Origin of the sequence: Streptomyces sp. NPDC098781, assembly GCF_044759995.1 — a bacterium.
Classification (GTDB): domain Bacteria; phylum Actinomycetota; class Actinomycetes; order Streptomycetales; family Streptomycetaceae; genus Streptomyces.
Window position 1 is genome coordinate 109,259 of record NZ_JBIWAK010000013.1, and the last position, 57,671, is coordinate 166,929.

General features: G+C 67.5%; 13 protein-coding genes and 1 pseudogene (1 of these 14 cut by a window edge). 9 read left to right on the forward strand and 5 right to left on the reverse strand.

What is annotated here, in order from left to right:
* The 8 genes and pseudogenes from ACIQWG_RS38200 to ACIQWG_RS38235 form a co-directional block, all read left to right on the forward strand.
* Positions 1-1,207, forward strand: a pseudogene (locus ACIQWG_RS38200) (hypothetical protein); the annotation flags it as partial.
* 94 nt (positions 1,208-1,301) lie between these two features.
* Positions 1,302-1,781 carry a YbaB/EbfC family nucleoid-associated protein gene (locus ACIQWG_RS38205; RefSeq protein ID WP_404104880.1) on the forward strand — a complete coding sequence of 160 codons (480 nt, stop codon included), beginning with the start codon at positions 1,302-1,304 and terminating at the stop codon, positions 1,779-1,781.
* A 43-nt stretch (positions 1,782-1,824) separates the two neighbouring features.
* Complete coding sequence (locus ACIQWG_RS38210) at positions 1,825-2,142, forward strand: hypothetical protein (protein WP_404104883.1); 318 nt, start codon at positions 1,825-1,827, stop codon at positions 2,140-2,142.
* A 2-nt stretch (positions 2,143-2,144) separates the two neighbouring features.
* A complete protein-coding gene (locus ACIQWG_RS38215) occupies positions 2,145-45,491 on the forward strand; it encodes a lonely Cys domain-containing protein (protein ID WP_404104886.1) in 43,347 nt (14,448 codons plus the stop codon).
* Between the two features lie 151 nt (positions 45,492-45,642).
* Entirely contained in the window at positions 45,643-46,506 is an 864-nt protein-coding gene (locus ACIQWG_RS38220; RefSeq protein ID WP_404104890.1) for a type VII secretion system-associated protein, read from the forward strand.
* Positions 46,507-46,661: 155 nt separating this feature from the next.
* Entirely contained in the window at positions 46,662-47,393 is a 732-nt protein-coding gene (locus tag ACIQWG_RS38225; RefSeq protein ID WP_404104893.1) for a type VII secretion system-associated protein, read from the forward strand.
* 7 nt (positions 47,394-47,400) lie between these two features.
* Positions 47,401-48,396: a type VII secretion system-associated protein gene (locus ACIQWG_RS38230; protein WP_404104896.1), complete on the forward strand. Its 996-nt coding sequence runs from the start codon at positions 47,401-47,403 to the stop codon at positions 48,394-48,396.
* Positions 48,393-51,383, forward strand: a complete 2,991-nt coding sequence (locus ACIQWG_RS38235) for a hypothetical protein (RefSeq protein WP_404104898.1) — start codon at positions 48,393-48,395, stop codon at positions 51,381-51,383. The genes ACIQWG_RS38230 and ACIQWG_RS38235 overlap by 4 nt, the downstream gene beginning before the upstream one ends.
* Before the next feature lie 389 nt (positions 51,384-51,772).
* On the opposite strand, the gene ACIQWG_RS38240 is transcribed toward ACIQWG_RS38235, so the two are convergent.
* Together ACIQWG_RS38240 and ACIQWG_RS38245 are read right to left on the reverse strand one after the other, a co-directional pair.
* Entirely contained in the window at positions 51,773-52,192 is a 420-nt protein-coding gene (locus tag ACIQWG_RS38240) for a hypothetical protein (RefSeq protein ID WP_404104901.1), read from the reverse strand.
* A gap of 407 nt (positions 52,193-52,599) precedes the next feature.
* Positions 52,600-52,962 carry a discoidin domain-containing protein gene (locus tag ACIQWG_RS38245; RefSeq protein WP_404104903.1) on the reverse strand — a complete coding sequence of 121 codons (363 nt, stop codon included), beginning with the start codon at positions 52,960-52,962 and terminating at the stop codon, positions 52,600-52,602.
* Positions 52,963-53,802: 840 nt separating this feature from the next.
* On the opposite strand from ACIQWG_RS38245, the gene ACIQWG_RS38250 reads away from it, so the two are divergent.
* On the forward strand, positions 53,803-55,164 hold the full coding sequence (locus ACIQWG_RS38250; RefSeq protein ID WP_404104906.1) for a class I SAM-dependent methyltransferase: 1,362 nt from the start codon (positions 53,803-53,805) through the stop codon (positions 55,162-55,164).
* Between the two features lie 37 nt (positions 55,165-55,201).
* Here the strand turns inward: ACIQWG_RS38250 and ACIQWG_RS38255 are convergent, their stop codons facing one another.
* The 3 genes from ACIQWG_RS38255 to ACIQWG_RS38265 all read right to left on the reverse strand — a co-directional run.
* Entirely contained in the window at positions 55,202-56,368 is a 1,167-nt protein-coding gene (locus ACIQWG_RS38255) for an ATP-binding protein (protein WP_404104908.1), read from the reverse strand.
* Positions 56,365-57,030, reverse strand: a complete 666-nt coding sequence (locus ACIQWG_RS38260; protein ID WP_404104911.1) for a response regulator transcription factor — start codon at positions 57,028-57,030, stop codon at positions 56,365-56,367. The genes ACIQWG_RS38255 and ACIQWG_RS38260 overlap by 4 nt, the downstream gene beginning before the upstream one ends.
* 80 nt (positions 57,031-57,110) lie before the next feature.
* A protein-coding gene (locus tag ACIQWG_RS38265; RefSeq protein WP_404104913.1) for an ABC transporter permease crosses the window boundary here: on the reverse strand, positions 57,111-57,671 show its 3' portion. It continues 654 nt past the right edge of the window; 561 of the gene's 1,215 nt are visible here — the last part of the coding sequence; its start codon lies beyond the right edge, outside the window; its stop codon occupies positions 57,111-57,113.

Sequence of the window (57,671 nt, forward strand, 5' to 3'; positions counted from 1 at the left end):
GCAGCAGGAGAAGGAGGAGAAGCGGCGGCAGGAGCTGGAGCACAGGCAGGAGGAGCAGCAGGAGAAGGAGGAGAAGCGGCGGCAGGAGCTGGAGCACAGGCAGGAGGAGCAGCAGGAGAAGGAGGAGAAGCGGCGGCAGGAGCTGGAGCACAAGCAGGAGGAGCAGGAGAAGCAGCGGATCAAGACGGAGGCCGAGTACCGGGACCGGTTGGAGGAGCAGCAGAAGCAGCGGGAGGGAGAGCAGCAAAAGCAGGCTCAGCAACAGCAGGAGCTGTTGGACGAGCAGCGTCGCGAACAAAAGGAGCAGCTGGAGGACCAGCGTCGCGAGCAGGAGCGGCGGGAGCAGGAGGCTAGGGAGCGGTACGAACGGCTGCAGCGCGAAGGGACTCACCTGCCTGGCGATGACAGCCGAACCGTGGAGAACCCCGACGGTTCGCTCACCACGGACTTCCCCGACGGCGGATTCACGACCGTGGACCCGCGCGAGCACGAGGTCGTGACCGTCTCGCCGGACGGCAGCGTCGATGTCAAGGACATGGACCCCGGGGACTCCGTGCGCAACCCCGATGGCAGCTGGACCACCCTCAACCCCGACGGCACGCTCACCACGGACTACCCCGACGGTCGTTCCACGGTTGTCGACCCCGGCACGAACGAGATCACGACGACGTACCCGGACGGCCACAAGGAGACCACCCCGCTCCCACCAAGCGGCACTTCGCCGACCCTGCCGGACGCCCGTACCGACTACCGCTCCCCCTACTCGGGGTACGAGGAGGAGCTTTTCGACGGTCAGCAGTATGACCCGACAGAACTGTTGAACCAGCAAAGGAATTCGGCCGTAGCAAGCGAGGACGGGCGCCCCATGCCGATGCTGCCGCCAGGTATGTCCTTGGGCGGTCAGCTCTCGCAGGGAAGCAACGAGTCGGCCGAGCGTGTGCGTGCGGTCATGGACAGCGGACCGACGCGGACCGGACGCGCCGGCCAGTCTGCTGGTCAGCTGTATGACGAGGAGGAGATCAGCACTGCTCGCCCCGCGAGCACGGCATCGTCCGGCACGCCCTTCATGCCGCCAATGGGTGGGCAGCCGGGGCAGACGCAGGGACAGAACGACAGGAATGACAGGCAACGCTCGTCCTGGGTGTCGGAGGACGAGGACGTCTGGGGCACGGACGAGGGCGGTGCGCCAGCGGTCATCGGCCGCTGAAACCGCACCGGTTGGCGAGTTGCGGGCAGCGCGCCTGGACGCGGACACCTCATGAACCGGATCACGTGGACTCTCTTGACGACGAGGTAAGGCTTTGAACGACCACTTGGCGGAGCGCCTGAGTAAGGCCAGGGCGGAACTGGCGGCGACGCGTGAGGCGGTGTCGCGAGCGGAGCGGGAGCTGCGGGACGCTTCGATGACTGTGACGTCGCGTGATCGTTCGGTTGAGGTGACGGTGGGGCCGCAGGGCGAGTTGACCCAGCTGAGGTTCCTTGACGGCAAGTACAAGTCGATGGGTGCCGCGCAACTGGCCGCCGCGGTGCTTGAAGCGGCTCAGCAGGGCCGCGCCCAGATGGCGCGGCGGGTCGTGGACACGTTTCAGCCCTTGGTGACGCGTCATAGCAGGGACCCTGAGACCGAGGCCTCTGCTGTGACTGCGGGGGCTGGGTTGGGTGTGGATTGGGACAAGATCTTCGGTTCGCTGCTGTCGGTGGCTCAGCCGGGCGGTCGTAGCGGGCGCCCGGTCGGTGACCGGCTGCGGGATGAGATGGATGAGGACGGCGGCCGTGACTAGCGGTGGCTCGTTCCATGGTGATCCCGCACGGATCTGGCTTGCAGTGGAGCAGTTGGAGTCGATCGCGCATCTCGCTGATGCGATCAGCAGGGGCTTTGATCCGGACAAGTACGGCCAGTGGCCTGGTGATCCCGAGGATGAGTACGGCGAGGAGGTCTGGCCGACCTGGTTGAAGATCAAGGACGAATTCGAGGGCGGCCTGGATGAGCTCATGAGGGTGATCCGCGCGACGGCCGATGCTCAGCGTCTCATGCTGCAGGAGGTTAGGAAGCCGCAGGTTGATTCAACGGCTTGGATCGACGAGCAGATGGCCCGGACGAGCGATGTGTACGGTCCTGACCCGGATGCCGGCAAGCGCTGAACATGGAGGACCAGTACCCCGACTTTATCGCGCCCAGCCCTGCGGAGAGCCTGGCGTACCTGGTCATGGTGGGCGAGAAATTCCCCTCGGCGTCGTCCAACTTGGCGCTGTACACCTACCAGATTTTCGCGGAACTCCCAGACCAGCTGCGTTTGCTGCAGGGTTACCTTGTCGATTCGGTGCAAGGGCTCAGCGAGGCACTGCCGGACAGCGTGATCGAGCAGTACCGCCGGGTCATGTCGACGCTCACCGGGATGGACGGGGGCATTGACCATCTGCAGCAGTTCATAGATCACACCGCCGGTGTGTCTCAGTGGCTGGTCGAGCAGTCGCAGCAGATCATGAAGTCGAAGTTCGAAATGATCATCGAGCTGTCTCTGCTGCTCATTGAGCTGGCTGCCATCGCGGCCCTTTCGTTTTTTACCGGTGGGCTTGCCCTGATCGAGACGGCGGCAGCCAAAGCCAGGACCACGCTGATTCTGCTGCTGCTCCTGCAGCAGTTGCTCCAGGCCGCGCATCTCCTGCCGCTCATTACCGAGACTTTCCAAGAGGCGATGGTCGACCTCGTCGCTCAGCTGATCATGATGTCTCCGGCTGTCGGCGACCCTCGCCGGGTGAACAAGATCGACTGGAAGAGCGTCGGAAAGAGCGCGCTGATCGGATTCTTCGCCGGCCTTTTCATTGATATTTTCACAACGTTCAATCCATTCAAGACGTTCTTTAAATTCATCGACAACAAGTTCGCCAAGGAATTCACGTTCGAAGTCTGGAACATTGTCGGACAGGGTTTCGGTGAGGGCCTTGCAGAGTTCCTCGGGGTCGGCATCGTCGACGACGTATGGGAGTTGGACGGGGACACCGTCACCGGAGGCATGCTCAGCGCCGCGACCACGGATATCTTGTTCCTTACGGCCGACGCGGGCGGCGCAGGTCTACACAATATTTGGAAGAACGGGGGCCTGGGCGGCCCCGTCAACCCCCTGCCGTCGCTGGGCAATCCGCTGGGTCCTGGCGGTGGCGTGGGGTTGGGCGGAAGCGGTCTGACGGCCGGTGGCGGCCAGGGGCCCGCGTTGTACACGCCTCCGCTGACCCCGCCGGTCACTCCTCCCATGCCCCTCCCTCCCATGCCTGCCCCTCCCGGGGTTCCCCCTGTCGGTGGCACGGGCCTGGGTTTGACGGCCGACTACCCCGGCACCGTCCCCGTCCCTCGGCCGCCCATCACTCCCCCGTATACCCCTGTCGATTTCGGCGCAGGCCTGGACCCTGCCGCCGGCTACACGGGCCCAGTCCCCTACCCGCCGCCGCTCCCTGCGCAGACTCCCCCCGTATACGGTCCGCAGCAATTCGACAGCGGCTACACGCCGCTGCCGGGCGGAGCGGACCCCGTCGTCAACGATCCCATGACTGGGACGGGCCTGACCTACTCGGGCATGGACCCCGTCAGTACGTGGAAGTCCCCGGAACCGCTGTGGAGTTCATATGACAGCGGGCGGGCTCCACTGACCGCTAACGCGGTCAACCCGGACATCGTCAGCCCGCGCCCACAGCGGGGCGGCATCTTCCTGGACGGACTCCTTCAATCCTGGGAGGGCTACGACGCGAACGGGCTGGGTACCGCGGGCGACGGCACGACCGTGCCACCCACGTCCGGCGGGTCACCCACCGGAACGAACGGCACCGACCAGACTTCCAGGCCCGACACCACAAGGCCCGCACCTGCCGGTGACGGTGAGCAGGTCCCGGACACCTCGTCGGTGGATACCGAGGGAAGGCCGCTGGACAGCGGCCACACCATCGGGCAGGGCCAGGGGGTCCGTCAGCCCATGGATGCCGATGGTCGCACCATCGGGCAGGGCCCCGACGCGCCCTTCACGCCCGCGCCCACGCCCGAGCCGCGCGCGGTCTCGGGCACGCCCCACGTCCCCGACACGGCCGGCAGCACATCGCCGAAGCCGTCGTCCGCCACCGTGCACGGCCCCGCGGCCGACGGCCCGAACAGGTCGGTGACAGCGCCGACTGGCCCGGAGTCCGAGTGGGATGTCGCCCGCCGAAATTGGGAGCAAGCCAGGGCACAGGTGGAGCCGGAGCGGATGCCGGCACCGGTCCCCTCCGCTGCCGACCTGGATCTGCGCGTCGTGGACCACAACGGGGAGATGGTCGCGGACCTCACTCTGGAGGTGGAGTTCAGCAACGCCGACAGCGTGCCGCAGTCGGTCCTCGACGCGATGTGGGAGCACATCGAAGGGGGCGTGGAGGAAGAGATCAATGACAAGGGCGAACTGGACCGCCATGGCAACCGCATCCATGTGACCGTCCTGCCCGCAGCTGCCGGCACCGAGCCGCATGTGCGGGTGGAACTCGCGGGACCCGACTCCAACCTGCCCATGTCCTCCAGGCTCTGGCGGACCGATGCCACCCCCAAGCAGTTCGTCGACGCGATCACCCAACTATTCACACCCCTGCAGGCCACTGATCCGTCATCCGGTGCTCCGCACGGCGCCGTGGCCGACGGCCTGGGCAGGAGAGTGACCGCGTCGACCGGCCCGGTGTCCGAGTTCGATGAGGCCGCCAGGGCCTGGGAGCATGCCAGGGCACAGGCGGAGCCGGAGCGGATTCCGGCACCGGTCCCCTCCGCTGCCGATGTGGATCTGCGGGTCGTGGACCACAACGGGGAGATGGTCGCGGACCTCACTCTGGAGGTGGAGTTCAGCAACGCCGACAGCATGCCCGAGCCGGACCTGGACGCGATGTGGCAGCGCATCGGCGACGCCGTGGAACAAGGGATCAACGATCAGCAACGTCAGGACCACCTGAGTCGTCGGATCCATGTGACGGTCGTGCCCGCGACCGCCGGCGGTGAGCCGCATGCGCGGGTGGATCTCGTCAGCCCCGGCTCCAACCTGCCCATGTCCCCCAGGACTTGGCGGACCGATGCCACATCCGCACAGTTAGTTGCGGCGATCACCGACCTGATCCCGACACTGCACCAGGCCGCGGCGCGCCGAGAGACGGAAGGAGGGCCAGTCGCCGGCCCCGCGAGCCGGCCGGTGGACGCCCAGGAAGACAGCCTCCACACATCAGGCGCCGTCCCGGCGGCCGTCGCGACCGTGTCACAGGGCCCATGGTCCAGTTCCCCGGCCAAGGACCCTGCCGACACGGAAACCGCGAACCAGGACGGTGCCACTCCGCGCACGCAGACCGAGAGCGCCCAGGCGGACATGTGGTCTGGCCAGTCCGTGCCGGACACCCCTCTGCCTCCCGAAGCCAGCTCCTCGATCAGCGAGATCGACGGCTCCGCTGTGCCCGTCCTGTCGGATTCGGCGATCCCCGCCTCGACCGTTGGCAAGGGGCAGTCCTCCGGTTCCAAGCCGCGCGCGCCCAGGATGCGTGTGGATCACACGCCGCGGTTCCTGGTCCAGTCGGCCTTCGACGCGCGCCGTTTCCGGTTCGGGGAGGGAGTTGTCACCGATCTGACGCTGAGGGTGGCGTTCCGCCGTGGTGAAAGCGGTGTCGTCGAAGGTGTCTGGCAGCGGGTTCGTGAGGGCGTAGAGGAGGTCTACAACCGGCCGGGCCATCTGCTGTCGAACGGTGATCGGCTTCACGTATCGGTCGAGCTTGTTGAGGAAGGGGGTGAGGCTGAGCCGCACCTGGTGGTGAACCTGGTCGGCCCTGATGCACAAATGGACCAGTACACGTGGAGGGCGGATGCGTCGCCGCGGGAGATTGCGCATGAGATCGGACATGCGCTGGGCCTGCGGGAAGACCCTGTTCCGGGCAGCTTGATGGGCGACCCGCACGCGGCACCGCCGGAGCCGGACCTGACGCAGAGCGGGCTGCCTGGCCGGTACCAGCAGCTCCTCGAGGCGCTGATCGGTGATCTCGGCGAGCCCGACGGTGAGACTCAGAACGCGCTGGAGGACGCGCGTGCGGCGGCCACACCGATCGCGCGGAGTCATGTCTGGGTCGACCCGGTTTCGAAGCCGTCGGGCGATGCAAAGTCCGGTTGGATCGCCCCCCGACTGCCGAGGTCGTCGGGCAAAGCGGTATCGGACCGGCGCACGAGTATGGCCGAGCAACTCGACCAGCGCCGTGAGCCCCGTGTGGACACAGAACTTCCGCCTCCGCCGAAGAGGCCCCAGACGGCTGAGTTCACCGACGGAAGCCTTCCGCCCTTGCTCATCGACGCAATCGCCGAGGCACAGGCCGCTCTGCCGCTCCGTTCGCCGAACGAGTCGTCGCGCTTCGGGGCCGGCACCTTCCAGCTGCGCGGCCAGCGGCACGTGTTGGGCGAGATTGAGGATCGGCTGAACGCCGATCCCGACATCCGGCCCGCACCTCCTGCGGCCAACGCCCCCGCGGCCACAGCCCTGATGGCACGAGTGAGGGCAGCACTCTCCGGCAACCTCGACGCTGTGGCCGGCGCTGGAGCGCACTTCGACTACACCAACGCCGCTGGTGAACCACGGACATTGCGGCTGCAGATCAACCACTACGGGCAGTGGGAGCGATTCACCGACGCCGCCGGCGGATCGGTCAAACTGGGGGCTCGCACCCGATTCGTCCGTGGCACCGGTCGTGACCGCACCCGTGTCACGAGTCTCCCCATCGGTGTGTCGGCCGCGCTCTGGCCGACGCCCGGGGGAGTCGACCCGTTTGCCCGGCTCGGGATCTCCGCGACTCTGGAGAGGGGCGTAGCGTACGGCCTCGGCACCAGGGCAATGAGTGAGGTGACGACGTCCTCGAAGGGCGGCTCCCACCTTCTCCTGGACGACGCCTACTACACATTGACGGTCGAAGGCCCAAACGGCACGTCTGCCAACGACGGCGTCATGGACGGGTTCTCCGACCTGGGTGGGTTCGCGGTCCGCCACGGCCTTTTGCTCAGACTTCCAGACAACACGATTGACCAGCCGGCCGCCCATGGCTTCCCCGAGGTCATCGACTTGACAAACAAGGCGAGCCGGTACGCACGAGTCTCCGCCGTCCGCTCCTTCAGCCCTCTGGACGAGCCGCTGGCATGGACCGCGCAGCAACTCGGCGTCGCCCCCGGCAGCAGCGACGCGTACAAGAAGCTCGCCACCTTCTTCTCGGAGAAGTCGTTCCGCGAGATGGACCGGGTGCTCGCGGCCGGCAGAGTCGTCCTGCCGCCCCTGTACAAGGTCGGCGGTCGCCGACGGCACAAGCTGCTCCCCGCCGTGGAAGTGACCGCGGTGCCCGTGTCCGCCACCCTCATACTCGAAGCCGACAGTCCGGCGATCGAGGATGCCCAGGCATCGACCGTCACCATCAGCAGGACCATCTCGCAGGGCTCGGGCACCCACGTGTCGGCGACGTTCGGGCCGCAGCTCCGCTGGCCGAATCTCGGCCCGTCCGCATTCGGCATCCGCCTGATGGCGGGAGCCACCACCACCGTCGCCCACAAGCGCCAGAGGGAAGTGGGCATCGGCGGAACGGGTACCGCGTACACGGCGGCAACGGTCAGTGACGAGACGACTCGGACCTACTTGGTCCGGAGGATCGTCAGGGTGCGTGTTCCGGGCGTCGGCGTCCGGGAATTCCAGGTGTGGTCGACGGAGACCATGACACGGAACGAGGCGCGCCGACTCGCCGGCTGGGACGACGGGACAAGCCTGCGTGCAGCATCAGGCGCGCCGGAACCGCACGCCCCTTCCTACCTGACCGAGGACTCCCCCCCGACCCTGGGTCCCAGCCGCGTGAAGGAATTCCTCTACGAGGACGGCGCGTCCATCCGCGAGGACGACCCGCTCCAGCGTTCCTGGCTGGACCACCTCGCCGACCAGGCCCTGGCAGCGGTCGCCGCACATCACCCGGATCTGGTGGCCCCGGTCGCGGACCTCGATCCGAACCACCGCAAGTGGCGGCACCACCCCAGCCGCTACACGCGGGTGCTGAACAACACCCAGGCCGTCATCACGGCTTTGGCGCCGCAGAACGTGGGTGCCAACCTGGAGCGGCTGCTGACGACACGCCTGCAGATTCCGCTGGACGGGGACGGGCTCCTGACCAGCCGACACCCCTACCTCGAGATAAGCGCCGAGCTGACCGGCCGACACTACGAGGGTTCGCAGGGCGAGGTGGCCGGCACCTCTCGCCTAGTGGGCACCGAGCAGTTCGGGGCCGCGCGCAGCGTCGCCCGCGGCGTGACCGGTGGATTCGAAGTCCTTCTGTCGTTCCTGGACCCCCACGTCAACAAGATCGGCGCTCCGCTGAGCACCGGGAGCACCTTCCTGGGAGTCCAGGCGGGGCGCAGCAAGGAGCAGACCGTCGGTTACACGCCGTCCACTCGCCTTGAGATGGCCATGGCGGGCGGTAAACCGATGGTGGACTACAGCTACCGGATTGCCGTTCGTCTGCGCATGGGCTGGTACACGCGCCCGCGAGCCGGGCTCCGGGGCCTCTCCGTCGGAATCCTCGGTACCCGCTACTTCGTCTCAGCACAGGAACCCCAGCCCCTGCCGACGCCGGCCCCCGGCACCGAGGCCGAGCCGCTGTTGACCGGCAGGGTGCTGCTCAGCGTTCCGGGTGAGCACATCCCCGAGGCGGATCCCCACGCGCCGGACGCGCAGGAAAGCAATCCCTATCTGGGCCCGGCATACCGCGACGGGCAGTTCGACGTCCAGGAGATGCCCAGAGACCAGGCCCTCTCGATAGCCCTCGGCCACCCAGCACCCACCGAGGGGCTCTCGCCTCTCCGGCAGCACCCCGTGGTCAACCTGGGCAACGTCGCACCCCCACAGCTTTACGACACGCTGCGCAGGGTGTTGGCCAAGGCATCGAACGAATCGTGGAAGCTGGACCAGCCTGGCGCGCCGGCACGCGAGGCGCTGTGGCGGGCCCTTGAGCAGACGTATCTCTCCGCACAGGCTGACCAGTTGGCCAGTCCCTCCGGTATGAGGATCGCGGGCGGTCTTCCCCGGAACACCGTCTTGTGGCACAGGACGAATGTCACCGGCATGCAGGCCCTGACAGGCCCCGTCAAGAAGCCAGTTATGGCCATTGAGCTTGCGGCGTCGTCTGAGATCTCGAGCAGAGTGACCAGGAGCGACACCTTCTCGATCGGCGGGCGGCTGAGCAACTTCCAGAGTCACCAGGTGGGCACGGGCGCAAACAGCTTCTACGCCTTCGCCTTCAGCCCGTTGACGATGGACGCCAGCAGACATGTCAGTGTGAACCGCACGGCGACTCAGGTGACCATTCGCAGTAACGCGGACCCTCACGTTCTGGTGGCGGTGCACGCGAAGCATGTGATCGTGGCCGCATCGAGCACGGTCGGGCAATGGGCTGTCGGCCGGGACGGAGTTCCCAAGACGCTGGCGAACGTCGCGGGCGAGACGTTGCAGCTCCCTGGCGGTCAGCTGGTGGAAGTTCCCTACAAGAGTGCACTTGAACTCGGTTTGCTCAAGGACGGCCTGGACGTACCTCGGTACGAGACGCACCGATGGACGGACGACGGGCTGAATCTGTCGGGGTCGTTCCCTCTCGCGCCGCCCGACACCACTGCCGTGCTGGCGGATTTCCACGACAAGCTCACAGTGCTCGGCATGCCGGAGGCCGACCGCAGCCTCGTCTTCCAACTGGTCTCGGACCGGGTCATCAGCGCGTTCCACTCGGAGATGACCAAGGGCGGTCTATCGGTCCCCGGCCGGATACCGAAGCGCAACAAAGCGGCCGAAATGACTGAGGGTGCCCCAGTCACGCCGCTCGGGAGCATTCTCGACTGGATCGTCGAGACGCTTGACGTCGGTGCCATGAAGGTGACCGTTCGTGCCGAACTCATCCCCGACGCACCCTCGTTCGGCGGCCTAGATCACGCCACCTTGACCAACCAGCTCATCGCGAGCGAGACCTACACGGTCGGCAGCAGCACCACTACCGGGTCGCAGCTCGGCTTCATCCAGGCACATTTCGCACACACCGACCACCACCACCCCGTAGCGCCAGCTGCCGGACCCAACTACCGCGTCACTGCCGACCGCTCCACAACTGTCGCGACCAGCGGATCCGTGACGACGGAGCACGAATCCACCATCAGCTTCACGGGCCCGTACGCCATCCTCAACAGGCCCCACAGGCTGCGCCTGACCCTGACTCTTCTGGGTACGGCAGACGAAACGGGCCGTGCGGACGACTCGGCCGGCCCGCGGCCGATCGTCGCCGAGGCTCCGGCCGGCACCATCACCGAGTTCATCCCGCTGAGTCGGCTGCGGCCCGTACTCACGGAGGATGCCCTTTCCGCCGGATCTGTGCCAGAGGTGCTGACCGCGCCCGCACCGTTGCCCACGCCCGGCCCCGCCCGGTGGATCCGCGACGGACGACAGTCCATCAAGGACTGGTTGGTCGTTGAGCACCCGGACGGCTCCTTCAAGCAGTTCGTTCCGCAGACCGGAGCCTTCCTGGTCAGTGATGTCGCGGTGGGGCGGGAACGCATCCTGGAGGCGAGCCTCCTGGCCGTCGCCAAGGCGTCTGGGGTCTCGTTCGATCCCGAGGCCCCCGACCGTCTGGCCCGGATCGACACGGGTCTGACGGCGCGGGGTGGTGTCGCCGCCGGTGCGTTGGAGAAGGGCACCGTAGAAAGAGCGCTCGTCGCGTTCTTCGGACAGGCCGCCTCGACGGACGGCTACAGCGTACCGGGCCTTTTCCAGGACAGTCTGATGTCGCTGGACAGGGTGAAGGTGAGCCTTGCCCTGCACTCCAAGCTCGACCTGTCCAAAGCCACGCTGTTGTACGTCTCGCCGGAGTCGAAGCAGTCCTCCAGCCTTACCCTCCCGCCGGACAACAACAGCCAGTCCGTAGGTGTGTCGAAGAGTTCGGGAGCCCAGAGCGCTCTTGGCGGCGGCTACTTCCAGGCCACGCCCTACGGTGTGGTCATTCCCGGCGTGTCCGTTCCCGGCCTGGGCGGCGCGGACCTGGCGGGGGCCTCGGGGAACGAGGATGCGGGGCAGTTCACCAAGCTCGACGACCAGGGCCCGGCGCGTTCCTTCCAGTTCGCCATCCCGGCCACGTGGCTGGCCGCCGCCGACGTGCGATATCACACCGAGGACGGTGCCCTTGCCCGGGCATTGTCCGGCCCCTTCGGCCGGACTGCGCCGGGGCCCCAGCACTTCGAGGCCGATGCGGTCGTCGTCGCCTGGGTACGCGAGGACGCCGCCCGCGCCCTCGGCCTGATCACCGACACCAACTTCCCGGAGGAAACCGCCAAGGCGTGGGACGCCGTAACAGAGTCGACAAACGCCTTCGTCACGGCGGACAAGGCCTACTGGGAACTGCGCCGCCTCAAAGGCGGCGAATCCTTCGACGCCCTCACCAAGGAACAGGAGCGTCTGAAGGCCGCGGAGCGTCAGCTGGACACCGCCCGCCGCCACGAGCGCACCGCCGCGCTCCAACTGGACGCGGCGCTGGACACCGTCGAATTGGCGGAGCGAGCGGTCTTCGACGCACGACAGGCGGTGCAGACCGCAGAGTCAGCACTGGACACGGCGCTGCGGGACGCGGGTGACACGAAGGGTGAGTCTGGTGACTTGTTCTCTCTCATCGGCCGCCTCGACGAGGAGCTGGAAGGGGCCATAGGGCGCCAGGTGGCGGCCGAGGACGACCTCAGGAACACGCAAGCCGCCGTGCGGACCGCCCAGCGGCGGTACGAGACGGCCGAGCAAGCCGTCGGCGCGGCCCAGGGCAAAGTCGACGCTGTCACCGACGTCGTGGAGAAGGCGGCGACTCGCCGCAGGGAAGTCGTCGAAACCCTCGAGGACCTGCGCAGCAAGGCCGAGGCGGCGGCGGCCGAGATGCATCGGGTCCGCGGCGCCGCGGACCTTCTCACACGCTGGCACCAGCTCCGCGCGACTGAGGAAGGACGAGAGCGCCTCGGCAGCACACCCAAGCCGGCAGAGGTGACCTTCACCGGCCAGGAAGCCGCAGAGCCCCGCGTGGCGGCCCGCTACGAAGTGATCACCGACAGCGGCAGCGAAAGCGCCGCGGGCGGCGACACCGGGAACAGCCGGGCAACGGAGCTGGTCTCCCCCTCCGGCGACCGCTACGCACTGTTCGATGTGCCCCAGGACGGCGACTGCTTCTACCACGCGCTGGCCGAGGGACTGCACCGCATCGATCCGGCACTGCTCACCTCCGGCAAGTTCTCCCTGAACATCAGCAGCCGGGATGCCCTCGTCACCTCACTGCGCTCGCTGATGGCGCGGCAGCTCCAACGCGGGAGGAACGCCGACCTGCGGCCGAACCTGACCCCGGACGACGGCGATACCTTCACCCGCGACGACCTGGCCTACGCGTCCGTCGAGCTGCCGGCAGAGGGCACCTCCGAACGGCGTGAGTTCGACGCGTCGGGGACGCTCGCCCCCAACGTGATCCGGAACTTGTCCGAGGACAGCCGTATCAAGCTGGCCGCCCGCCAGCTGCTGCGCGAGGGCAGTGCCGCAGCCGGGTCCGGCTGGAACCACAGCGCGTCCGACCTGCTGCCGTTGCTCGCCGCCCGTACGTTCGGCGTGCGGCTCACCGTCGTCGACAAGAACGGCACGGCGCACGAGTTCGGGCCCGGAAGCCGAACCGGGGCAGACGGCACATCGGGCCGGGCTGCCCGCTCCGTGCCCCGGCTTCTCCTGCACCTGGACGACCGCAGGCGCAACCGCCGCCACTACCAGCTTGCCGTGGCGCCCGGTGACCTTGATGCCACCACACCTGGTCTCCCGCCGCCCGAGCCCGCGGCGTCCCCGGCCCCGGTATCCCCGACCACGTCGAGGCGCCCCGCATACACCAGGCCCCCATGGAAGCCCGCGCGAAGCGCACGGGCTGGTTCGGCGTTCAGCGGTCCCCGCTACGACGCCGCCACCGACCCCTCGGTACTGAAGGGTCCCGGGGGGCAGGTGTACGACCTGATCGCCCCTGCCGGGAGCGGCAATCGCTTCTACACGGCAGTGGCAGAGGCCTTGGGCTCCACGACGGAGCCCAACCCGACCAGCACCGGAGCCCGCAGCGCAACCGCAACGGACAGGGCGAGGCACATCGCCGGGCAGTCCGAGGCACAGCGCATGCTGGAGCTGTCGCCCGTCGAACGCACAGCGCTCCTCATGGCCCGGCAAACCGCTGCCCACCCACTGCCGTTGGAGGGGGCACGCCTCGATCCGGAAGCGGAGTTCCATGAGAAGGAGCTGAAGGGCCCCGAACTGAGCCTGGACGTGGAGCAGTACGAGGCGCTGAAGCGTGATCTCGTCCGCCTCGGAGGCCGCCTGCCGGCCTGGCTGCGCGAACAGATGGACCGACCCGTGGAGGAGCACCTCCTGCGGTCGCACCTGCTGTCGGCACGCCGATGGAACCGTTCCACCACGCTGCTCGCGGCCGAGTCCACAGCGTGGACGCAACGGATTCAGCTCACCTTGGTGCTCGAGAACGGCAGCAGCCACACCTTCGGTCCCGAGAACGCCCAGAGCGTGGTCGTGTATGAGCGAGGCGGCGAGTTCCTGGCCGCACGCCCGCGCGCCGGCGGTGGCGAGGTTCGTGGGGTCGTAAAGGGTGGGACGGGCTATGCGGTGGGTGTGGTGCCGGAGGGTCTGCTTGTTGAGTCGCAGAGTGCGGTGGTGGAGTACGCCGACTCGGACGACGACGGTGACGCTGACTCTGTCACCGATGGTGGGGACAGCGCGGCGGGTGCGGTTGGTGTGCCGGGCGGGGTGGTTCGGGGTGGGCGGGGTACCGAGGAGGCTTATGCGGCTTATCTGAGGGATATGGATGATCCGTCGCGGCGGTCTTCCGCGCGGGTTCATCCGGTGCTGGCGGAGGTCTTTGGTTCCTCCGTGGCCTCGTCGGCGGATTATGTCCAGTGGGCGCAGGGTGAGTATCTGCGGAGTGTTGAGGCGCTGGAGCAGGTGCTCGCGCGGAGTGATGCGGGTCGTGAGGGGCCGCTGACTCGTGCTGAGCTGGATGGTGTGGTCCGGGTTGTGCTGCGTGTGGGCGCGCAGGAGGTGGACCTGGATCGGTACCAGGAGTTGCTGGATCTGGTTTCCGCCGCCGTTGAAGGGGGGCGGGCGGGGAGTTTGGCGGCTCTTGAGGCGTTCTACCGCGATTCCGTGAAGCTCTCGCAGGGGGCTGAGCGTGGCGACGGGACAGACATCGCTGCGACCGCGGACGGTGAGAGTGCTGGGCAGGACGCGGATGCTTCGGCGGATGTTTCTGCGTCCCCCCAGGCCGTGACGTTCTCTGTTTCTGGGGCCGGTAATGACGGGGTGGGGCTTTTTGCGGCGGGTGCGAGTGTGGGGCGGAGGGGTTCTCGGGGTGGGGTGGGGTCTGGCCGGTCGGGTGTGGGGTCTGGCCGGTCGGGTGTGGGTGGTGGCCGGTCGGGTGTGGGTGGTGGCCGGTCGGGTGTGGGGTCTGGCCGGTCGGGTGTGGGTGGGTTTGATGCGGCGGCTGCGTTGGTGGTGGCGTTCGGTCCGAGTGTGTGGCGGTCTGCGCGTTATGCCGAGTACGTGGCTGCTGTGGGGATATTGGAGCGGGTGCGTGCGGGGGATGAGGACTGGGCTGGTGGTCCTCTGGATCTTTCGGCTTTGGCGCGGCGGGTGGTGTTGCACAAGGATCAGCCGGTAAACGTTGAGGCGAGGGATGTCGAGACGTTGCTGGATCTGGTGACGAAGGCGGCCGGGGAGGGGCGTGCCCATAGTTTGGCGGCGCTTGAGGCTCGTCATTACCAGGATCTGGGTGCTTATGATTCGTCAATTTATCCGAACAGGATCGTGACGCCGTGGGGGCCGGTGGCCGGCCGTAACTGGACGGGTGTTAATTTCGGTGTGATCAATACCGGCCAGACGGCGGTGTTCGAGGAGGACAGCGCCGGCAACCGTGTGCTTTCCGGTCAGCAGAAGGCGGCGAAGTGGCCGGCGGATTCGTTCTTCGTTATCGGCGGGGGTGAAATCGGTGGGGCGACTCTCGCTGAGCTGGTGAAAAATGATCCGGACCGGCCTTCGGACAAAGACATTGTCGTGGTGGTCTCCGGTTTCGGGTCCGGGGACATGGGTGCGGCCCGGTTTTTGGCGGCGGAGACGAAGCGGGTTGTCTGGTCCGCTGATGGTCCTGTGCATATCGCCGGTGCTGGTGAGGTGGGAGCGGCTCATGCGGCGCTGTCCCTTGTCAACAAGCCTGGGGTTCCCTGGCTGAACTGGGTGCCCGGCCGTGGTGAGGAGGCGTTCCCGCTTCATGAGAACACGTCGTTCCTTGCCATGGACGGTAATCAGGTAACGCGTGTTAAGTACAGTGACGTCAATATTAAAATGATGCTGAGTGCCGACGGAAAGGAGGTTATTGGTTTCCATGCGATCCCGGCGGTCGATCTGCTCCATCTTCAGGGGATCTATCCGCCGGACGGTATTGAGGCGGTCCAGACGTACGAGGACCATGCCACCGGTCGGCACTATCTGCTTCCTTACCGGCCCGGTGCCGTTGTGGGATTCCATGGGCATCCCGGCGAGGGTGAGGTCCATACAAAGGGCGGCAAAGTTTTCAAGCTTTCCCCTTCCCAGGTTTCCGGTTTCATGGCGCGGTACAAGAAGTCGATTATTGCTGCTTTGCAGCGTCGGCCTGATCAGCCTTTGCTGGTATGTGTGTGCCATGCGATGAGCGAGCCTCAGAAAATGGAGCGGCTGATCGATCTCCATATGGGTCAGGCGGTTACCGATGCCATCGGTTACCGTGCGGGATTCGGTGGAACGGAGAAGATTGGATACGACGGGGACCCCCAGACGGCCCGGATGCTTCTTCATAAGTTCCCTGACGGCAGTTCTTCCCAGTTCGTGGTCACCTGGCCCTATCCCAGCGAGGGGGACCTCGGCCGACTAGTGCAGGACACGAGGCTGGACCAGATTGCTGGGGCCCACGTGGAACGGCCGGGTGACGTGGTCGGTCCGCTGGAAGAGGGCAGGCCGATGGTGCAGCGGCGGCTATTGCGCTGGGTGTCCGCCCTGCGGCGGGGGCTTAACCGGCCGGACCTGGGCTCGTTGGGGGCTGCGAGTTCCCCGCACACGCTGCCCCTTCTTCATGGAGCGGCGGCACTGGAGCACTTCCGCCTGCGGGATCCGCAGTACGGCTCGCCCGCGGGGCTGGTGACCGAGGCGGAACTAACGCTCATGCTTCAGGTCTACGTCCAGCACCGGTCGCAACTGGCAGGCATGAGCCAGGCCGACCAGCTCGAGGCCATGGTCAGGGAAGCGGAAACGGTCGCCCGGGCCGGCCTGGCCCCCACGGTGACGGAGTTCGTCACCCGCTCGCCCGCCGCAACCCCTCAGCCCGCAACCCCTCAGCCCGCGACTCTTCAGGCCACGGCATCCCAGACACCCCAGGCCACGGCGCCCCAGGCCACGGCGTCCCAGGCCACGGCGTCCCAGGCCACGGCGTCCCAGGCCACGGCGCCCCAGGCCGTCGATGCCGATGGTGACGTGGTAATGACGTTCTCCGCTGGTTCTTCGGGTGCCCCGGACCCCCGGTCCTCGGTTCTGGTCCGTGACGGCGACGGCCGCGATCTCGCCGCCCTGCCGGACAGCACGCCGGGCTTGGACGACGCGACCGAGGCCTGGGCGGCCTCGTCCATGTTTGACAGCAGCCTTCTGGCATCCTCCACGGCTGACGAGGCCATCGTGGCCGACCGCATCGTGGCCGACGCAGAGTCCGGGGCTCACACCATGGTGGGGCCGGCACGGACCGTCAGCAGGCCTCAGGGCGCCACTGCCGCGCAGAACGAAACCGGCAACGACGACGGCGGCAAGCCTGCGGACGCGCCCCGCACCGCTGGTCCGTCCAGTCGGCGCACCGCGTCCCCGCGGGCGCCCCGGTCCGGCGCCGGCCCGGTGCACTCCGCTCCGCACCGCCGACGTGCCGTCGGCGACTTCATGGCCGCACCCAAGGAATTCCTTCGCGGCAACCAGGTGTTGCTGCGGATGAACGTGGGGATGAAGATCCGCACCCCCGACCTCGACATCGACTATGAGGCCTTCCTGAGGTGGGCGGACAAGCAGGATCGGCACTGGTTCACCCTGATCAGGAGCCCTGCCGCGGCCGGCGGGGAGCACGGCGTCTACCTGCTGACTCCCGCCGTGGAGAAATATCGCCAGGCGTACGGTGACGACGCTGAACTGCGGGGCATCATGGGCGACCGGGCGGTACCCGCCGTCCGCGGTGACGGGGAGTACATCGCGGCCCACTACGTGCCCTACAAGACCGGTGGCACGGCCGACCCGGTCAAGGACGTCGGGCACCGCACCATTCCGATCCGGCGGGGCGGCGCATTCAACCCCGACTTCGTGTTCACCGGGGCGATGAACGGGTGTGCGCTGGCGGTGACTCCGGAACCAGGTGGTGGGGCTTTCACGGCGTGGCATTACCAGTCGCCGAACAGCCACTGGAACGCCGCTCAGACCTTCCGGCTGAACCGGCGGCCGACGGACTGGTTCGGCGATGCGGAGTACCAGAGTCTCCGTCTGCAGGCGATTCCCGAGATCACGAACGTCCTGTGGCGTGGGGACCAGGGCTGGGAGTTCCTGAGCCAGGAGGTCCACACGAACTTTGAGAATCTGGACGACACGACCCTGGCCCGCTTCCAGCACCGTGCGATCGAGTTCGCCTCTGGGCACGAGTGGAAGTACACACGCGACCTGTACCTGCGCGGGGCACAGGAGCGTCTGGAAAAGCTGACCCGGATTGCCTCGGAGAAACTGCGGGCGTTGGGCACCGGTACGGAGAACATCCATCTCCGGTCGGCGTTCGAGGTGATCAAGGGGCAGGCGGAGCGCGATGTGCGTGAGCTCGGCCTCGTCTCGGGGGCGGCGCATCTGGCGGCGCAGGGTGTCAAGATCGCCAATGATCACGAGGACACCGCTGCGATCGTGAAGTCGTTCCTGGAAAACCAGGACAGGGTGGAGGCCGAGGAGGCCGAGGCAAACACGAAGCGGCGTTGGCAGAAGGACTCGCGGGACCTCGGCTGGCGCCGCGATCAGATGCGGAGGTACATCAGCGACCTTCTCGTTCCCCATTGGGGCGAGGGCCTGCGGAGAGAGACGACGGCCGCGGTGATGCCAGCGGTGGTGGAGAAGGCCGACATCAGCGACGCCCTCTCGCCGCCGGCTCCGCCGCATGCCGGGGTGCAGGGGGGCGGCGGCCATGTTGTGTCCGCGCAGGTCCCGGCGGGCACCGCGGCGGTCGCTCTCGGCCTGGATTCGCGGTGGCAAGTGGTGCGTGATGCGGCTTCGCCGGTGAGGGTAGAGCGACGCTGGGTGGATCCGGTCTCTCACCCGGAGGGGGAGGGGGCGCATGCCCCCCGCTTTGAGGTGCACTCCGCCTTCGATGTCCGTCAGTTCCAGCTGGACGGGGAAAGTGTCACCGATTTGACCGTGCGGGTGCGTCTCGTTGCCACCGGCTCGGTGACGGTGCACCAGCTGGACGAGCTGTGGGACCGGACGCTGTCCGGCGTCGACGCGGTGTTCAACGCCCCGGGCCACCGGCTGCCCGGCAACGACGTGTTGCATGTGAGCCTGGAACGGGTCGGTGATCCCTCGGCGCACGCACACTTGACGGTCAACGTCGGCGGTCCTGAAGCCCAAACCACCCAGCGCACCTGGTCGGTGGACGCTACCGGGCAGGATCTGGCACATGAGATCGGCCACCAGCTCGGGCTGCGTGACGAGTACCAGGATGAGACAGCAGGGCACCGTCCGGCGGTCGATGGCAGCCTGATGGGCAACTACCACCTCCCGGCCCCCGAGGGGCTGGCACAGGGTGGGATGCGCGACCGTTATCTGCGCCTGCTCCACAGCCACATCACCGCTGCGGAATCCGCACCGACACGGCCTGATGAGGCTGAATCCCGTCCGAAAGCGAAGAGTTCCGGAACGGACGGGGTCTCCGGCCCGGTCGTGTCCGTGGACGGGCCCGAGGGTGTTGCGCCTTCTGTCCCCCAGCGGCACGGCAGCGGGCAGCTGTTGGATGTGGTTTCGGATGCTCGGGCTGCGGGTCGGGCGCACAGTGTGGCGGCTCTTGAGGCGTTCTATCTGAGTTCCTTGGGGGCGTTGTCCAGTAGCTCGTTGATCATGGATGCCGCGGGGGAGGTTCAGGGCCGGGACTGGACCGGTCAGTCGCCGGCGCATGGTTTGGATCTACGGAAGGTTTCGCTCCTCGTTCCGGATGGCCGGGGCGGTTTGAAGCAGGCGGACGGGTCGGCTACGGCGGCGCCGTGGCCTGAGAATGTGTACGTCGTGATGGCACCTCATGGGGCGGAACCGAGGACCGTCGTGGTGCGTGCGGGCGGGCGCTCGCACACAATTTCCGGGGAGACGCTCGGCGAGCTGTTGTTGCTGGACCGGTATTACCGGCAGGGTGCTCCGGTTCTTCTGGCCATGTCGAAGACGGGCACGGACTTGCCCCGGGCGGTGGTGAGAGTGCTGGAGGTGGCTGTCAATTCCAGCGAGGGTGCGGTCGGAACCTATGCGGGGCCAGCGGATGCCAGGCCGCATCTGGTGCGGATTGACCGGGATCCGGGGAAGGTCCCGGTGGGGCATTGGGTGGTCAGTCCTGCCGGGTTGGTGGCGCGGTCTGGTGAGGGCCCGGATGAGGCGGGTCAGAATCTGAAGGACGCGGACGGCGCGTCGTATTGGGTGCTGGACCGCGATCTGGTGACGCACACCATCGTCGACCCTGATACCGGTGAGTCTGGCGGCCGGGCTGTTCACTCCGCTGCCGAGTATGCCGATGGCCGGGAGTCGTTCTACCGGTATTTGCGCTCGGCGGTGCGGTTCTACCACACGGATGTCGCCGGCCCCACTGTCCCGGTCGTGGGTGTGGAGGACACCCCGTGGAGCAAGAAGTATCTGCCTCGTCAGGCAAAGGTCTACACCATCCTCGGACACGGCCTGCCAGACGGCACCTTGCCGCTCCCGGCGCAGACTGGCAGCGGGATCAGGAATCTGCGCGCAACTGCTGATGATGTCGGCCGGTGGCTGCAGCGGCGTCCGAGTCTGGCGCGGATGCGTAGTGAGGCGTCTGGGCCTGTGTATGTCATTTCGGTGCAGTGTCACTCGGGTTCCCGGGGGCGGGATGTCTTCTCGTCTTCGCTGGACCGGATCGAGCCGGCGCAGGTCTTCGCCAACCACGCTGATGTGCGGGTGTTCGGCCCGACCCACTCGACGGGATTCCTGGACGATTCCTTTGTCTTGCCTGTCGGTTCTCGGGGTGAGTTCGGGAGGTGGGTGGAGTTCTGGCCGGAGCCGGTCGGGGATGTGCTGGATGGTCTTGCGCGTGGTTTTGGCCTGCATGTGGGTGGTGGGGAGGTTCCGGATGCGGTGCGGGTGGATGCGTTGCGTCTGGTGCGGGCGCTGCGGCGGGTGTTCGAGCCTGGGGCGGAGGGTGTCGGGTGGCGGGTGCGGGCAATCGGTGTGCTGGATCTGCTGCGCCGAAGTGATCCGGTGTTCGCCGGCAGTGGGCCGTTCAGCATGGAGTTCTTCGAGCATGTGACGCGTGAGTGGCTGCGCCAGACCACGGGGGATGTGCCCGTGAGGCTGGAGGAGGGCGACTACCTGGGGCTGCTTGAGGCGGCGGTGCGGTGGGCTGCGACCGGGCGTGGGGTCCTGACCGACCATCTTCCGCTGCCTGCGGTGGCTGGCCTCGCCCCGGAGTGGGCGCGGTCCGCGCAGGGCCTGACGCGTGCGGTGCTGGATCTGGGTGGTACGGCTGCGGTGGGTGTGGCGGAGCGGTCGGTGGCGTTCTGGTCGCTGGTGCGGGCGTTCTCGGCTACTGGTTGGGGTGCTGCCCCGGGTCATCTGGTGCGCAAGGTCCTGCACGTGGATCACGGTCAGCCGGTCAGTAGGGACGACGGGTGGTTCTTGCAGGTGCGGGTGGCGCAGGCGATCGCTGCGGGCCGTAGTGATTCCAGTCCTGCCGCGTGGGCGGCTCATGACCTGGTCTTGCGGGGCATGCTGGACCCCGGCACCGTCGTGCGCGGCCCGGGCGGGGTCGTGCGCAATCTGCTGGATCAGCCGGTGCCGGCACTGGACCTGACCCGGTTGGCGGTCCTGGACCGGTCGCGGTCAGGCCACCTGACTTTCGCTGCCACCGCTTCCGTCCCGTGGGAAGGGGATGCGCAGGTTGTGCTGGTGGAAGGGGCCGGCAGCTACCTGCACGTCGTGCTCGGCGGGCAGCGCATTTACGTGCCCTTCGACGAGATGGCCGAAGCACTGGCAACGGAGAACGACCGGGACCCGAACCCCTCGCGTCTCGCCGAGCCGATCGTCCTGGTGGCCTGGGGTATTGGCGCCGCCGCGATCAACGATCTGGCGCAGAGCGTCGCGAATACCACCGGCCAGCAGGTGTACAGCTACCCCGATGCCGAGTTGGTTCCCGGCCCGGATGGGGAGCGTATTGGACTCGTCCGTGATGCCGGCAACCCGACACCCGCCCTGGACGAGACCAGCCCGTACCGTCCGCACTTCCAGCCCGTCAACCTCCCTCGCGGGGGCGCGGCGTCCTGGGAGAGTGGTGGGTCGTCGCCTGACGTTGGGGCTGGGCTTCAGAGGGGTCCGGATTTGGCCCCACCGTCCTCGCCCCCTGAGGCGGGCGTGGGCCGGGACATCGAGGCGATCGAGGGTGCCGGGGAGCTTGGGGACGTCGGTGAGCTGGTCAGTTCCGGCCTTTCGGGTTCTTCCTGGTCGGCCGCTGGTGAGCAGGGTCCGCTGGATCCACAGCGCTCGGTTCTCCGGACGGCGCCTCCTGCCGAGCCCAGCCAACCGCAGTCGGCATCGCAAACCTCTGGTTCCTTGCCGGGGAGTGGTGGCCTGGATTCGTCTGGCTCAGCTGACACCGGTCGCTACAAGATCGTCGATGGCGATGAGCGGCTGATTGGTTGGGCTTCGTTTGGCCGGGCTGATTGGGACGCACGCAGGCCGGCCTACTCCCAGTTGGGCGGGGCGACGACATACGTGTCGTGGCAGGAGGTGTCAGGGGAGCGGGTTGCCGCGCACAGGCGTCTGCCGGGCGGTGGCAGTCGGGGTCGGACGTTTTTTGCGGCCATGCACGGCAGGGCCGGCGGTTTCGCTGTGTATGGCAGGGATGGTGATGCGTTCCAGGATGATGGCTCTTGGGTGGCGCGGATGCTGCACGGGCTGGCGGGGCGTGGTTTCACGAGTCTGACGCTTTTGGCCTGTGGCCCCGAGGAGGAGTCGGGTGGCGTTGAAGCGGCTCGTGAGCGGTCTGGGCGGATCGCTGCTGGTCTGGGGTTGCCGGTGTACTTCCCGACTGGCCGGGTGGTGGTGGATGCCCCCGAGGGCGAGGGGATCGCCAGTATCCATCTGCTGGAAGACGGTCGGGGGCAAGCCACGGTTTGGGAGGTGGTCGGTCCGCCAGGTTTTCCGCTGCCCATGTCGGCGATGGTGGACACGGACAGCGGTGGCGTTGACGCGGCGGTGCGGTATCCAGACCCCTGGCTGGCCAATGCCTTGGGCACGGCCAAGGTGCTCCTGGAACCGTCCTGGCACACGACCGGCGGGGACTCCGCACGCTTCACGGGCCTGTATCGCAACCCCGAATGGCAGAGGAAGAGCGCCGAATTCGAGTACGCGGTCGCCGCCGTGCTGGATCAGCAACCCGAGGTGAGGCACGCGGCACAACGCGCGCTCGGCCAGCTCCAGGAATTCCTGAGCTCCCGCTACGGCTTCGATGTGGCGAAGAAGGCCTTCTTCCCCGTCGGCGACTACCGTCGGGAGGACCGGGCACCCCTGACGCGCTACTTGGCCGGCGGGACCAGCGCGACCGTGGTCGAGATGATGGGACTGTATTTCAACGCCGTGGTCAGCGCAGACGTCCCGTTCATGATGTCGAAACCGGCCCTGCTCAGCCAGATTGACCCCGAGCAGCGGCTGCGCCCATCTGCTGCTGTCAGTGGCGACGCGTTGAGCCACGATGCCCGTGGCTTCCGCAAGGTCGGCGGAGTACACGGCCCCACACTGTGGATGCTGGAGAGCTACAAGGCGCTGAACACCGATCCGGGAGACATGCAGGCCTTCCGCAAGGCGGTGCTGGTCTGGGCGATCACCAGGAAACTGCAGTCGCTCCAAGAGGTCCTGCGCGACTGGAACGAAGCCGGAGCGGCTGGCGAGCAGGAGCGCATCGCCACCGAACGGGACGCCGTTGGGCTGCACTACTGGGTCCTGGAACACCTCAAACCAGCAGCGGGCGTTCGCGCTTGGTCCGAAGCTGTCCTCGCCAGGCTTCTCCGCGCGCCGCACGTAAAGGTGTACGGGAAGCTCATGCGCTACGGGCCCGAGCTGACCGGCGGTATCACCGTCCCGGACGATCTGCGCGACATGGTCTCCGCCCTCACAACCTCGCGCCCGGCGACGGCAGGCTCGAACGAAAGGCTCGAAGCGGCTCGCGCCTGGATGGCGCGGTACGGGGAGCGAGGCAAGGAGGCGCTGGACCTGCTGCGGCCAGCACACATGACAGCGCTCTTCGTCCTTAGCTCCGATCATGACCTCATCGCGACACGGCTACGGGTTGGGCAGTTTGGTGACGTGGCGGGCCGCTACCTGCTGCGCTCCAAGATCTGGACTCTGGTCAAGAACCCAGGAACAACCCTCCCCTTGACTCTGCGCAGTCAGCCCGGATTCGCCAGACTGTTCGACGAACTGTCCACGCTTTCGAGGCACACGCCCAGCGGCCAGTCAGCTCACCTGGCACGACTGCGACGCACTCTCGATGGCATTTCCGACAACCTCTACACGGAGCTGCGGCTGCACGCCGACATGGCCACAGAGGCGTTGGAACTCCTGCCCGCAGCAGACCACACAGCCTGGGAAGGCGACCCCGGGCTCCTGGCGAAACTGCTGCCACCGGCCGACCGCGCAGCCTGGAAGGACGAACCCGGCACCCTGGCGGAACTCGCACCCGACACACCCTCCGCCCCTCCGGTACCGCGCCCAGCGCCGGACTGGCAAAGGGCACGTATCCGCTACCTCCAGGAGGCCGAGCGCTTCGAGACCCGGCTCGGCTGGTTTCTCGGTGAACACAAAGCCGCCAACGAGCAGCTCGGAAGGATGCTTCAGGCGGTCTGGGACCGTGCCGTGGCCGTGGGCCGGTGGCGTGAACTGGGGTCCGACGATCCCACCCTCCCTGGTGCGGTGGGCACCGAGTGGGATCGCCTGTGGACGGTCGTCCACTCCGGCAACATGCGGGAGCGGATGAGTCTGACATTCGTCGGAAGATGGCTGATCTCCGATCTGTTGGGCATTCCTGACCCTGAACCGCCGGTGATCGCGGATGAGCGCGCTGACCGTGCGCCGTCGGAGGTGATGGCCCGCCACCGGGAGATGCACGTGCAGGCTCGCAGCTTGCCGCCGCAGGAACGGGCCGTTCTGCTGGCCGCGGCCGAGCGTATGGTGCGCGTATCCCTGCGGCCGGAGGACGTGCGGCCACAGCTGAGTCCCGCCGAGCGCGCCCTGATGCCGGACCAGGGAATTCCGTGGATTCCCGGCATGAACCGCTACGACATCCGCATGCTCAGCGAGCTTCAAAGCTCCTCCGAGGCGACCGGTGGTCTTGTCCGTGCCGGCACCTCCGGCTCGGCCTACCGGCTGCTCATGCAGGCGGTGCAGATGCGCGAACTATGGGGCCTGGACATCGACCTGGAGCTGGTTCGGGTCGCGCTGCTGGGCACGATGCTGCCCGTGGGCCACCACTCGCTGCACGAGATCATGCTGGCGGGCAAGCTCGTAGGTGACTTCCTGGAGCGGCGAGGAACACCTGACCCTGCGGACCTGAGCTATCACGACAACTGGGGCCGGTACTGGAACATTGCCCCGCTCACCGAGGACGTGCTGCGCAGCCGCGTGGCCATCGACGGGAAATTCCCCGACGAGCACGCCCTGGAGGCCACAGGCTGGCCGACCGACCCCCGCAACGGCGAGCCCGTCGACGTGCAGACCCAAGGCACCTCAATCACCGTGCCCTCGTTCCACATCACGTCCCTCGAACGAGCCCAGGCACAAGACCGCACTTTGAGAACGCCACGACCTTCCGGCGCGCTGCCCGTCCTGATACGGATCCCCAAGTCCACTGGCCGAGAGACCGGAATGTTCTCCATGTTCCCGTCTCAGACCGGGCTCACGTATCCGCCCGGCACGGTCGTCAGCGTCCTTGGCCGGACCACTGAAATCGACGAGCGCACTGGCGAGTCATACCAACTCGTCACCGCCGCCGAGCAACGGCACCAGCTGCCCCGGCCCACGTCGCCGCCCACCTTCGCAGCGACGGACGGCCTCTCGTACGGAATCCTGTACAGCGACCCGGCGTGGCGGCGAATGAGTGCCGAGCACGAGGTCGCACTCGGCACGGTGCTGGCATCCGACCCCGCCGTACTGGGCAGTGCGCGTGAGGCCGTCCGCAGCCTGCACACCTACCTGTCCGCCCACATTGGTCGTCGAGCCGCGACCCAGGCCTTCTTCCCCGAACTGCCGGCGGACGCCGACACCCGCGCAGAGACCGACCTCCTGCTGAACGCCTCGTCCGCAACGAGCCTGAGCCTCCTGATGAGTCGGCTCACCTTCGCCGCCTACACCAACAGCGCTACCAGCCTGCGCCGACTGTGGATTCAGCGTCCTGAGTTGAACGCTGGACGGGTACCCACGGCGCCCCCCGTCACCACCCCTTACGAAGCAGGCGAAGTCTTCGACCGTGCCCGGCGCGGCCTGCGCACCGGGCAGGGACACGCTGGCGAGGTGCAGTGGCTGCTCAGTGTCTTCCGCCACGTTCCGGATGTATCCCCGGCGCAACTGCTGTCTCTGCGCGTCGCGCTGATCGCGCATCAGCTACAAACTGGCCGGCACACGCTGACCGAGGTGATGGAGGCGGCCCAGCGCGCTGGCGTACGGGACGAGGAGGATCCGACCCTGTCGGATGTGGAGGCGGCCCGGCTGTATGTATGGGCCGATGCAGCCTTCGGCGCGCGTGAGCGCCTCCAAACCGACCGTACGCTGCGGAAGGCGATCGGAGATCGCAGCAGTCTGAGCGAACAGCTGCGCCTGCCCCACCAGCGGCTGTACCAGCAGCACAGTGTCTGGCTCGGGCCGTGGATCACCGGAAACGTCGCGGAACCCGCCTTCATCGCCATGCTCGCCGGACTCCGGGACAGGGACCTGACCGACAGCGACATGGCAATGCTTCCGTGGCCCACTGGCGCCGCGGTCCGAGAGCGGCTCACAGCATTGCGCGATTGGCGGCTCCGTCACACCAGCCCAGGGCTGCTGGACCACATCTCGGCCGCGCACGTCCACGCCCTCTATCTTGCCACTGGCCCTGACTCCGAGCTGCTCGCCTCGCAGTTCAGTGAGGACCCCGATGGGCGCGAGCAGCTGCGGCGCGCGGCGCGCGAGATGGTCCACTGGGCTTTCGCCCAAGGCTCCGAGTCCGCGCACCTTCCGCTACTGCTCCTGCGTGACCAGCGGTTCCGTGTGCTTGTTCAGCAGGCCGCGGCGATTCCTCCGACCTCTCCCGACCAGGCCGATTGGCTGCACACGCTCCGACGTCAGGCGGAGAAGCGAGCGGCCGAGCTGGCTCCCGGCCTACTCGGCGAGCTGGGGATGCACCGTCAGATGGCAAAGGAAGCGCTGGAGCTGCTGCCGCCGGTGAATGGGGCCGTATGGTTTGCGGGCCGGGAAGCAGACGTGACGGCCGGCAACATCAATCCGGGCAGCACGTTCAAGGCGCCGGGCTCCGTCATGATGTCGACCTCACGCACCGCAGCTCTGAACGCGGGCAGGAGCACCATGCGACAGGACGAGACTCTTGCCCTGTGGGAGGTGCGCCGATCCACAGCCCGAGATATCGCTCCCTTCGACCGCTCCCCCATTCGGCGGCAGGCGATGTATCCGCAGCCGCCCGAGTTCCGTGTGGTGGAGCGCCGGTTGGAACTCGACCCCGCGGTGGGCTCGCTCTACGCCCACGTAGTCGTGGAGGAATTGACCACCGGACCAGTACCAGGCACATCAGGCCCCGAACGGGCCTCGCAGGAGTCCATTTCGCGCAACGCGGGCGAGCGCAAGAGTCACGGCCTGCGCGACCTCTCGCCCCACGCCGACGACTTCGCCCACATATACACGGACAGGCGATGGCCGCAGCTGAGCGGCGCATACGAGCGCGCGCTGGGCTACGCCCTGGCGGTAGACCCGCGTGTGCTGGCCGTGGCCCGCGCTGCGGTAGCGGCCCTTTACGGACAGCTGAGCTCCCGGCTCGGCAGCGCCCGCGCAGCCCGCAAGGAGTTCTTCGACTCAACCGTCTCCGGCTCCCCGTTCCACAGCGCTGAGATGAGAAGGCTGCTCGACCCGGCTGCCGGCGTCGGTCTGCCGGAGCTGATGTCTGCGTTCAGCCGGGCCGCCGGTCTTCACGGGCTGTACGCCAAGCTCCCCCCGCTGGACAGGAACGGGAACTGGTACCGCCACATCCACATCGACCGCGGATTCCCGGTCGCCCACGGCACCGCCGATCTCGCGCGGAGAATGCTGGAAACCTTCCAAGGATTGCCGGGTGTACGCCGGTCCGATGCAATGGCCTTCCGCGACGCGCTGCTGGGCTGGTTGCTGCCTGGCGTGGACCCGGATACCGAACCGGCGGGAAATTATCCTGTCCAGGATGAACACGAAGTTCAACCAGAATACTCCGACGCCGAATCGGTTGACTTCGATATGGAGGACGATGATTCCGATGTCGGGGAAGTGCAGCCCTATGAATTTCAGGCTGCCATGGTGGAAAATCCACGTCTCGTCATAAAGAAGCCGCAGTCGGCTGTTGCCGGATTTGGGAAGAGCCGGTACGGCGTCGACCTGAAACAGATACCACTCATGCGGCATGACTGGCGTGGTGCGCACTACTCCCGGGTGCCGGTCTACCGGACGGATAACGAGCCACTCTATCGATTTGATACGAGGCCTCCGAAGGTCGTCCTAGTTGAGGGATTCCGACCCTGGAACAACCGGGCACCCAGAAGCCTGCGGTACTACCAGGCGTATTTCGGCCGGACAGCATTCGTCAGCACTACACGCGGAATGGGTGATTACGTACCCACGTGGGTTCGTGAGGAAGGCGATTCTGCTTATCGTTACGTTATAAATGCTCCAGGCGGAATTGACTTGATGGCGTCTTTGGGTACCGCCGCCCGCATCAAGGAGCAAGAGGTACTATTCTGGAAAGGTATCCGCCCGGAATATATTGAGCGAGTCGAGGAAGTCGACACAAATGGTACGGTCAAGCTCGTATACCGGCGCCACGGTGACACACTCCTGACCCTTTCCCCGGACGGGCAATTGCTGCGCGTCGAGGAGTTGACGGGCGGGCAGCCCGCGGCGGATCAGCCACGCCGCCACTCCCTCTACGAGATCCTGGACGCCTCGCACACACTGGGCCTGGGGGACACCGAGGAACGCCTGATGCTCCTCGGTGACGCCGCCCACCTCTACCACTGGGCCGACCGCGTCCTCCTGCCCCGAGACCGCATGACGGCCCACGAGCAGACGCTGACACCCCCTCACTTGCTCTTCTACGCCACGCACACAGACCTGTTCTCTGCGAAGAGCAGGGTCATTGCGCGGTTCGAGCGGTCCCTGCGCCAATCCGAGCACTTCATACGCCAAAGCGGCGCCATGGCAGGCAACGCCCATCAGGTCCCGGGCTCGCCGAGGGACTGGGCCATGACGGGATGGTGGCGCCACCACGGCCGCTCCCCGCTCATAGGCCTGAACCAGGCGCACATTGCCGCGCTGTATCTGCTGGGCGGGTCGGACGCCGGTCTACTGGGGGCGCAGCCGAAGGACGAACTGACACAGCGTGTTCAGGAGATAGTCAGGAAGGAATTGCTGAGCCCTAAGCCAGATTTCCCCTTCCTGCTGATGGGTGACGCGATCTTCGAACAGCTGGCGGCGTCGGCGATCCGGAGTCACGCGCAGCGGGCTGATTTCCTGCCGCGACTGCAGGCACGCATTCCCCAAGTCATCGAACGGCTGCACCCTGCCATGAGGCAGCACACTGCAGTCGCCGCCGAGTCCCTCGAAATGCTGCCACCACTGAAGGCTCAGGTGTGGTGGGTGGGTATCCTGCCCGGCGAAGACCGGCAGTCCGGTAATATGGATAGGCTGATCGTTCCCAGGTTCCACGCCGCCTGGCCTACTCGGCAGCACGCGCTGAACGAGCTGGAAAAGCTGAGGAGCGACCCGAGTTTGAACGGTCGCCCTGTATTGTTCACGGTCCGGGAATCCTCGGGGCGCGACACCAGCCCGTTCGTCCGCGACCCTGGAAGTCGCGGAACCGCCACGGTAATATACCCGGAACAGGTTGAATTCGAGGTCACCGAACGTCTCGTCAGCATCGAAGGCCTTAGGCGCGAAACGCGGGCTCCTGACGAGTACGAGTACATACTGCTCAAGGAGAAGACGTCCTTCCAGCAGAACCTTGCGTTGCCGGAGCGTTCTTTCGCGCGGCCTGGGAGGGAGTTCTGGAATGCTGTGTCGTCTGTGGTATTCCCGGTGCGCCCGCGCATCTCGGATGGTTCAGGCCCCGGGCTGGTGGTCCAGGAGATCCGTGCGAACGGCAGGCGTATTGGTTTGGCGTCGTTCTCGCCAGAGGATTGGAGGCGACGCGAGCAGACGTATTCCGATGTGCTGAACCTGGCCGAGTACGTGCAGTGGAGTCAGGACTCGGACGGTGGGCACCGCGCCGTGATGCGGCCGCTGCCTGTGTCCGGCGCCACTGGCACGTTCTTCTTTGCGACCCACGGGGCGCAAGACGGTGGTTTCTCCCTTGCTGGTGATGACGGTGGCAGGCTGAGCGATGATGGCAAGCGGGTGGCTCAGCTACTTGCCGATGTGGCCGCGTCCGGCTTCGCCAGTGTCACTTTGGTCGCTTGTGCGCCGGACACGGACGGCACCACCAGGCAGCGCGCGGCACGCACCATCGCCGACCGTTCGGGCCTGGACGTGTACCTGCCCGAACGCCAGGTCGCGATTACTCCCGAGGACGGTGGCACGGCGGCCATCCATCTGCTGGAGGACGTGGCCGGGGGGCCGACCTCGTGGGTGGTTGTCCGGCCGGCGAGAGCCACCGTGAGCTCGCGGCTCTCGCCGGATGTGCAAGGCCTCGAGGGCATCACGGTGCCGGCTGCGCACACGGATTCTTCCTGGAAGGGGATGCCGTCCTATCCCGATGGCGCCTACCTCAACATCGCTGGCGGAGTGCTGCCAGGTGCCAGGGCCGGCGCGGTCCCGGCTCATGAACTGGCGGGCCAGGACGGCCCGCTGACCGAGGCAGAGACCCAGGATGTGCTCGCGGAAGTCCTGTCCCGCATGAATACGGGGCAGTTCAGCGCGGCCAGAATCCTCGTGGAACGCCTCGGCGGGCGAGCCGAGCGACTCACGGGACAGGCCGGTCATGCCCAAGCGGCAGAGTTGTACACACTGGCCGGCTCGCTCGTCAGGAACGTGAGTGCCCAGTACTCCGAGCCGGGAATGGGACAGCAGGTCCCCGCCGCACTGCGGCAGATCCCCAAGATGATTCATTTCGTCTGGGTCGGTCGTCCGATGAGTGAGGCGGCAGTGGCCAACGTCCTCGCCTGGGCGCACCGTGCCGCATCCTCGGGATGGCGGGTCGAGATGTGGACGGACACCGCAAAGGGTCCCTCCGGTGGGCCGGTCAGTGTGTGGGATCCGGCGACCAGATCCCAGTTGGAGCGGGCGGGCGTCACCTTCCGGGAGATCACCACCGTGCTGCCGCTGGCCCAGCCGCAGACCCGTGCGGGCTGGTGGTTCGGCACACGGATCGTCGCTTCACCGGTTGAGGAAGCCTCGGCGAAGCTTCGTACCCTTTACGCCAAGGCCCGCACCATCCCGCGTGCCGCCCCCATGGTCTCCGACTTGGCCCGCTACGCCATCCTGGCGCGTCACGGTGGCGTTTACGCTGATGTCGACATCGCCCCCGGCAGGGTGGTTCTGCCTCGCAGGCCGCTGGTGATGGGGAAGGATGACCTTCCCGTTCTCGCTCCGATCATGCGAGACGAAGTGGTCTTCCAGAACGTAGCTGAACGGGCCGCCTCCCAGCTGGGTAAGCCGACCAGTGACGTCACGATTCTGGAAGTCGTCGCCTTCCTGTGGAAAAGGGCCGAGTACGGCAACAATTTCATCGCCGTTCCCCCCGGGTCCAGGTTCACCGACAGGGTCATCGACACGATCCCGGAAGAGGCTCTCGGGCTGAACGGAGAGGAACTAGTGGGCGCCGCCGCGTGGCTGACCGGCCCACTCGTTTTGGCCAAGGCGGTGATCAACCACATTCGTGGCTTCGGTCTCGGCTCCACCACTGCCAGTGAGGACGGAGCCGCTGCCGACCCGAACGCCCAAGCCCTGTGGATCGGTCTGGACTGGCTCACCACGGGAAGCGCGAACCAGAAATATGAAACCCCGACGTCTGGCGCGGTCGGCACGACAACGTCCCGGCAGCCCCAACTTCGGTCCGCAAGCGAGACTCCCCAGGCCCCAATCTCTCTCGCCGAGAATCCCCCATTGCCCGAGCCAACCGCGGAGCGGGCCGTTTCCGATCCGCCGCGGCGTGGCAGCTACCGCCGCACTGGGTTGCACACAGCCGAACTTGACGGCACCGCCCTGGTCCTGCACGAGTCGCCCCCCTCGGACGACCCGCTCGCGGGCGCACTGCTGCTCGCCCTGAACCATGCTTCTCTTGATGCACTCCGGACAACCGGCGCCGACACGGCCGACGCCCTTCTCATCTGGTTGACGCAGCGTGTCAGGGACACCGACATACCCAATGGAGCAATTCCGTCACTGGACGGCGGGCGAGATATCGCAGTAAGCCTGCTGCTGAGTGCCGGCGTGCAAATCACCAGCGGGCAGCGGGCTCAGGCCGACCTCATGGGCGGCGCGCTGCCCGTGTCCGATGCCAGTCTTGGACCGGTGGAACAATTCCGGCTGCTGGTGCGTGACCCGTCGTACGGAGGCGGCGGGGAGGCCGTCGCCGACTTGACGGTCCGCGTCCTTGCCGCCGTGGCAACCCGCGAACTAGGTGTCCGCATCGCCCTCGTGGACTCAAGGGACAGAGCTGAGTTCCTCGGCGGCTTCGACAACAACGATGACGCCCCTGACGCCGCCGCGGACGCTCTGACGATAGCCCTGGTCCATAACCCCGATGGTCGACACCTCGCCGCCCTCCCAAACAGCACGCTGAACCGGGGCGACACCAGTGATGCTGCAGCGGCATCGCCCACCCTTGCTTCGAGGCCCGAAGAGGTTCGGGCCACGCCGGTGTCTCCTCTTAGGACGAGCAGCACTGGGCATCCGGCTCACGCGCTCGAAGGACACTTGGCGTCTGGCCAAATGGGGTCTCGTGGGCTTGATGCGGCATCGTCTCTGGCGGCCTCCCTGCTCGTAGCTCATTTCGGTCGGGGTGTGCTGAGTTCCGCTCTGTTCGACAAGTACGTCGTCGCTGTGCAGCGGCTCGAGCGGGTGCGTGCGGGGCATGAGGACTGGGCCGGAGGCCCTCTTGCCCTGTCGGCGTTGGCGCGGCGGGTGGTGCTTCATTCGGACAGTTCGTCGATGGTGGTGGAGAAGGGACACGTCGGCGAGCTGCTGGAGTTGGTCAACGATGCGGCGGATGAAGGGCGTGCGGGCAGTGTGGCGGCGCTGGAGGCGCGCCATCTGCAGCACCTGGGTGCTTATGATCCGGCGCGCTTCCCGGACAGGATCGAGACGCCGAGCGGTCTGGTGCCCGGCCGTAACTGGAGTGGCGCCGAATACGGCGTGATTGACACCACTCTTGTGGCCGCATTCGCGTATGGGACCTTCCATCGTCTTGATGTCGCGGCGACCGCCGGCGCCAAGTGGGCGGCTAATTCCTTCTTTGTGCTGGCTCCGGCTTCCACGGTGATGGGCTTTTCGGTCGATGGCGAGGTGATGGCTGAGCTGGTGGAGCATGATCCGGCTCTGCCGTCGGGCGTGGACGTTGTGCTTGTCGTTGACGGGAGCAAGTCGCGGTATCTGCTTGATGCGGCCAGGCTGCTGGCTTTGAGGCTGGATGGCCGGGCGAGTTCCGGGACAGCGACACCGGGAACGGCGAGTCCTCGGATCGTCTGGTCGCCCGATGGTGCTGTTGACATCGCTCGGAGATCACCCCATTCGGTTGTCGCCACTGCCAACATGCCTCGTGTTCCTCGGGTGGACTGGTTGCCCAGTCGCGGCGCGGAGTCGTACCCGATCCACGAGAACACAACATTCCCGGCCATGGACGGCGACCAGGTGATAGAGGTCCGCCACCACGAAGTGCACATGAGGTGGTTGAAGGACTCAAGTGGGACTGAAGTAATTGGTTTTGACGCAATCTCGGCGGTTGAGATGCGGACGGAGCAGTTGCACTTCCCCAAGCTGGGTTATGAAGAATTCAGGGAGTACAAAGAAGAGTCCACCGGTCTCAACTATCCGCTTCCTTTTGAGATCGGTGCCGTGCTGAGCTTCCACGGAGGGCCGGGAACGGCCTTGCTGCAGACCAAGGCCGGAAGGACCCTTGTTCTTACGGCTGCCCAGCTCCGGCACTTCATGACGCGCCACAGGAATCCGATTGTCGCCGCTTTGAGCCGTCGGCCGTCCGACAGGCCTCTGCTGCTCAATGTGTGCCACTCAATGAGCGGCACCGCAGATGAATGGCAGTTGATCGACGGCAGCGTGGGCCAGGTGATCTCCGACTCGACCGGCCATCGGACGGTGGGCGGAACGGCAACTGTCGCCTTCATCAGCAGGTTGTTCGGCGCTCGGCTGGAGCTCCGCTCGTTCCCTGACGGGCGGCCTTCGGAGTGGCGGTCTGCATGGCCGTATCCGAGTAGAAGTGACTTGGACCAGCTGGCGCGGGACACCGGGCTGGACCAGGTCGCACTGGCTCATGTTGCGGATACGGGTGATGTGGTTGGTCCGCTGGAGTCGGGGATGTCGGTGCTGCAGCGTCGGCTGATGCGCTGGGTGGTTGCCATGCGGCGCATACTCAACCGGCCGGATCTGGGTTCGCTGGGCAGCATCAGCGACCCGCAGACGCGGGCGCTTTCCCGCGGAGCGGCATTCCTGGAAGTGCTGCGGACCACCAGTCGGCCTGTGGGGCTGCTGCTCGACCGTGGGCTGTTGATGCAACCGGCTCTCGAAGTCGTGCTCGACCACTACGTGCAGGAAAGGCCCTATCTGGCGGGCAGGAGCATGGCTCATCAGTTCGAGGCCTTGCTCCGGGAAGCAGAGGCAGTGGCTGAGACAGTGGCTCGGGGCGGCCGCAGGCCGACGTTGTTGGAGTTCGTCACCAACCCGCTGCCTTCCGTTCCGCTGGTGCCCCACCCCGTCACCCCTGCACCTCAGTCGGTGCCGGCCACGGCTGCTGGTCCCGCCGTCGGTGCGCACGAGGACGTGGATCTGGCGGGCGCCCCCTCACTCCATGCCGTGCTGACCAGGGGGGGCCACGTCATTGACGGGGGTGGGTTCGCGATTGTTGGTGGTGATGGGGGGCGGATTGGTTGGGCTTCGTTTGGCGGGGCCGGCTGGGAGGCGCGTCGGGCTGCGTATGCGCGGTTGGGTGGGGCGACGGGTTTTGTGTCGTGGCGGCGGGATCTGTCAGGGGCGTTGATTGCGGCGCGTGGGCGTTTGCCGGGTGGGGGTAGCGCGGGGGGGACGTTCTACGCGGCCATGCACGGTGGGGCCGGTCCTTTGGCGGTGTATGGGCCGGGTGGTGTGGCGTTGGAGGATGACGGCGCTGGTGTGGCGCGGGCGCTGGGTGGGCTGGCGGGGCGTGGTGTTACGAGTCTGACGTTGCTGGCTTGTGCTCCTGACGAGGGGGCGGGTGGCGTTGAGGCGGCTCGTGAGCGGTCGTGGCGGCTTGCGGAGGGTCTGGGTCTGCCGGTGTATTACCCGACCGGCCGGGTGGCGGTGGATCTTCGTGAGGGGGCGGGGGTTGCCGATGTTCATCTGCTGGAGGATGGGCGTGGGCAGGCCACGGTGTGGGAGGTGGCCGATCCGGGTGCTCCAGCGCCGGTGGTGGCAGTGGTGGACACGCAGGGCAGCGCTCTTGATCCGGCGGTCCGGTATCCCAACCCGTGGATGATCAATGCTCATGGGGCGGGGACTGCGGTGCCAGCTCCGGCGCGGTGGGTTGAGGCATCGCTGCTGCGGGCGCTTGCGGGGGTTGATCTCGGGGATCGGCGTCGGGGGGTGCGGACGCAGGTCGACCTGGATGAGGTAGTGCGGCGTGTGCTGCGTCTGGACGGGCCAGAGGTGGTGCATGCGGGGCAGCGTCAGCGGTTGCTGGATCTGGTTCTTGATGCTGAGGCTGAGGGCCGGGCGCGCAGTGTGGTGGCTCTTGAGGCGTTCTACCTGCAGGCTTTGGGGGCGTTGTCGCCCAGCTCTCTGATCGTGGATGCTGCGGGTCGGGTGCAGGGGCGGGACTGGACGGATCAGGTACCGGCGGGCGGTCTGGACATGCGGAGGGTCGCGGTAGCCAGGCCCGGTGGCCAGGGCGGTGAACTAGTGCCGGGGTCTGAGGAGGCGGCGCTGTGGCCTGAGGACGTGTATGTGCTGATGGCGTCGGTCGGGGCGGAGCCTGGGACCGTCATGGTGCGCGCGGGCGGGCACATGTACGAGGTGAGTCCCGATGTTCAGGCTGAACTGTTGCGTTACGACCGGTACCGCCGACCAGGTAGTTCGGTGCTCCTGGCGATACCGATGGCTGCTGACCGGGAAGCCCGCCTGCCTCGGGTGGTGGCGCACAGGCTGCGCGTGAAGGTCTTTTCCCCGATCGGTCATATGGGGATCTTCCAGGGTCCGGGGGATGCCCAGCCGTATCTGGTGCGGGTCGACGTGGACCCCAAGAGGTGGCCGCTGGGGCGCTGGATGGTCAATCCTCCGGGGCTGGTTCCTCTGCCGGGTGAGGGCCCGGACGAGGCAGGCCAGTTGCTGAAGGACAGGGACGGTAACGAGTACTGGGTACTGGACCGTGACCTGATCACGCGCCCCATCGTCGGCCCGAACGGAGAGTCAGTCGGCCGCTCCAGCCACGACGACCCCGAATGGGATCGCTCACGTGCGGAGCTCTACCCCCGGCTGAGTTCGGTGGTGCAGTCCTATCACGTGGACCCATCGTCCAAGACCGGATACGTGAGTAAGAAGCGCCCGCCATGGGCTGACCTGCGTCGAAACGCGAAAGTTTACGTCCTTGCCGGGCACAACCTGGCAAACGCCACCTCGGTGTGGAACGTGAAGGGAAAGACGCTCTTCGGTGACGCCAAGGAGGCTGCTAAATGGCTGCAGCGGCGTCCAAGTCTGGCGCGGATGCGTGAGGCTGCACCAGGGAACACTTACATCATCTCGCAGCGGTGTTTCTCGGGCGCCAGGGAACGTGGCGCCTTGTCTTCGTCGCTGGACCGGATCGAGCCGGCCCAGGTTCTCGCCAACCACACCGATCTCCCCGTCTTCGGTCCGACCCAAGTAACTGGCGTGGTCACAACCACCGACAACTTCTTGTATCTTGAGGCCGGCTCCCGGGGTGAGTTCGGTGAATGGGTGACGTTCCGGCCGGAGCCTGCCGGGCGGAAGCTGGATGATCTCGCACGCGACATGGGACTACACGCGGGTGCGGGACCTGCCCCGGAGCAGGTACGGGAGGAGACGCTGCGTCTGGTGCGGGCGCTGCGGAGGGCTTTCAAGTCGTCACGAGCTGAGCGCGATAGGGATCTGGCGTGGGGCATCGGCGCGCTCGCGAAGCTGCGTCAGCTTGATCCGAAATTCAAGCACACGGGACTGTTCACCATGGAGTTCCTGGTGCACGTCACGCGTGCGTACGTGCGCGATCAGAACCCTCGTGCCGCCCAAGGAGAGCTGGCCCCGGACGATTTCAGGCGGATGCTCGTCCAGGCCGGCCGGTGGCACACGGCCGGGGCGCGCGCACTGACCCGGCAACTCGACCTGCCCATAGTGTCCGTCGTTGCGCGGGCGTGGACGGACAGCGGCCCGGAGGTCCTGGCGCGGGCAGTGCGGAGGCTCGGCGCGACCGACCGCCTGCAAGTGCAGGACATCGCTCTGGCGTTCTGGTCGCTGGTGCGGGCGCACTCCGGGATCGCCGACCAAGGCGGGGCCACGGATGCGCTGGTGCGTAAGGTGCTGCATCTGGACGACGCCCGGGCGGTGACCAGTACCGACGGATGGCGTGCCCATCTGAGGGTGGCGCAGGCGATTGCAGCCGGCCGCAGCGACTCCATTCCCGCCGCGTGGGCCGCCCACGACCTGATCAACCAAGGCGTGCTGGCACCGACAGTGGTCCGCGAAGGAAAGAGATTCGTGCGGAGCCTGCTGGGCCAGCCGGCGACGGCACTGGACGTGAGCCGGGTCGGTGTCCTTGACGCATCGAGGGGCGGCCGGCCGGTACCTGTCGGCGACGCTGCGTCCCTGTGGGGAGAGTCCGCATACGTCGTGCTGGTGGAGGGTGCTGGCCGTCACCTGCATGTCGTGCTCGGCGGACGGCGCTATTACGTGCCCTTCGACGAGATGGCCGAAGTGCTGGCAGTCGACCTGGAGGAGAGAGATATAGACCCGCTCGTGCCGATTGTCCTTGCCGTTCGTGGTCTTGGGACGGTGAGCAGGCAGCTGGCGCATGCGGTGGCGGATGCCACCGGTCGGCGGACATTCCACTCCTGGGCCGACGTTGTGGTGCAACCCGGTGGGGGCGCGGGCGGGCAGCCGGTGCTCGGGAGCATTCACACATCCGGCAGGCCGGTCGAGGTTGGCGCCGTGTGGAGGGTGGAGGCTCCTGACCGACCGCACTTCCACCACATGGACTTCGATGCGCACAGCGAGCTGTACCGGTTGGCGAGGGATTCATCGACCGAGGCCGTGGCCAGGACTGAGACATTTGCGGACGGAACAACACCATCGGCTGGGGACACATCAGCCGCGCGCCCGACCGTCCCGACGGCTACCGCGTTCGGTACGCAGGGCCCGGCCGATCAAGGTGGCCGTTCCTGGGGACCCCGCGATGGGGCTGGGCCTGTGGTGCTGGGTTCGGCGCGGTCGGTTGAAGGGTTGCTGCTGGCGGCGCTTGCGGGGGTTGTTCTCGGGGATGGCCGTCGTCGGGGTGTGCGGACGCGGGCGGAGCTGGATGGGGTGGTGCGGCGTGTGCTGCGTCTGGACGCGCTAGAGGTGGTAGGTGCGGGGCAGCGTCAGCAGTTGCTGGATCTGGTTTTTGATGCCGAGGCCGCCGGCCGGGCACACAGTGTGACCGGCCTTGAGGCGTTCTACTTGCAGGTTCTGGGTGCATTGTCCCGTAGCTCCCTGATTGTTGATGCCGCTGGCAGTGTGCAGGGGCGGGACTGGATTGGGCAGGCGCCGACAGGCGGACTGGACCTGCGGAAGGTCTCAGTACTCACACCGGATGGCCAGGGCGGTTTGAAGCAGGCGGACGGGTCGGCTGCGTCGGCGCCGTGGCCACAGAACGTGTACCTGGTAATGGCGTCCGCCGGGGCAGAACCCGGGACCATCATGGTGCGCGCGGGCGGGCGCTCGCACGCGATTTCCGGAGCAGTCCTGGGCGAACTGTTGTTGCTCGACAGGTTCTACGGGAAGGGCACCCCGGTGCTCCTGACCCTGTCGGACGCGGGCACGCCAATGGCAGCCGTCACGCCCGACGCCGCCCGTGCGGTGGCGACGGTGACGAAGGCGAAAGTTCACTCCAGCACCGGGGTGGTCGGCACCCATCGATCGCCGAGGGACGCCAGTCCGCATCTGGTACGGATCGACAGGGATCCGGGGAAGGCCCCGGCGGGGCAGTGGATGGTCAGCGTTCCCGGATTGGTGGCGCGGCCCGGTGAGGGCCCGGACGAAGCTGGGCAGCCGCTGCGGGACGCGAACGGCAAGAAGCAATGGGTACTGGACCGCGATCTGGTGACGCATACCATCGTCGACCCGGAGACAGGTGAGTCTGTTGGCCGGAGTAACCACAGCGGCGCCGAGTTTGCCCACGGCCGTGAGGAGTTCTACCCACACCTCCGTTCAGCGCTGTGGTTCTTCCATTTGGACAGCGCCGCCCCCACCGACCGCATCGTGGGTCTGGAGGCGACACCGTGGAGGACGGAGAAACTGCCCACGGGCGCAAGGGTCTACATAGCCGCTGGGCACAGCCTGCCGGATGGCACCTCGCTGCTTTCCGCGCGGACTGACGGCCGCGAAAGGGGGATGGAGGCGACTGCTGTCGATGTCGGCAGATGGCTGCAGCGGCGTCCGAGCCTGACGCGAATGCGCGACGAGGCGTCCGGGCCCATGTACGTCATTGCGCATCGCTGCTACTCGGGGTCCCGGGGGCGGGACGTCTTCTCCTCTTCGCTGGACCGGATCGAACCGGCCCAGATCTTCGCCAACCACGCAGCCGTTCGGGTCTTCGCACCGACTCACGATGCCGGGGCGTATCCCCGTACGCCCTACATGTCCGTCGGCCCTCGAGGCGAGTTCGGCAAGTGGGCGGAGTTCTGGCCCGAGCCGACCGGGGACGTGCTCGACGCCCTTGCACTCGCTCTTGGCCTGCATGTTGGGGGCGGGGACATCCCGGATGCGGTGCGGGCGGCGGCGTTGCGTCTTGTACGGGCGCTGCGGAGGACGTTCGGGCCTGGCGCAGAGCTCAACGGGAAGCTGGTTCAAGGCATCGCCAAGCTGGAGGAGTCGCGCCGCAGGGATCCGGTGTTCACTGGCACCGGGCCCTTCACCATGGAGTTCTTCGAGCATGTCACGCGCATGTGGAAGCGACAGACCTCGGGGGAGATCCCTGCGCAGCTGGAAGAGAGTCACTACCGCGGGCTGCTACGTGAGGCGGTCCGCTGGGCGGAGGCTGACACCAGGGACCTGACCGGCCACCTTCCCCTGCCCGCGGTGACTTCGGCCGCTCCTGAATGGGCTCGGTCCGCGCAGGACCTGACACGTGAGGTGTTGCGCCTGGGCAGTGACGCGGCGCTCGGTACGCAGGAGCTGTCGGTGGCGTACTGGTCGCTGGTGCGGGCGCTCTCGGCCACTGGCCAGGGTGCCCCCCCGGACCACCTGGTGCGCAAGGTCCTGCATCTGGAGGCCGGCCAGCCGGTTAGCGGAGAAGAGGGGCGGCTGCTGCAGTTGCGTGTCGCGCAGGCGATCGCCGCGGGCTACAGCGATACCCGTCCTGCCGCGTGGGCAGCACACGATCTGGACCTGCGGGGCATGCTGAAATCGGGCACCGTGGCGCAAGCTCACGGCGGGTCCGTACGCAACCTGCTGGGCCGGCCGGTCCCGGCGATGGATCTGACCCGGATCATTATCCTGGAGCGCTCCTGGTCCGGTCATCTCACCGTCGTTGCCGGCGGCCCCGTACCGTGGCGGGGGAAGGTGCAGGCCGTGCTGGTGGAAGGGGCCGGCAGCGAACTGTCCGTTCAGCTCGACGGACACCGCGTGCACGTGCCCTTCGACGAGATGGCCGAAGCACTGGCAGTGACCAGCGACCGGGACCCGGACTCCGCACGCTTCGAACCGATCGTGCTCGTGGCCTGGGGCATCGGTGCCGAGATTCGCGATCTGGCGCAAGGCATTGCGGATGCCACCGGCCGGTACGTGTACAGCTACCCCGATGTCGAACTCTTCCCAGGACCGTACGGGGACTGCATCGGGCTCGTCCGCGATGCCAGTCACCAGAATCCTGTCCTGAGCGCGGCCATTCCTGACCGCCCACATTTCCAGTCCGTCCTCCCTCTGTCCGGAGGGGGCAGGAAGCAAAGCGACGGGCCTTCGCCCACAGCCGGGGCGGGGCTCCCTGCGGGCACCGATCCAAACGCGGCCGCAGCGGATCAGACGGCTTCCGCACTACCGGCGACGGGGGGCTACCGCCAGCTCGGGCCGCGCACCGCCGAACTCGACGGCACCGCCCTCGTCCTGCACGAGCCTCTCCCATCGGACGAACGGCTCGAAGGCCCGTTGATGTTCCGCGACGGCGACGGCCGTTACCTTGCCGCCCTCCCGCACAGCACGCCGAGCGTGGACGGCGGCCACCCTGACCCTGCGGCGGTCTCGTCCGGCGACGCTCCGGGAACCCGAGAGGTGCGGGCCACGTCTGTGCCCCCTCTTACGAGGAGCAGCGTCGGGCATCCGGCTCCGGCAACGGAAGTGCTTCAGCCTCCTGCTGTTCCTCAGGCGCGAGTAGGAGCACACCGGTTCGATGCGGCGGAGGCGCTCGAGTCGTACTTCGGTCCGGATGCGCGACGGCATTCAAGCTATGCGCGGTATCTGGCCGCTGTGGAGATCCTGGAGCGGCTTCGCGCGGGCCACGAGGACTGGTCCGACCGAACTCTTGATCTTCCGGCACTGGCGCGGCGGCTCGTACTTCACCAGGACGATTCGTCGGCACGCGCTGAACATGCCACGGTCCGCCAGATGCTCAGTCTGGTGGCGCTTGCGGTCGATGAGGGACGTGCGGACAGTCTGGCGGCGCTGGAAGCCCGTCATCTGCAGCACCTGGGTGCTTATGATCCGGCCCGTTTCCCGGACAGGATCGACACGCCGAACGGCCCGATGCCCTCCCGCAACTGGAGCGGTGTCGATCACGGTGTCATCGACACCGGGCAGACGGCAGAAATACTGGAGGACCGTAGCGGCAGGCGGATAAAGGAGTCCACTTACCGTCGGGCTAAGTGGGCAGCAGATTCATTCTTCGTCCTGGCTCCGGAATCCAAGGTGATGGGACTCCGGGTCGATGGTGAAGTAATGGCCGAATTGGTGAAGCATGATCCTGCGCGGATTGCGGGCAAGGAGGTCGTCTGGGTTATTTCCGCGGCAGACCCTGATGCGGCTTGGTGGGCCGCGCTGATAGCGGATGTTCCGGTGGTCTGGACCGCAGCCGATCGCACGGTACTTGTCGAAAGACCCCGCAACAGGAGAAATCCTCCTCATTTCATCTCGGTCGTCTTCACGTACGGCGTTCCCAAGGATCAGTGGCTTCCCTGTCGTCGCGAAGAGGCATTCCCGATCCGCGAGAACGCTTCATTCCTCGCTATGGATGGGAACCAGGTGAGGAGCGTGAGACACTCCGAACTCAACAAGCGGTGGTGCCTGAGTGAGGACGGGCAGCAGATCATCGGCCCCGATGTGGACTCGGCGGTTGCCCTGAAGTACCTGGCGGAGACCGCAGAGACCGGATATGAGAGTGTCCGCAAATACAAGGACGGGGTCACCGGCCCTGTCGATTACGTTCCCTTCCAAACTGGAGCCGTTGTCGGCTTCCATGGCCTTCCCGGTAAGGGGTTCCTGGATACGAGGGCAGGTAAGAGGATTACCCTCACTCCCGCCCAGTTGCCTGGATACATGGCGCGGTACAGAAACGTGCTCATCGCAGCCATGGAGCGTCGGCCCGGCCGGGCCTTGCTGGCGTACGTGTGCTTTGTGATGAGCAGTCCGGCCGGTGCCGAGGAACTGGTCGACGGCAGCATGGGCCAGTCCCTGGCCAACGCGCTGAGACTTGGTCCGGTCGTCGGAGCAACGGCGGAGGTCGGATTGGGAACTTCTCCAGAAGGCAAGACCAGATTTCTTCTCAGCCCGTTCCCTGACGGGGAGTCTTCGGGGTGGCGATTCGCCTGGCCGTACCCGACCCGGGACGACCTCGACGGGCTGGCGCGGGAGACAGGACTGGATCAGGTACCCCCCGCCCACCAGGAAGATCCAAGTGCTGCCGTCGGCCCGCTCGAAGCGGATATGACGGTGATCCAGCGCCGACTACTGCGCTGGGTGATCGCGATGCGCCAGCTGCTCAACCGGCCGGATCTGGGCTCATCGGGGAACCTGGACGACCCGCGCACGCGGGAGCTCGGCCATGGCGCGGCGGTGCTGGAGAAACTGCGATGCACTGATCCGCCCGCCGCCCTGCTGACCAAGAAAATCCTGCAGGCCATGCTCCGCAAGTACGTCAAGTACCGGCCGCACCTGGCAGGCATGGGGCAGGACGATCAGTTCGACACCATGCTCAGGGAAGCGGCAAAACAGGCCGGCTCGGTCGCGACCTTGAAGGAGTTCCTCAGCCGTCCGCCGGCCATGACGGCCACGCAACACTCGGCCGTCGTGTCCTGGTGGCGGCGGCTCGGCGTTCGCCGTCGTGACAGCCGGACAGCTCAGTCCTCGTCGGACGCAGCCGACGGCCCTGCCGGGACGGGACTCCTGCGGATAACGAAGGGCGGGGTGGTCGGCGGCGCCGGGGAGCTGCCCCGTGCGGAGCGTCCTGCCATGGCGGGAATCTCCAGGCGAGCTGGCGACGCGGTGGCGACCGGCAGTTCGGTGTCTGGCCGGATGAGCGCGGGCGGATTTGACGCCGCGTCCTCACTGGCAGCGTCCTTCCTCATGGCCCAGTTCGGCCGGGAGGTGCTGAGGTCACCCCTCTTCGAGGAGTACGTGGCCGCTGTGCAGACACTGGAGCGGGTGCGCAGGGAGCACGCGGACTGGTCCGAGGGGCCTCTTGATCTTCCAGCACTGGCACGCCGGATCGTGTTGCATGCGGACGGTCCGTCGGGAGATGTCGGCACGGATGCCATCCGGGGTCTGCTGGGAGTGGTGACGAAGGCCCTCGCGGAAGGACGCGCGGGCAGTCTCGCTGCGCTGGAAGCCCGGCATCTCCAGGAGCTCGGTGCCTACGACCAGGAGCAGTACCCGGCCTGGATCGAGACGCCGCACGGCAGGCTACCCGCCCGTAACTGGAGTGGTGTCGGTCATGGAGTGATCGACACCACTGTGACAGCAGAATTCACGGAAGACGTCGCGGGAAATCGCATCATGGAGGCCGTGGATGTACCGGCGAAGTGGGCGGCCGACTCCTTCTTCGTCCTTGCTCCGGGCCCTGAGGTGATGGGATTCACGGTCGATGGTGAAGTCTGCGCGGAACTGGTGGAACACGATCCGGACCGGCCCGCGGACAAGGACGTCGTTCTGGTGATCGGCGAGGTGAAATCAGAGAATCTTGTGGACGCGTCCCGGTCGTTGGCGTACCGGATCGGACGCGGTCGAACGCGTCATCGGACGGTCTGGGCTGCGGATGGCGCTGTCTTCGTTTCCGCACGTCCTTCCTCTTCACTCATCTCCGTCATCAACAAGCCCGGTCATCCCCCAGTCCAATGGGTGCCTGGCCGTGGCGAAGAGGCGTTCCCGCTTCACGAGAATGTTTCCTTCCTCGCTATGGACGGTGACCAGGTGAGGCGGGTGAGGCACGCCGAACTCAGCATGCGGTGGATGCTGAGCGCCGACGGGATGACGGTGATTGGTCTCGATTTCGACTCGGCGGTCAAGCTGCATCGGACGCAGAAAATTCTCCAGAGTTTCGCATATGATGCGATCGAGGTCAGCCAGGACATGGCTACCGGCATTTTTGACGCACTGCCCTTCGAAATCGGCGCCATGGTCGGCCTTCACGGAAATCCCGGCATCGGGTATGTGCGTACAAAAAGGGGCGAGCTTCTTGGTCTAGTACCCTCCCAAATCCCCGGATTCCTGGCGCGATACAAAAGGCCGATAATTGCTGCTCTGAAGCGCAGGCGTAACGGTGCCCTGTTTGCCTATGTGTGTCACTCGATGAGCGGGCCGTCCGGCATTGAGCGGCTCATCGGTGCCGACATTGGGCAGGCGATAGCCAATGCCATCGGATACCGTCACGTCGTCGGTGGGACGGAAGCAATCGGCTTGGGCCAGAGAAGCGGTGTGACCTGTTTCGAACTCGATGCGTTCCCTGACGGCCGTTCCTCGCAGTGGAGGTTTGGCTGGCCGTATCCGAGCCAAGAGGACCTCGACGGGCTAGCGCGGCAGACCGGGCTGGATCAGATCCCCGGGGCTAATGAGCCGATGACGGGAGCCGAGGCCGGTCCGCTGGAAGAGGACATGACGATGGTGCAGCGCCGGCTGCTGCGCTGGATGGTCGCCTTGCGGCTGGTCCTCGAGCGGCCAGATCTGGGTTCGTTGGGGAGCATGAACGACCCGCGGACGCTGGAGCTCGCTCATGGAGCGGCAGCGACGGAGGAGTTCCGGCTGCGGAGCGATCCCTTTGCCGGCCCGTTGACCGACGCGGACCTCCAGGACATCCTCGGCCGATACGTTCAGTACAGGCCGCGGCTGGCAAATGCGAGTCGAGCCGAGCAGTTGGACGCGATGCTCCGGGAAGCGGGAACGGTGGCGCGATCCAGCCCGAACACGACGCTGATGCAGTTCCTCACCAGCTCGTCCGGTGATGGTGCGACCACGCTCCACCAGGACACACCATGACCGTACGGACGGTCCCGCAGGCCGCAGGTGAACCGGACCGTGCGGACCGCGTAGACCGTGAAGAGGAATCCTGATGAAACTGGCGGCCGACGCTGCTGTAGCTGATGGGATTCGCTCGCTGACCGGGCAACGCACGAGAGGTGAGGACGACATGAGCGACGAGGACCAGCAGGGCATCGTGGACCGCTCCTTCGAGCACGCCGAGGACACCGGCCCAGAGGCGCTCCCGGCCGGGCAAGAGGCACAGGCCGACGTGATGGGGGTGTGGAAACTCGTCACCTCCCCCGAAGCCATGCCTGCCCCACCCGACGGGATCGTCAAGGCCGCCCGGCAGTCGCCCGACCGCTACTTCGTCCTGCCCGACCCATTCTGGGTGGGCGGAGCCATGCCGCCACCGTGGGCGTTTATGGGCCGGTGGCGGTCCGACAGCGAAGGGAACATTGTCAGCTGGGAGGACAATGAGGAGTACCGGCCATCGCCGGAGGCCCTCGGCTGGCGCCGGCCCGTAGACGCGGTCGACGCGGCGGTTCAGCTCGCCGTGACCAGATACGGCCCCGTGGAGGCGGTCGCACAGATGCTGGCGGTGACGCCGGAGCTGAACGTATTTCTCGACTCCGAGGGACAGCCCGATTTCGAGGAGCAGCCCGATGGGACGACGGTGCTGCCCGTCTCCACCCTGGCAGCCATGGACAACACGGAGCTGCCGCCGAACCGGACATCGTCACTCATGGGGCTCATCGACAGCCTGAACGAGGACCAGCGGCTGCTGTACTTGAGCCCCACCTCGCCGGCGAGCATGATCGTGACACCCGACGACATACGTCGGGCGGCACGGGAATTGGCCGAGCGCCAGGAGAACGGCGAGGACCTCATGCCCGGACTGCTGAGCCCCGCCGCCGCGTTCACGGACGAGGGCGCCAATGACGATGTGCCTCGGTACGCGTGGTCGACGCCGCCCGGAGGGATGCCGGACGACACGTCCCGGCGTCGTCTCCAGGGCACGCCCGAGGAGTAGACCCCACTCCCGGGCTCCGGCTTCCCGCACAGTGAACCAGCGCGGGCGGCCGCTCGTAGGTGGAGTGCCGGACATGCGTCGCGGCAGCGGTACACGACGGATGACGACCCGTCGCCACCGCGGCCAGTGCCCGCGTCCCACCACGACGAGGAGCTATGAACGAGGACGTCGAAACCGAGACGACCACGGCCGTCGAACACGTCGACGACGGCGATCAGGAGCCCGACGGCTCCGGCGACGAGATGCCACCGGTACCGCCGGATATCAGGGAGGCAGCCCGGCTCGCCCCCGATCACTGGCTGGGCTTGATCGATCCCGCGTGGTCCGGGAAGGGCGATCCGCCGACCTGGGCGGTCATCGGCCAGTGGCGGTCCGGTCCGAGCGGTGAGGTCGAAGAGTGGCGCGCCAACGAGGAGTACCGGCCGTCTCCGCAGGCAATGGGCTGGCCCGACCCTACCGACGAAGTGGACGAGGCGGTCCAGCTCGCGGCCACGGGCTATGGCCCGGGGAACGCCGTCACCCAGGCACTGGCCACAGCCGAAGTGGCGGTGCTGACCGGACCCGGTGGCGGCCCACTGTCCGCCACCACACCCGAGGGGCAACCAGTGATGCCGGTCTTCACGTCCCCGGTGCACCTGCAGACTGCGGGCCGCTTCGGCCACACACTGATGCCGGTGACCGAGGTGGTGGCGTTGATGCCCGAGGACCAGGTGCTCTACCTCAACCCGTCCGGCCCGGTGAGCATGACGGTGGAGATCGACGTACTGCGCGAGGCGGTCGAGGCCGCGGCGCAGGGAGTTGAGCTACCGGCACCGGAGGATTCGGCTGAGGAGACCCCGGTGCCGGAGCACCCCACGCCCCCGGCGACCATGAGCGGCGAAGGATGAGGACGCCATGAGCGACGTACCGCAGGAGCCGGGGCGAGGACCCGCCGATGACGTGGACGATCGCTCGGAGGACACCGAGACGCACACGGACTCCGCTCCCGACGCTGGAGGCGGCACATACGTCGAACTCGATGTCGCTGATGCTGACGACGAAGTCGATGGCCATGGTGAAGGCGACGGCCTTGCGCAACCGGAGGTCGCGGTCAACCGGGCCTCCACGCAGGGACAGGAAGTCATACCCGCTCCTCCGCCTGAGCTTCTTGCTGTCGCGCGGCAGTCCCCCGACCACTGGTTCTACATGCCCGATCCGAACTGGATGGGCGACGGACCGCCGCCGGAGTGGGCACTGATCGGCCGGTGGCGTACGGACGGGGCCGGCCGGATCGTGGAGTGGGAGGAGAACGAAGGGTACCGCCCGTCCCCGGAGGCGCTCGGCTGGCCGGAGCCCACCGATCCCGTGGACGCCGCGGTCCAGGGGGCCGCCACCGGCTACGGACCGCAGGAAGACGTGCTCCGGAGTTTGGCCGCGGTGGACAGAATCGCTGTGCTGGTTCAGGTCAATGGGGACCTACTCGTCACAACGAACGAGGACGGGACCATGGTGCCCTTCTTCACGCTGGCACCGCATCTGGACGGAATCGAGCCCGAGGAACTGCCCGCCCACGAAATCATGTCCGTTCACGAGCTCCTTCTCCACATCCCGGAAGAGGCGGAGCGAGTGCTCTACCTCAGCCCGAGTGCGCCCGTGTCCATGGCGCTGGAGGTCAAGTCCCTGGTCGACGCCCTTGGCGATGCCGGTGCGGAGTCCACACCGGAAGACCAGACGTCGGATGACGAGACGTCGGAAGACGTGACGGTGGACGACGTGGCTGATGGCGGCCGGCCGCCGGCGACGGTGGGCGCGGACGGACCCGCCCCCGCCGCTGCCGAGCAGACCGTTTCCGCAGAGAAGAGCGAACCCGAGGCCACCCAGGGCGAAGCCTCGGCTGGAGGTCCCGCGTGACCTGGCTCGGTGGCGTGTTGCCGCACGCGGCAGGACGCCTCCGCAGATCACGTCGGCAGTCGGAGCCCGAGGGCGAGCCCACCCCGGCGGACACCGCGGGGCCAACCTCCCAGGAAAAGCTGCCGCTGGTCGTGGAGACCATCGAGGGCGTCCGCCTGATCCGTAACCCGGAAGGCGCGGCCGCCACCGACCAGGTGGCCGAGGCAGGGCGCGCCATGCCCGCCGAGCAAGGTACGACCACTGTCGTGGTCGGAGTCGAGGGCGACGCCACCCCGGAACTGTGGACGCTTCTCGCAGAGGTACTGGATTCCCTGCACGACAGCGGGACGTCCACGGTCCGCCTGGTGATGTCCGGCGCGGGCGCGGATCGTCCGGGCGGCGTTCCCGTGGCGCAGCGGATCGCCGACGGCTGGGAGCTGGAGGTCGTCGCCCCCGAAGGCGACGTGGTGATGGTGCCCGGCGGTTCGCTGTTCGTTCTGGGACCGGCGGACAGCGGCGCCGGCTGGCGGCGGTTCGCCCCGGGTGCCGAACCCCGGTCGCTGGGGCCGCGCAGCCCGGCCCCTGCCTGGCAGGCGGCGATCGGACAGTTGCCCGGCCGCACACGCGGCGGGTGCGTGGTCGAGCAGGTACCCGCCGGCGTGCTGGTCCGGCCTGCCCGGGCGCGGTCCCCGCAGCCGGGTGACCTGGCCTACGCGGTTCCCGCCCACGACCGTGGACCGACGATGCTGGTCGGGACGCCCGGGGACAACTCGGGGGTGCCCTCCGACGATCTCGCCGCACTGCTGACCGCCCTGCCCGCCCCCGTACGCGCCACCGTCCGCCTCGCCCCGGGCAAGGCATCGGACCTGCTCCCGGTCGCCCAGGACGTCGCCGATCTGCTGGGCGCGGAGGTCGAGTTGCTGACCGGCCCCGCGCTGTTCACCCGCGAGGGCGTCAAGGAGCCCGGGACCGTCACCGGAGCGGCGGCCGATGTCGCGGCCTCTGCCGCGAACAGGCAGACCGCCGCCGCACGCCCGGTGCTGCTCGACGCCGACGGCGCACCCACGTGGCGGCCCTTCGTGGAGGCCGTGGCCTGCCAGCCCGCCCCCGACCCGGACGGGGCACCCGCGCCCGCCCCACGGCTTCTGCGATGGCATCCGCCGATCCCCGGCTACGGCAACGCCAAGGAGGGCGTGGTCCATCTGTCCGACCACTCGCAGGTGTCGGTGACCCGGGCAGGTCTCGCCGTCGGCCCGCGCGGCCGCAGACCGCCGCTGGCCGGGCGGCCGGTCGACGCCGGGAGAGTGGCGATCGAGGTGGGCGAACGGGGCCAGCCCCTGGAGGAGCCCCTCATCTCCGACCTGTCGAGGCTCCTTTTCGACCTGGACGTGGACGTACGGGAGCACACCACCCTGTACGTCCACGGCGTAGCGCTCGACGGAGGGCGTCGGATGCGACGGCTCGCCGTCCGTCACGGCGTGGCGCTCGTCGAGCCGCTCCCCGTGAAGGGGCAGCCGCTCCCGGCAGTCACCACGGAACGGCCGCCCTCCGCTGTCACACCGGTGCTTCCGGAGCCGGGGCCGCACACGCCCGCGGAGCCCGGACCGCGACCGCCCGCAGAGCCCGCCGAGCCGGAGACACCGCCAGTCCCGTCACCGTCGCGTCCCATGACCACCGGGTCGGACGGCCCTTCCGGCCCGTCCGGTGCCGCCGCGAGCCCGTCCGTCCCGGTCGAGCCGGCCGCACCCGAAAGCCGGCCCGAGTCCTCTGCGGCGAGCGGTCGGGCGGCCTCCGCCACCCCAGCGCCCGCCGGCGATCCGCTCCTGGGCGACTCTTTCACCTCCGACCCGCTCACGCGCGCCCCGCAGGCACCGGACGGTGATGGCTCCTCAACCCGTTTGCGCGACACTGCTTCCGCGCCGACTCCGTCGGCTGCAGCAACGTCCCAGGCGGACGAAGCCGCCTCGGAACATCCCACCGACCCTGCCGAGGAGCCGCTGCGGGATCCGGATCCAGTAGGCCCAGACCCGGACCCGGAGTACGAGCCGGAGCCCGAATCCGGCCGGGGGGATCCCCCATCGCCGCCCAACTCCGAGCCCTCATCACCTGGCCCGGCACCGGAAGCGGAAACGACACCGCTGATACCCGCACCCGAGGGCGCGTCGCTGTCAGCAGACTCGACCCCCCTCAACGGGCAGATCTCCGTTCCGGCCCAAGTTGCCGTACCGGTCCCGTTTCCGTCCACGCACCGCAGCACCGATGCCGAACGCGCCGCCTTCCGTGCACTGGCCGGGTCCGAGTGGGACCACCACGATGCCAGTGTCGCCCGAGCGCTGACCCGGATGCCCGTTCTGCGCGGACTGGCCGAGCAGGAATTCGCCCGCGTCGACCTCGTAGCCGTACACGCCTATCTGACCGCCGGATCAGGCCCCCTGTACCACGAGGACCTCGTGCGTGCCCTGCGTAACGACGACGACACTCTGCATCCCTACATCGCTTGTCTGGTGTCGGGACTGCGCAAACTCTCCTCATATCGCGGCGTGGTGTTGCGCGGCGGTTCGGTGTCTGCGGGGTTGGAGGGTCTAACACCAGGCATGGTGCTGCGGGATCCGGCCCCGATCAGCGCGGTGCCGCTCGGTGTCTCCCCGGTCCCGGCCGGCGACGTGCGGTACGCGATCCTGTCGTCCACCGGACGCCGGGCGAGCTCGCTGCTGGGAACCGGAAGCAGGTCGGGCGTTCCGGATGAGGTGATCTTCCCGCCCGGCACGGGATTCCGAGTGCTCCGTCTGCGCATGGGAGACACAGGGCCACTCATCCTGCTGCGTGAACTCCCCGCCACCGTCAGGGGTGTTCCCAGCCTGACCGGCGCCATGGACGATCGGGACCGATCAGCTCCGACACAGATGGAGAGGGCGCTGGACACCTATGCATCCGAGCTGAGAGCGGATCACACTTGGTCAGAGCGCTGCGCCGGCCCGATCGCGGGGGACACCGCGCTTGCTCCTTAGTGAAGGAAACCGCGGGTCACGGGTCACATCGCGTAGACCTGGGGACCCACCTCCAGCATGCCCTGCACCAGACGCCCCAGGGGTGCGGTCGTCCTTGAGCCACGGGCCCGTTGAGGCTGTTGGCGGGGGCTCACACCAGGTCAGGGCGCCAGATGATTTGGTCTGGGGGACGTGTGCGGTGAGGGAGAAGTAGGTGCACTCGGGCCTGGTTGGCGCGGCGGGACGGGGAGAAGCCCATAGGGCACGTGCGGCGGTGGGGCATCACGAACCGATGGGCCGGGCCGCGGCATCCAGGGAGGAGGGCGGTCCCGCGACCCAGCCCTGTTGGGGGCGCCAGTCATCCAAAGAACGCCCATGACGGACCGCCAGCCCCCACAGCGACCAGCCCGTCATGTGGATCTACGGCGGTGTTCGACATGTGGTTCACGGGTGCCATGGCCTTCTTGCCGGTGTCCGCTCCAGAGGTAACCGCATCGCGGTTGACCAGGACCTCGATGGTCCAGACGTTGCGCTCGAAGTACCCGGCATCGCTGTAGGCCCTGGCCAGCGTGTTCGGGGGTGATCTTGGCGTAATGCTGAGTGGCTTCCGGACTCCGGTTGCCGAGCCAGGCCTGCAGCTCGAAGAGCGTCATGAGCCCCTTGGCGTTGTAGAGCTGGCTGGCGATCGTGGACCGGGCCCGGCGGCGGGTGACGTTGCCCCGGACATCGGCGGTCGGGACGCTGGCCTTGCGGCAGAGCGACGGGACGACCGCGGTGTTGATGCAGGTGTTCGTGAGGCGTTTGGCCCGGTGCGGGAACAGGAAGTCCACCTGCTCACCGGTCTACGCTTCGCCCATTCGTCGTCGGCGGTCACCCCGGGGTCGGGGCTGATCAGCGCCGCGACGCTCCTGGGCGTGGCCAGCGCGCGGACGGGGTCGAATCGGTGGGAATCCACTCCCACTCCTGGCAGTCCCGGAAGAACGTCCTGGTCGCTGTGAGGTGAACGGCCTTCGTGCGAGGAGACAGCGGTTTCCCCCGCCAGGCTTAAGGCCATCACCAAAGTGAGCCCGCTACAGTTCCTCGAACGTCTGCGGCTACGGGAGGCGTGGTGGTGTCTGGTCGCGGGTGGTACCACGGCCGCGCGGGTCGCCCTGACCGCTGGCTGCACGAGTCCGACGCGGTTCCACCGCGCAGACCAGCGCGCCTATGACATGCCCCGGCCAGGACGCGTGAGCGCTCAGGGCCGGCCACCGAAGCCCTGGAACTCCCAGAGCGAATATCCGTAGCCGTTCGCGCGGCTGTTGCCGTACATGCGCACATAGCGGCCGGTGCCTGACCCGTTGCAGGACTCGGTGCCGCTTCCCGAGGCGACAGCGCACAGGGTGCGCCAGGTGACACCGTCGTCCGACAGCTGAACGCGGTAGTCGGTGGCGTGGTTCTCCCAGTCGAGTACTACATGACTGATGGCGGCCGTACTGCCGAGATCCACCCGGATCCACTCAGGGTCACTCCAGGTGCTGGACCAGCGAGTGATGGCCTTCCCGTCTACGGCGGTTTCCGCTCGGAAGCGGCCCTCGGTGGACGACGCTGTGACAGGCATGCCGTGGGACAGCAGGACGGGGTCAGCCGGCTCTTCAGGTGTCGCGGAGGACTGCTGGGGAACGGGGCGGACGCTTTGCCCGCCGGGGACGAAAGGAGCGGGAGGCTCCTGAGGATCGTTTCGGCCGGTCGAGGCGGTCGTACCGTCCGTCGTCGAATTGGACGGTGTGCTCGCCCTATGGGCTGCGGGCGGCGGCGCTGCTTGCACCGAGGGGATGTGTCGGGTCACCTCTACATGGCTTGAGCCGGCCTTGGTCGTGGGGTTGCCCGGCCACGGGACAGCATGCCGATCCGAGGTCTGATCGCCGTTGACGTGGACCCCACCCGTCCTGACCGTCAGGATCGCCGCGCACAGCACGGCGGCACCGGCGACGACGGCACCCGCGATATGCCACGCCTTCTTCCTGCCCCGGCGGGAAGCAGCGGGCGCCTGCACTCTCGTGAGGGCGACCGGCGGTAGCTCGTACACATAGTCGCGGCGCTCAGTACCGCTGTGTCCCATGCGGAGGCGCCCGCGACAGTCTGCTGGAGCCAATGTCCTGCACCCGGGCAGGAGACCGCACCGTTGACGTGCCGCATGCACGATGCGCAGTACTCCATGAACGCTCAACGCCTTTCATCCGTCGCGGCGTGCGCACGCCCCGCGCTCCAGCAGGTTTGGCGCACTCACGGAAACCGCTCGTGTCACTCGGTTCCGTGAACGTGCCGACGGCTCGCCCGGTTCAGGGCGGCTCCCCGATCGGCTGCAGGCCCGGTGAACCCGTTCCTTCGCGGCCCCGTTGAGCGGGATAGCCGTGTCCGGATCCATGTGCGGCACAGGTCCAGAGAAAGAGGAGTCTTCATGCCTGAGGCGGCAGCCGTCGTGGCTCGGTGCGCGGAACGTTTGCTGGGCGCCGCCCTCCCCGTGGGAATCCGTGCGTGGGACGGGAGCACGGCAGGTCCGGCGGACGCGCCAGCGCTGGTCCTGCGCACACCCGAGGCGCTGCGCCGTCTGCTATGGCGGCCCGGTGAGCTCGGCCTCGCCCGCGCGTGGGTCGCGGGCGACCTCGATGTGGACGGCGACCTGTACGAGGTGCTGACCAGGATCTCGGGACTGCTCTGGGACCGGGATGACACCGAGGGCCGTCGTACCCGGCTGCGCAAGCTCGCCGCACGTCTAGCCGCCCCCGGCGGTGCACGTGCGGTCAAGGACGCGCTGGCCATGGCAGGCCCGGTTTTGTCCCCGCCCGCGCCGCCTGCCGAGGAGGTGACGCGGCGCCGGGGCCCCGCGCACTCGCAGAGCCGGGACAGCGCCGCCATCAGTCACCACTACGACGTGGGCAACGACTTCTACGCCCTGGTGCTCGGACCGTCCCTCGTCTACTCCTGCGCTTACTGGCAGGGCCTGCCGTCGTCCGGAGCCACCCTGGAACAGGCCCAGGAGGCCAAACTCGACCTCGTGTGCCGCAAGCTCGGCCTGGGCGCCGGTGACCGGCTGTTGGACGTCGGCTGCGGCTGGGGTTCCCTGGCCCTGCACGCCGCCAAGCATTACGAAGCCTGCGCCGTGGGTGTCACGATCTCCCGGGAGCAGGCCGCCCTGGCACGAGAGCGGGTCGTCGCGGCCGGCCTGGAGGACCGGGTCGAGATCCGGGTACAGGACTACCGTGAGATCACGGACCGTCCGTATGACGCGATCTCGTCGATCGGCATGGCCGAGCATGTCGGCAGCGAGCGCTACCGCGACTACGCCACGATCCTGCACGGACTGCTCAAGCCCGGCGGGCGGCTGCTCAACCACCAGATAGCCCGCCGCCCGGTGCGCGACGAGAAGGCGTACCGTATGAACGGGTTCATCGATCGCTATGTCTTCCCCGACGGCGAACTCGCTCCCGTCGGAGCGACCACGGCGCTGCTTGAGGAGGCGGGCTTCGAGGTCCGCGACGTCCAGGCCCTGCGCGAGCACTACGCCCTCACACTGCGCGCCTGGGTGACGAACCTGGAGAACCACTGGGACGAGGCGGTCAAGCTGACGTCGCCCGGCCGGGCGAGGGTGTGGCGGCTGTACATGGCGGCCTCGGCGCTCGGGTTCGAGAACAACACGATGGGCGTGAACCAGGTCCTCGCCGTACGCACGTCCTCCCTCGACGGCCACTCCGGCATGCCCCTGGTCAGGGATGCCGGGCGGTGGGACGTCACCGGCAGGTCCGCCGTACGCGTCGGATGAACCGGTGCCTGCTGCCCGGATGACGCCGGCTCGTCCGTCAGAAGCTCACCCGGACGGTCAGTCCGCCCCCGGGAGCGGGGTTGGCCTTCGCGGTGGCGCTCGCGCCGTGGACGCGGGCGATCGAGGCGACGATCGACAGCCCCAGGCCCGCGCCCTCTCCTGGCGTGCGCCGGCGCTGCGCCAGGCGGCGGAACGGCTCGAACAGCAGCGGGACCGTCGCCGGATCGATCACCGGTCCCGTGTTCGTCACCTCGATCCCGTGCGGCCCGGTCCGCACCTCCACCCGGCCACCGTGCGCGTTGTGCCGGATGCCGTTGGCCAGCAGATTGTGCAACAGGCGGCCCAGCAGTACCGGGTCTCCCTGGACGGTCAGCGGTTCCCCCCGCACCGACACGCTCACCTCCCGCTGCTTCGCCTCCCGCGCCAGGTCGTCCGCGGCGTTCCACGCCAGGGTGTGCACCTCGACCGGCTCGCGATGCTCGAGTCCCTGGTCCGGGGCCGCCAGCAACAGCAGCCCCTCAATGGTGCGCTCGCTGCTGTCGGCGATGGCCAGCAGTTCGTTCCGGATGTGGGCGACCGAGGCCGCGTCCGGTTCCCCGGCCAGACCGATGTCGGCGGCCGCGCGCTGGAGGGCCAGCGGAGTCCGCAGCTCGTGCGCGGCGTTGGCGGCGAACCGTTGCTGGGCGGTCACCGCCTGTTCCAGGCGTTCGAGCATGGCGTCGAAGGTGTCCGCGAGGTGCTTGAGCTCCCCCGGGGGGCCGGCGAGCGCGATGCGCTCGCTCAGGTTCTCCCCGGACAGCCGCCGCGCCGTATCGGTGATCACGGCGACGGGACGCAGCACCCGGCCCGCCGTCCACCAGGCCAGCGCCACCGACAGCACAGAGTACAGGGCGAGGACCAGCAGGGAGATGGTCAGCAGCCGGTGCAGCGCGGCCTGCTCGGCGGCGTCGCTCACGGACTTCTGCAAGGCCCACATGGTGGGTGGGGGACTGGCGTCCGGCGGCGGGGCGGCCGACGGGTCCGTCGCCCAGGACGGCTTCTCTTCGCCTGGACGCCACCCTGGTACGGCCCTGGTCACCGCGCTGCCGATCGTCTCGGACAGCCCCTGCCGCACCAGGAAATACACCACACCCGTCAGCAGGGCGCCCGCGAGCACCAGCAGCCCGCCGTAGAGCATGGTCAGCCGCGCGCGTTCGCCGCTCACGCGCACTCCTTGATGCGGTAGCCGACGCCGGGAACGGTCTGGATGAGGGGTGGCTCGCCCAGCTCGGCACGGAGTTTGCTCAGCGTCACGCGTACCGCGTTGGTGCGATAGCTGGTGTCCTCCTCCCACACCTGCTCGATCAGATCCTCTCCGCTCACCACGGCGCCGTCCGCGCGCATCAGCGCCTCCAGCACCGCGAACTGCTTGCGTGACAGCCGCAGGGAACGCCCGTCACGGGAGGCCTGGCGGCCCGCCGTGTCCAGGACGATCCCGGCCCGCCGCAGGACGGGCGGGAGCGCGGGGGCGGTGCGCCGGCCGAGCGCCAGGACCCGCGCCAGGAGCTCGTCGTACGCGAAGGGCTTGGCGAGGTAGTCGTCGGCGCCCATCCTCAGGCCGGCCACACGGTCGCGCAGGGTCCCGGACGCCGTCAGCATCAGGATCCTGGTTCCCGGCCACTGGTCGAGCACCCGGCGGCACACCTCGTCGCCGTGAAGACCGGGCAGATCACGGTCGAGGACGATCACGTCGTACGCACCGAATCGCAGCTTGCGCATCGCCTCCAGGCCGTCTGCCGCGACATCCGCCGCGAGCGCGTCGCGGCGCAGCCCCTTGGCGATCAGCTCCGCCAGGAACGTCTCGTCCTCCACTACCAGTACGCGCATGGGACCTTCTGTGTCGAAGAGGGTGTGATGCGGCTGTCGAACGCAGGGGGCCAGGCGGTTTCGGCGCCCGGCGCACGCGCCTACACCGCTTGGAGGGCAAGGGTCGGCGAGAGCCTCGCCGCCCGCACCGCCGGATACAGGCCCGCGGCGGTTCCGATGGCCAGTGTCGCAGCCAGGCCACCGAGCATCGCCCACGGCGGTACGACCCAGGGGATGCCGCCCGCGGTAGCGAAGATCCAGGTCGCGGCGGAGCCGAGGACCACGCCCGCGATTCCGCCGAGGCCCGACAGCAGCAGGGACTCGGTGACGAACTGGAGGCGGATGTGCCCTTTCGTGCCGCCCAGGGACCGGCGCAGCCCGATCTCGTGACGGCGTTCCAGCACCGAGATGATCATTGTGTTGGCGACACCTACTCCGCCGACCAGGAGGGCCACGGCGCCGAGTCCCAGCAGCAGGCTGGTGAAGGCGTCCTCGGACGCGGCCTTCGCTGCAAGCGCGTCGGAGGGGTTGGAGACCTTGACGTCCTGGGGTGCTTCGGGGTTGACGGTGCGGCTGAGAAGGTCGCGTACCTCCCGCACCCGGTCGTCGGCGGAGCGCTCGTAGATGGTCGTCGGATGCCCGTCGAACCCCAGCAGCTTCTC

Coding starts and splice junctions, on each gene's coding strand:
- ACIQWG_RS38225 (WP_404104893.1), top strand. CDS start 46,662: ATGAACGAGGACGTCGAAACCGAGACGACCACGGCCGTCGAACACGTC.
- ACIQWG_RS38215 (WP_404104886.1), top strand. CDS start 2,145: ATGGAGGACCAGTACCCCGACTTTATCGCGCCCAGCCCTGCGGAGAGC.
- ACIQWG_RS38260 (WP_404104911.1), bottom strand. CDS start 57,030: ATGCGCGTACTGGTAGTGGAGGACGAGACGTTCCTGGCGGAGCTGATC.
- ACIQWG_RS38245 (WP_404104903.1), bottom strand. CDS start 52,962: ATGCCTGTCACAGCGTCGTCCACCGAGGGCCGCTTCCGAGCGGAAACC.
- ACIQWG_RS38220 (WP_404104890.1), top strand. CDS start 45,643: ATGAGCGACGAGGACCAGCAGGGCATCGTGGACCGCTCCTTCGAGCAC.
- ACIQWG_RS38230 (WP_404104896.1), top strand. CDS start 47,401: ATGAGCGACGTACCGCAGGAGCCGGGGCGAGGACCCGCCGATGACGTG.
- ACIQWG_RS38250 (WP_404104906.1), top strand. CDS start 53,803: ATGCCTGAGGCGGCAGCCGTCGTGGCTCGGTGCGCGGAACGTTTGCTG.